This is a genomic window from Pedobacter sp. PLR (assembly GCF_026239675.1).
Taxonomy (GTDB): domain Bacteria; phylum Bacteroidota; class Bacteroidia; order Sphingobacteriales; family Sphingobacteriaceae; genus Pedobacter.
Genome location: NZ_JAPIVQ010000007.1, coordinates 115,343 through 173,013, shown reverse-complemented (window position 1 = coordinate 173,013; position 57,671 = coordinate 115,343). Strand labels below are relative to the sequence as shown.

48 protein-coding genes and 1 tRNA gene (2 of these 49 running past the window's edge) are annotated in these 57,671 nt (G+C 41.7%); 29 read left to right on the top strand and 20 right to left on the bottom strand.

Going from position 1 to position 57,671, the window contains the following annotated elements; translation table 11 throughout:
* From OQX61_RS18190 to OQX61_RS18170, 5 genes are all read left to right on the top strand, one after another.
* Window positions 1-1,377, top strand: the 3' portion of a protein-coding gene (locus OQX61_RS18190) for a 3-hydroxyacyl-CoA dehydrogenase/enoyl-CoA hydratase family protein (protein ID WP_265843228.1). 1,029 nt of this gene lie to the left of the window's left edge; 1,377 of the gene's 2,406 nt are visible here — the last part of the coding sequence; its start codon lies beyond the left edge, outside the window; the stop codon is at window positions 1,375-1,377.
* A gap of 26 nt (window positions 1,378-1,403) precedes the next feature.
* Window positions 1,404-2,582, top strand: a complete 1,179-nt coding sequence (locus OQX61_RS18185) for an acetyl-CoA C-acyltransferase (RefSeq protein ID WP_265843227.1) — start codon at window positions 1,404-1,406, stop codon at window positions 2,580-2,582.
* A gap of 9 nt (window positions 2,583-2,591) precedes the next feature.
* Complete coding sequence (locus tag OQX61_RS18180) at window positions 2,592-4,382, top strand: acyl-CoA dehydrogenase family protein (protein ID WP_265843226.1); 1,791 nt, start codon at window positions 2,592-2,594, stop codon at window positions 4,380-4,382.
* 129 nt (window positions 4,383-4,511) lie between these two features.
* The gene (locus tag OQX61_RS18175; RefSeq protein WP_265843225.1) at window positions 4,512-5,000 is read left to right on the top strand and encodes an FKBP-type peptidyl-prolyl cis-trans isomerase; all 489 of its coding nucleotides are present in this window, start codon (window positions 4,512-4,514) and stop codon (window positions 4,998-5,000) included.
* A gap of 9 nt (window positions 5,001-5,009) precedes the next feature.
* On the top strand, window positions 5,010-5,906 hold the full coding sequence (locus OQX61_RS18170) for an FKBP-type peptidyl-prolyl cis-trans isomerase (RefSeq protein ID WP_265843224.1): 897 nt from the start codon (window positions 5,010-5,012) through the stop codon (window positions 5,904-5,906).
* 14 nt (window positions 5,907-5,920) lie between these two features.
* On the opposite strand, the gene OQX61_RS18165 is transcribed toward OQX61_RS18170, so the two are convergent.
* On the bottom strand, window positions 5,921-7,228 hold the full coding sequence (locus OQX61_RS18165; protein ID WP_265843223.1) for a deoxyribodipyrimidine photo-lyase: 1,308 nt from the start codon (window positions 7,226-7,228) through the stop codon (window positions 5,921-5,923).
* A 38-nt stretch (window positions 7,229-7,266) separates the two neighbouring features.
* Window positions 7,267-8,175: a TIGR01777 family oxidoreductase gene (locus tag OQX61_RS18160; protein WP_265843222.1), complete on the bottom strand. Its 909-nt coding sequence runs from the start codon at window positions 8,173-8,175 to the stop codon at window positions 7,267-7,269.
* A gap of 152 nt (window positions 8,176-8,327) precedes the next feature.
* Here OQX61_RS18160 and OQX61_RS18155 point away from each other — a divergent pair, with 152 nt between their 5' ends.
* A complete protein-coding gene (locus OQX61_RS18155) occupies window positions 8,328-9,620 on the top strand; it encodes a DASH family cryptochrome (protein WP_265843221.1) in 1,293 nt (430 codons plus the stop codon).
* A gap of 22 nt (window positions 9,621-9,642) precedes the next feature.
* On the opposite strand, the gene OQX61_RS18150 is transcribed toward OQX61_RS18155, so the two are convergent.
* Window positions 9,643-10,131 (bottom strand): hypothetical protein, encoded by a 489-nt coding sequence (locus OQX61_RS18150; RefSeq protein WP_265843220.1) that lies wholly within the window; start codon window positions 10,129-10,131, stop codon window positions 9,643-9,645.
* Between the two features lie 337 nt (window positions 10,132-10,468).
* Between OQX61_RS18150 and OQX61_RS18145 the strand changes: the two genes are divergently transcribed.
* The 9 genes from OQX61_RS18145 to OQX61_RS18105 all read left to right on the top strand — a co-directional run bounded on the left by OQX61_RS18145 (window position 10,469) and on the right by OQX61_RS18105 (window position 24,308).
* Window positions 10,469-11,173 (top strand): LytTR family DNA-binding domain-containing protein, encoded by a 705-nt coding sequence (locus tag OQX61_RS18145; protein WP_265843219.1) that lies wholly within the window; start codon window positions 10,469-10,471, stop codon window positions 11,171-11,173.
* Between the two features lie 55 nt (window positions 11,174-11,228).
* The gene (locus OQX61_RS18140; RefSeq protein WP_265843218.1) at window positions 11,229-12,107 is read left to right on the top strand and encodes a MerR family transcriptional regulator; all 879 of its coding nucleotides are present in this window, start codon (window positions 11,229-11,231) and stop codon (window positions 12,105-12,107) included.
* A gap of 64 nt (window positions 12,108-12,171) precedes the next feature.
* Window positions 12,172-14,964, top strand: coding sequence for a 2-oxoglutarate dehydrogenase E1 component (locus OQX61_RS18135; protein ID WP_265843217.1), 2,793 nt, complete (start codon window positions 12,172-12,174; stop codon window positions 14,962-14,964).
* A gap of 19 nt (window positions 14,965-14,983) precedes the next feature.
* Window positions 14,984-16,204 (top strand): 2-oxoglutarate dehydrogenase complex dihydrolipoyllysine-residue succinyltransferase, encoded by a 1,221-nt coding sequence (gene odhB / locus OQX61_RS18130; RefSeq protein WP_265843216.1) that lies wholly within the window; start codon window positions 14,984-14,986, stop codon window positions 16,202-16,204.
* A gap of 126 nt (window positions 16,205-16,330) precedes the next feature.
* On the top strand, window positions 16,331-16,633 hold the full coding sequence (locus OQX61_RS18125; RefSeq protein WP_265843215.1) for a hypothetical protein: 303 nt from the start codon (window positions 16,331-16,333) through the stop codon (window positions 16,631-16,633).
* A gap of 281 nt (window positions 16,634-16,914) precedes the next feature.
* Window positions 16,915-17,514 (top strand): sigma-70 family RNA polymerase sigma factor, encoded by a 600-nt coding sequence (locus OQX61_RS18120; protein ID WP_265843214.1) that lies wholly within the window; start codon window positions 16,915-16,917, stop codon window positions 17,512-17,514.
* Between the two features lie 66 nt (window positions 17,515-17,580).
* Window positions 17,581-18,855: a FecR domain-containing protein gene (locus OQX61_RS18115; protein ID WP_265843213.1), complete on the top strand. Its 1,275-nt coding sequence runs from the start codon at window positions 17,581-17,583 to the stop codon at window positions 18,853-18,855.
* Window positions 18,856-19,025: 170 nt separating this feature from the next.
* A complete protein-coding gene (locus OQX61_RS18110) occupies window positions 19,026-22,457 on the top strand; it encodes a TonB-dependent receptor (RefSeq protein ID WP_265843212.1) in 3,432 nt (1,143 codons plus the stop codon).
* 21 nt (window positions 22,458-22,478) lie between these two features.
* Window positions 22,479-24,308: a RagB/SusD family nutrient uptake outer membrane protein gene (locus tag OQX61_RS18105; RefSeq protein WP_265843211.1), complete on the top strand. Its 1,830-nt coding sequence runs from the start codon at window positions 22,479-22,481 to the stop codon at window positions 24,306-24,308.
* 66 nt (window positions 24,309-24,374) lie between these two features.
* Here OQX61_RS18105 and OQX61_RS18100 read toward each other — a convergent pair whose 3' ends face one another.
* The 3 genes from OQX61_RS18100 to OQX61_RS18090 all read right to left on the bottom strand — a co-directional run bounded on the left by OQX61_RS18100 (window position 24,375) and on the right by OQX61_RS18090 (window position 28,715).
* Entirely contained in the window at window positions 24,375-25,109 is a 735-nt protein-coding gene (locus tag OQX61_RS18100) for a head GIN domain-containing protein (RefSeq protein ID WP_265843210.1), read from the bottom strand.
* Between the two features lie 62 nt (window positions 25,110-25,171).
* Window positions 25,172-26,830, bottom strand: a complete 1,659-nt coding sequence (locus OQX61_RS18095) for a M1 family metallopeptidase (RefSeq protein WP_265843209.1) — start codon at window positions 26,828-26,830, stop codon at window positions 25,172-25,174.
* A 7-nt stretch (window positions 26,831-26,837) separates the two neighbouring features.
* Entirely contained in the window at window positions 26,838-28,715 is a 1,878-nt protein-coding gene (locus tag OQX61_RS18090) for a CocE/NonD family hydrolase (RefSeq protein ID WP_265843208.1), read from the bottom strand.
* A 149-nt stretch (window positions 28,716-28,864) separates the two neighbouring features.
* On the opposite strand from OQX61_RS18090, the gene lpdA reads away from it, so the two are divergent.
* Window positions 28,865-30,271, top strand: coding sequence for a dihydrolipoyl dehydrogenase (gene lpdA, locus OQX61_RS18085; protein WP_265843207.1), 1,407 nt, complete (start codon window positions 28,865-28,867; stop codon window positions 30,269-30,271).
* 108 nt (window positions 30,272-30,379) lie between these two features.
* Here the strand turns inward: lpdA and OQX61_RS18080 are convergent, their stop codons facing one another.
* The 5 genes from OQX61_RS18080 to OQX61_RS18060 all read right to left on the bottom strand — a co-directional run bounded on the left by OQX61_RS18080 (window position 30,380) and on the right by OQX61_RS18060 (window position 37,406).
* Window positions 30,380-33,571 carry an efflux RND transporter permease subunit gene (locus OQX61_RS18080; protein WP_265843206.1) on the bottom strand — a complete coding sequence of 1,064 codons (3,192 nt, stop codon included), beginning with the start codon at window positions 33,569-33,571 and terminating at the stop codon, window positions 30,380-30,382.
* Window positions 33,572-33,609: 38 nt separating this feature from the next.
* The gene (locus OQX61_RS18075) at window positions 33,610-34,674 is read right to left on the bottom strand and encodes an efflux RND transporter periplasmic adaptor subunit (RefSeq protein WP_265843205.1); all 1,065 of its coding nucleotides are present in this window, start codon (window positions 34,672-34,674) and stop codon (window positions 33,610-33,612) included.
* Window positions 34,671-36,005: a TolC family protein gene (locus OQX61_RS18070; RefSeq protein WP_265843204.1), complete on the bottom strand. Its 1,335-nt coding sequence runs from the start codon at window positions 36,003-36,005 to the stop codon at window positions 34,671-34,673. The genes OQX61_RS18075 and OQX61_RS18070 overlap by 4 nt, the downstream gene beginning before the upstream one ends.
* 48 nt (window positions 36,006-36,053) lie before the next feature.
* Window positions 36,054-36,659 (bottom strand): TetR/AcrR family transcriptional regulator, encoded by a 606-nt coding sequence (locus OQX61_RS18065; RefSeq protein ID WP_265843203.1) that lies wholly within the window; start codon window positions 36,657-36,659, stop codon window positions 36,054-36,056.
* A gap of 132 nt (window positions 36,660-36,791) precedes the next feature.
* The gene (locus OQX61_RS18060; RefSeq protein WP_265843202.1) at window positions 36,792-37,406 is read right to left on the bottom strand and encodes a TetR/AcrR family transcriptional regulator; all 615 of its coding nucleotides are present in this window, start codon (window positions 37,404-37,406) and stop codon (window positions 36,792-36,794) included.
* Between the two features lie 151 nt (window positions 37,407-37,557).
* Between OQX61_RS18060 and murB the strand changes: the two genes are divergently transcribed.
* From murB to OQX61_RS18040, 4 genes are all read left to right on the top strand, one after another.
* A complete protein-coding gene (gene murB, locus OQX61_RS18055) occupies window positions 37,558-38,574 on the top strand; it encodes a UDP-N-acetylmuramate dehydrogenase (protein ID WP_265843201.1) in 1,017 nt (338 codons plus the stop codon).
* 169 nt (window positions 38,575-38,743) lie between these two features.
* Window positions 38,744-39,274, top strand: coding sequence for a sigma-70 family RNA polymerase sigma factor (locus OQX61_RS18050; RefSeq protein ID WP_062546813.1), 531 nt, complete (start codon window positions 38,744-38,746; stop codon window positions 39,272-39,274).
* A gap of 122 nt (window positions 39,275-39,396) precedes the next feature.
* Entirely contained in the window at window positions 39,397-40,068 is a 672-nt protein-coding gene (locus OQX61_RS18045) for a lycopene cyclase domain-containing protein (protein WP_265843200.1), read from the top strand.
* On the top strand, window positions 40,068-40,298 hold the full coding sequence (locus OQX61_RS18040; protein ID WP_265843199.1) for a cytochrome b5 domain-containing protein: 231 nt from the start codon (window positions 40,068-40,070) through the stop codon (window positions 40,296-40,298). The genes OQX61_RS18045 and OQX61_RS18040 overlap by 1 nt, the downstream gene beginning before the upstream one ends.
* Window positions 40,299-40,395: 97 nt before the next feature.
* On the opposite strand, the gene OQX61_RS18035 is transcribed toward OQX61_RS18040, so the two are convergent.
* Window positions 40,396-41,316, bottom strand: a complete 921-nt coding sequence (locus OQX61_RS18035) for a PfkB family carbohydrate kinase (RefSeq protein WP_265843198.1) — start codon at window positions 41,314-41,316, stop codon at window positions 40,396-40,398.
* A 145-nt stretch (window positions 41,317-41,461) separates the two neighbouring features.
* On the opposite strand from OQX61_RS18035, the gene OQX61_RS18030 reads away from it, so the two are divergent.
* The 6 genes from OQX61_RS18030 (at window position 41,462) to OQX61_RS18005 (ending at window position 45,852) form a co-directional block, all read left to right on the top strand.
* Window positions 41,462-41,538, top strand: a tRNA-Asn gene (locus tag OQX61_RS18030).
* A gap of 228 nt (window positions 41,539-41,766) precedes the next feature.
* Entirely contained in the window at window positions 41,767-42,831 is a 1,065-nt protein-coding gene (locus OQX61_RS18025; protein WP_265843197.1) for a histidine kinase, read from the top strand.
* Window positions 42,824-43,516 (top strand): LytTR family transcriptional regulator DNA-binding domain-containing protein, encoded by a 693-nt coding sequence (locus OQX61_RS18020; RefSeq protein ID WP_265843196.1) that lies wholly within the window; start codon window positions 42,824-42,826, stop codon window positions 43,514-43,516. The genes OQX61_RS18025 and OQX61_RS18020 overlap by 8 nt, the downstream gene beginning before the upstream one ends.
* 20 nt (window positions 43,517-43,536) lie before the next feature.
* A complete protein-coding gene (locus OQX61_RS18015) occupies window positions 43,537-45,282 on the top strand; it encodes a CocE/NonD family hydrolase (RefSeq protein WP_265843195.1) in 1,746 nt (581 codons plus the stop codon).
* Window positions 45,283-45,362: 80 nt separating this feature from the next.
* Window positions 45,363-45,521 carry a hypothetical protein gene (locus OQX61_RS18010; protein WP_265843194.1) on the top strand — a complete coding sequence of 53 codons (159 nt, stop codon included), beginning with the start codon at window positions 45,363-45,365 and terminating at the stop codon, window positions 45,519-45,521.
* Between the two features lies 1 nt (window position 45,522).
* A complete protein-coding gene (locus OQX61_RS18005) occupies window positions 45,523-45,852 on the top strand; it encodes a multidrug efflux SMR transporter (RefSeq protein WP_265843193.1) in 330 nt (109 codons plus the stop codon).
* Window positions 45,853-45,954: 102 nt separating this feature from the next.
* Here the strand turns inward: OQX61_RS18005 and OQX61_RS18000 are convergent, their stop codons facing one another.
* Entirely contained in the window at window positions 45,955-46,866 is a 912-nt protein-coding gene (locus OQX61_RS18000; protein WP_265843192.1) for a LysR family transcriptional regulator, read from the bottom strand.
* Between the two features lie 216 nt (window positions 46,867-47,082).
* Here OQX61_RS18000 and OQX61_RS17995 point away from each other — a divergent pair, with 216 nt between their 5' ends.
* The 3 genes from OQX61_RS17995 (at window position 47,083) to OQX61_RS17985 (ending at window position 49,065) form a co-directional block, all read left to right on the top strand.
* A complete protein-coding gene (locus tag OQX61_RS17995; RefSeq protein WP_265843191.1) occupies window positions 47,083-47,703 on the top strand; it encodes an NAD(P)H-dependent oxidoreductase in 621 nt (206 codons plus the stop codon).
* Between the two features lie 126 nt (window positions 47,704-47,829).
* Complete coding sequence (locus tag OQX61_RS17990) at window positions 47,830-48,720, top strand: pirin family protein (RefSeq protein ID WP_265843190.1); 891 nt, start codon at window positions 47,830-47,832, stop codon at window positions 48,718-48,720.
* Window positions 48,721-48,783: 63 nt separating this feature from the next.
* Window positions 48,784-49,065, top strand: coding sequence for a GNAT family N-acetyltransferase (locus tag OQX61_RS17985; protein ID WP_265843189.1), 282 nt, complete (start codon window positions 48,784-48,786; stop codon window positions 49,063-49,065).
* A gap of 112 nt (window positions 49,066-49,177) precedes the next feature.
* On the opposite strand, the gene OQX61_RS17980 is transcribed toward OQX61_RS17985, so the two are convergent.
* The 7 genes from OQX61_RS17980 to OQX61_RS17950 all read right to left on the bottom strand — a co-directional run.
* A complete protein-coding gene (locus OQX61_RS17980; protein WP_265843188.1) occupies window positions 49,178-50,458 on the bottom strand; it encodes an acetyl-CoA hydrolase/transferase C-terminal domain-containing protein in 1,281 nt (426 codons plus the stop codon).
* Between the two features lie 164 nt (window positions 50,459-50,622).
* Window positions 50,623-51,516, bottom strand: a complete 894-nt coding sequence (locus OQX61_RS17975; RefSeq protein WP_265843187.1) for a sterol desaturase family protein — start codon at window positions 51,514-51,516, stop codon at window positions 50,623-50,625.
* A gap of 1 nt (window position 51,517) precedes the next feature.
* Entirely contained in the window at window positions 51,518-52,312 is a 795-nt protein-coding gene (locus tag OQX61_RS17970; RefSeq protein WP_265843186.1) for a DUF4249 domain-containing protein, read from the bottom strand.
* Window positions 52,313-52,333: 21 nt separating this feature from the next.
* Window positions 52,334-54,979, bottom strand: a complete 2,646-nt coding sequence (locus tag OQX61_RS17965; protein ID WP_265843185.1) for a TonB-dependent receptor — start codon at window positions 54,977-54,979, stop codon at window positions 52,334-52,336.
* Window positions 54,980-55,085: 106 nt separating this feature from the next.
* Window positions 55,086-56,123, bottom strand: coding sequence for a FecR family protein (locus OQX61_RS17960; RefSeq protein ID WP_265843184.1), 1,038 nt, complete (start codon window positions 56,121-56,123; stop codon window positions 55,086-55,088).
* Window positions 56,124-56,158: 35 nt separating this feature from the next.
* Window positions 56,159-56,767 carry an RNA polymerase sigma-70 factor gene (locus OQX61_RS17955; protein ID WP_265843183.1) on the bottom strand — a complete coding sequence of 203 codons (609 nt, stop codon included), beginning with the start codon at window positions 56,765-56,767 and terminating at the stop codon, window positions 56,159-56,161.
* Window positions 56,768-56,832: 65 nt separating this feature from the next.
* Window positions 56,833-57,671, bottom strand: the 3' portion of a protein-coding gene (locus OQX61_RS17950; protein WP_265843182.1) for a metallophosphoesterase. Its footprint extends 292 nt past the window's final position; 839 of the gene's 1,131 nt are visible here — the last part of the coding sequence; the start codon falls outside the window, past its right edge — the gene reads right to left on this strand; its stop codon occupies window positions 56,833-56,835.

Here is a 57,671-nt window from a genome sequence, read left to right as displayed (position 1 = left end):
TCTATTGAGAATGTAAAAGACAGAATGAAAGTTTTTGCCGCAGGAAAAGATAAAGCCGGAGAGTTATTCCGTGCCTCTTTCTTCGGATTGTTTGAATATGTATCGGACCGTATTCCGGAAATCTCTGATGAGCTTTACCGGATTGATGATGCCATGCGTGCCGGCTTTGCCTGGGATTTAGGTCCTTTTGAAGTTTGGGATGCAGTAGGTATTGCCGATGCGACCGAAGGCATGAAAAAATATGGACACGAGGCTGCACCATGGGTTCATGAAATGCTGGCCGCCGGTCATACGACTTTCTATAAGGTAGAAGATGGCGTAAAAAAATATTACGATATTCCCTCTAAAGCTTATAAAGCGGTTCCGGGAACAGAAGCTTTCATCATCCTTGATAATTTAAGAGCCAATAAAACGATCTGGAAAAATGGTGGTGCTTCCATCATTGATCTTGGTGATGGCATCCTGAATGTCGAATTCCATTCTAAAATGAATACCATTGGCGGCGATACTTTACAAGCCATCAATAAAGCGATAGACCTTGCAGAAAAAGAATACAGAGGGGTAGTAATCGGAAACGATGGTGCTAACTTCTCTGCCGGTGCAAATGTGGGCATGATTTTCATGATGGCTGTAGAGCAGGAATGGGAAGAACTGAATCTTGCGATTCGCATGTTCCAGAACACTTCGATGCGCATCAGGTATTCTTCGGTTCCGGTAGTAGTTGCACCACATAATTTAACGCTGGGTGGGGGTTGTGAATTTAGTTTACATGCCGACCATGTGCAGTTGAATGCGGAAACTTATATGGGATTGGTAGAGTTTGGCGTTGGGGTGATCCCCGGCGGTGGTGGTACCAAGGAGTTTGCTTTGCGTGCTTCCGATGAGTATAAAGAAGACCAGATTGTGCAAAATGTGTTGAAAGACAGGTTCCTCACCATTGGTATGGCGAAAGTTTCCACGTCCGCTGTAGAAGCCTTTGAGCTGGGTTATCTGCAGAAAGATAAATATTCGATTTCGATGAACAGGAGCAGGTTGATCGCCGATGCAAAAGCAAAAGCTATTGAGCTGGCAGATGCTGGTTATACGAAACCAGTACCACGTAATGACATCAGGGTATTGGGGAAACAAGGTCTGGGCATCGTTTATGCCGGCGCAAATACCATGTATTCCGGTCAATATATTTCTGAACATGATAAGAAAATCTCGGAAAAACTGGGTTGGGTGATGTGTGGTGGCGATCTTTCCGCACCAACGGAGGTCACAGAACAATATTTGCTGGACCTGGAAAGGGAGGCCTTCCTGTCGCTTTGCGGAGAACGTAAAACGCTGGAACGTATTCAAAGTATTGTGACCAAAGGGAAACCTTTAAGAAACTAATTTTTTTCTATTAAAAGACACAGATCATGCAAGAAGCATATATTATAGCAGGATATCGTACCGCAGTAGGCAAGGCTCCACGTGGTGTATTTCGTTTTACCAGAGCTGATGATTTAGCAGCAGATGTGATCAGACAGCTGGTGGCCTCGGTACCCAATCTGGATACCACACAAATTGATGATGTGATTGTTGGAAATGCGACTCCGGAAGCGGAACAGGGCCTGAATATCGGGCGTATGATTTCGCTGATGGGACTGGATACCGATAAAGTACCGGGTGTAACGATTAACCGTTACTGCGCTTCCGGATTGGAAACTATCGCAACTGCGGTGGCAAAAATCAAAAGCGGAATGGCAGATTGTATTATTGCCGGTGGCGTAGAAGTCATGTCAGGTATGCCTTTTGGCGGATGGAAAGTAGTTCCAAATGCAGATGTGGCGATGAAAAACCCGGATTGGTATTGGGGAATGGGCCTAACCGCAGAAGCAGTGGCCAATGAATATAAAGTGAGTAGGGAAGATCAGGATGCTTTCGCTTTTCAATCGAATATGAAAGCGGTGGAAGCTATTAAAAATGGTCATCTCAAAGCTGGCGTTGCGCCAATCACGGTAGTAGAAAATTACCTGGATGGCCATATGAAAAAGAAAACCCGCAGTTATGTGGTGGATACGGATGAAGGGCCAAGAGCGGATACTTCTCTGGATAAACTGGCTAAACTGAGACCTGTTTTTGCAGCTAATGGTAGTGTAACTGCCGGTAATTCTTCTCAGACTTCTGATGGGGCGGCCTTTGTACTGGTCGTTTCTGAAAAGAAAATGAAAGAATTGGGCGTTGATCCGATTGCACGTTTAGTAAGCTATGGTATTGCTGGTGTACCACCAAGAATCATGGGTATTGGTCCGATTGAAGCCATTCCGAAAGCTTTGAAAATGGCAGGGATGAAACTGGAAGAACTGGATTTGATAGAACTGAATGAAGCTTTTGCTTCTCAGTCGCTAGCCGTGATCCGCACTTTAGGTCTGGATACCGAAAAGGTAAATGTGAATGGTGGTGCCATTGCACTCGGTCATCCATTAGGTTGTACCGGCGCTAAATTATCAGTACAGTTATTTAATGAATTGAAACGAAGGGATCAGAAATATGGTATGGTGACCATGTGCGTGGGTAGCGGACAAGGTGCTGCCGGAATTTTTGAAATGCTTTAATAAGATATTATGGAAACTACAGACAAAAAAGCAATTAACGGTGGAGCGTTTTTAATTACAGAAACCGATTTCCAGGATGTATTTATTCCTGAAGAATTTGATGAAGAACAACAAATGATTGCGCAGACCTGCCGCGATTTCCTGGCAGCAGAAGTTTACCCAAACCTGGATCGTATCGATACACAGGAAGAAGGTTTGATGCCTTCGCTAATGGATAAAGCAGGTGCATTGGGTATTTTAGGTGTTTCTATTCCCGAGGAGTTCGGTGGTTTTGGGAAAAACTTCAATACTTCAATGCTGGTTGCGGATGTGATTGGTGCCGGTCATTCTTTTGCCGTAGCACTTTCTGCACATACCGGAATCGGAACTTTGCCCATTTTATATTATGGTAATGAAGCGCAAAAAGCGAAATACATTCCTAAGCTGGGCACGGGTGAATGGAAAGCAGCATATTGCTTAACAGAGCCAAATTCTGGTTCGGATGCCAATTCCGGAAAAACTAAAGCAAAACTTTCTTCGGATGGCACACATTACCTGATCACTGGTCAGAAAATGTGGATCACCAATGGTGGTTTTGCAGATATCTTTATTGTGTTTGCTAAAATTGATGATGATGCCAATCTAACTGCTTTCATTGTAGAGCGTGATTTCGGTGGCATTACCATGAATCCGGAGGAACATAAAATGGGGATCAAAGGTTCTTCTACGAGACAGGTTTTCTTTAATGATTGCCCGGTTCCGGTAGAAAACATGCTTTCTGATCGCCAGAATGGCTTTAAAATTGCCGTAAATATTTTAAATATCGGAAGGATTAAATTATCGGCAGCAGCGATTGGGGCTTCTAAAGCAGTGATCGATACCGCAATTAATTATTCCAATGAAAGAATTCAGTTCGACCGTCAGATTTCTAAATATGGTGCCATCAGGTATAAATTAGCTGAAATGGCGGCAAAAGTATATGCCGTAGAATCTGCAAATTATCGCGCTGGTCAGAATATTGATGATGCCTACGAGCGTTTGGTTGCCGGAGGAATGGATGCTAGTAAGGCCAAACTGAAATCTACGGAAGAGTATGCTGTAGAGTGTGCGATCCTGAAAGTCTGGGGTTCTGAGGTATTGGATTACGTGGTAGATGAGGGGGTACAGATTTATGGGGGTATGGGATTCTCTGCAGAAGCGCCGATGGACCGTGCTTACCGTGATGCGAGGATCAACAGAATTTTTGAAGGAACAAATGAAATCAACCGTTTGTTAACCGTAGATATGATGTTGAAACGCGCGATGAAAGGCGAGTTAGACCTGATGACACCTGCAACTGCAGTGGCAGCAGAGCTGATGTCTATCCCTGATTTCGGGGAGGAAGATGATGCCTTGTTTGCAGCAGAAAAGAAAATCATTAAAAACCTGAAAAAGGCTACTTTAATGGTTGCCGGTGCTGCGGTTCAGAAATTGATGATGAGCCTTTCTAAGGAGCAGGAGATTTTGATGAACATTGCAGATATGGCCAGCTACGTTTATGTGGCGGAATCAGCGATGCTGAGAACAGAAAAACTGGTGAGCCTGCGTGGTGAAGCCGCTTGCGAAGGTCAGCTGAACATGATGCGGATTTATTTTGTGGAAGCCGTTGATGCTTTGCAAAAAGCAGGTAAGGAGGCGTTATGGGCATTTGCCGATGGTGATGAACAACGCATGATGATGGTGGGCTTACGCCGCTTTACCAAAATGGAAGCTTTCAATGTAAAAGAAACCCGTCAAAAGGTAGCGCAACAAGTCATTGCGGCTAATAAATATTGCTATTAATCTTATTGATTCATAATAAACTGGACGCTCCTAATCTAATTAGGGGCGTTTTTTTTGCCTTAGTTTTTCTATTTGTTAAAATTGGTTAAATATTGCGGCATAGCCAATAAAAGACTATTTTTGTCTATTATGTTAAAAAACAAGATTTTGCTGTCTGTGCTTCTTTTATGCGGTTTATTTGCTGCATGCGAGAAAACACCTCCTTATGATGTGGAGAAACAGCAGGAACTGGATGCTTTAATCATAAAAAAATATAAGGAAAGTATCAATCTGGAAATGACGGTTGATCCTTCGGGTCTAAATTACGAAATCATAGAGCTGGGTCCGGGAACGGATTTCCCTAAAGACGCAGATAGTATTGTAGTTCGTTTTGAGGGTCGTATTTTAGGCAAGGAGCAGGTTTTTCAGACGATTTCGGATACGGATTCGGTGACCCTAAAACTCGGGGATGCCATGGAAGGCTGGAGAATTGGAATGCCAAAAATTAAAAAGGGAGGCCGGATCAGAATGATCATTCCTTCTGCTTTAGCTTACAGAAATTTTAGCGATCCTGGTCAAACCACGATTCCGCCATTCTCCATATTAGATTATACCATTACGCTAGTGAATATAAAATAGAAAATACAAATGATTAAAAAGTTATCACTTTATACCTTTGCCTTACTGGCGACAATAGTTATTTTTAGTTCCTGCAAAAAGGATTATCAGACTGTTCAGACCATGGATGAAACCACGCTGACAGACTTCTTCAAAAAAAATAATATCAATGCTATTCCAGATGATGCTAAGACGGGTTATTACTATGTGCTAAACCAGCCTGCGGGAACTCCTGCGGGCGAGGCTTATAAGCTGACGGATTCTGTAAGATACAGCATTACTTTAACTGGTTTCTCTACCGGAACGGCTTACGAGACTACGCCTGCGCTTCGTAATGAAGGTCAACGTGTAGGTAGTCCGTTTGGATTTTTCGGTAAAGCAATTCCTGCTATTTCTGAAGTGCTTAATAAATTACAGCCAGGTGGCTCTACTAAAATTTACCTGCCTTCTTATCTGGCTTTCGGTAAAAATGGATTTCCAGCTGTAAATATTCCTTCCAATGAAATTATGGTGGTAAGCATTACCACTTATAAAGAATCACAGAAAGATTTGGATGATGCCCATATCAACACTTATTTAACGGCCAATGCGATTACTGCGGTTAAAGATCCTTCCGGGGTATATTTGCAAACCATTACTGCGGGTACGGGTACTGATCCGATCACGCTGATTTCATTGGTGAACTTTAGCTATACGCTGAAAACACTTGATGGAGGTGTTAATGAGGCTTCCACGATGACGGTAGCGCCTAAAGGTTTGATTCCGGCATTCCGGATTATGATGCCTAAATTCACTAAAGGCTCTAAAGTAAGGATGTTTATTCCTTCTTTCCTTGGTTATGGAAGTGCGGCGACTGCTGGTACGCCACCTATTCCTGCAAACTCCTGCTTAGATTATACTGTAGAAGTATTAGCGGTAACGCCATAAAATATACGGCGGCATTATTCATTTAATGCCGCTTTAAAAACTTTCAAGACCCTTTCTCTGGCAAAAGCATGTTCTACACAAGGTGGGACGTGCTTTAGTTGTTTATAGGCCGGAACCCAATGGTCTACATACTTCAATTGAGGATCAAATTTTTTCATTTGTAGCTCAGGGTTAAATACCCTGAAATAAGGGGCAGCATCATTGCCGGACCCGCAAGCCCATTGCCAGCCACCCACATTACTGGCCATTTCATAATCCAATAGTTTTGCTGCAAAATAGGCTTCTCCCCATCGCCAGTCGATGAGCAGGTGTTTACAGAGGAAACTGGCCACCACCATACGTACGCGGTTGTGCATGTAGCCAGTCGCATTGAGTTGTCGCATTCCTGCATCTACCAAAGGGTAGCCGGTATTTCCCTGGCACCAGGCCTCAAATTCTTCCGGCCGGTTTCTCCATTGGATACGGTCGTATTTTGGTTTAAAGGAACGTTGAACAGTATGTGGGAAATGCCATAAGATCATTTGATAAAAATCCCGCCAGGCAAGTTCCGAAAGCCACTTTTCAGCATGTTGGGCCAGGGCCGTTCTGACCGCTTTCCGGATGCTGATGGTGCCGAAACGCAGGTGAACGCCGATGTGTGAGGTCGCGTCCGCCGCCGGAAAATCTCTGTTTAGCTCGTATCCTTCCAGCTTATCTTCGAAATCTTTGCCCGGAAATACCTGTATACCAGGTTCAAATCCGAGTTCTTGTAAAGTCGGGATGGTAAATGCTGCGGTAGGCCAGAAGTTATGGATGTATTTTTCTGTGGGATAAGCGCTTGCATAAAAGGTGTTTAGCTTTTGTTTCCACTGACGGAAATAGGGGGTAAATACGGTATAAGGAAGGCCGTCTGCTTTGCTGATTTCGCTTTTTTCGAAAATCACCTGGTCCTTATAGCTGTTGAAGCTGATGTTTTTTAAGGACAGTTGCTCCCTGATTTCCGCATCTCTTTTTATAGCATCAGGCTCGTAATCATGGTTGGTATAAACGGCATGGATCTGGTAAGTTTCGCAGAGTTCTGCCCAGATTTCTTCCGGAGTTCCGTGTTTAACCAGGATGGAAGTCCCCGGGTTTTTCTGGAGTTCATTGCTGAGTCCGGTTAAGGTTTGATGCAGGAAACTTACCCGGGCATCTTGTTTATTGTCCAGTTTGCCGAGGATGTTTTTATCAAAAATAAATAAGAGCAATACAGGGATCTCGCTTTTTAGGGCATGGTAAAGGGCAGCATTGTCATCGATTCTCAGGTCTCTTCGCAACCAGCAGATGTTAATTTCCGGCTTCATGATCATGGCTTAATGAACTTCATTAGGGATTGGTGAATTTATGCGCGGTAAATATCGGATAAAGCAGGTTCAAGTTGCGGGTATTTAAATTTAAATCCGGTATCCAGTAGTTTTTTCGGACTTGCATTGTTGCTGATCAGGACCACTTCACTAAGTTCTCCAAGCATGATTTTTAAGACAAACTCTGGTACATTGATGGGCCATACCGGGCGATGCAATTGTTTTGCAATGGCTTTGGTCAATGCGAGATTGCTTGCCGGGTGGGGCGCACAAGCATTGTATGCTCCTGAATAGCTTTGGTTTTCTACAGACTGGCTAAACATTTGAAGGATATCATCGATATGGACCCAAGGTACCCATTGTTTTCCGCTGCCCAGTCCTGCGCCTGCAAAATAGCGGATCGGCTGATCCATTGCTTTGAGGGCACCTTCATTCCGGGCAAGGATGAAACCTATCCTCCATTTTACCACCCTGATTCCCATGGCTAGCCCTTCATCTGCAGCGGCTTCCCATTCCCTGCAACAGCGGGCCAGAAATCCGGTTCCATTGGGACTGTCTTCTGTTAATAATTCATCGCCGGCATCGCCATAATAGCCAACTGCTGCTGCGGAGATGAAGTTTTTTACGGCTGCCTTTTGTTCTTTTATGGTTTTATAAAGTAGCCGGGCAGATAAAACCCGACTGTCGATGATCTTTTTCTTGCGCGCTTCGGTCCATTTCTCTGAAGCAATGTTCTCTCCTGCGAGGTGGATAATGGTGTCTACGCCGGATAAGCAATTAGCGTCAATCTTAGATTCACCGACATCCCATAAATAGACTTTTACGTCCTTTATCGTTACCTTTTTTCTGGACAATATGGCTACTTTATGGCCTTTTTCCAATAATATCCGGATGAGTTTCTGACCAATCATCCCGGTAGCTCCGGTAATCAGTACGTGCTTGTTCATATTTATATAACCGCTTAATTGTGTTTTAGTTTAATATCTCTGATTTATCTGCAAATGTTTGTTGCGCTTATGTAAATATTACTTTATGGATTCGTACTAAGCTAAAAATTCGTATATTTTTGTTAATTGTTATGTCAGTTACTCAGTCCTTAATGAAATCTAAAAGAATACTAGTCTGGTTTAGAAATGATCTTCGATTACACGACAATGAAATGTTGGTTGAAGCGCTTGCTAAATCTGAAAGTATTTTACCGGTTTATTTTTTTGATCCTCAGTATTTTCAGAAAACCAGATTTGAAACTTTAAAGACCGGCGTCCATAGGGCAAAGTTTTTATTGGAAAGTGTTGCGGCCTTAAGGCTGTCTTTTCAAAAGCTGGGTGGAGATATCTTGTTGGTTCATGGGAGTCCGGAAGATTTTATGACGAAGCTGGTCACGGATTTTGATATTTCTGAAGTCTACCACCATCGGGAGGTTGCTCCGGAAGAGACCTTAATCTCTACAAAGATGGAGGACCTTTTATGGAAACAGAAGATCAATCTAAAACATTTCATTGGTCATACCTTATATAATAAGGAGGATCTTCCATTTCCGATCAAGGATATTCCAGACGTTTTTGCACAATTCAAGAAGAAAACAGAGCGTGATGCGATGGTGAAATCTTGTTTTCTGAGTCCGGAAGAGATCAGCTTTGTGGAAAATGAAGATTGGGGCAATTTGCCAACACTCGCTGATTTAGGTTTTGAGGCAGATCAGGAAGATTTTCCTGCGGAGTTGTTTAAAGGTGGCGAAGCTGCCGGATTAGCGCATTTGAAGGAATTGTTGCTGGAAGGCTCGGAGATTCATCAAAAACCCGTGAAAAACGCAGGAGATAAGCCAGGTTTTTCTTCCAGATTATCAGGATGGCTTTCTTTGGGCTGTTTATCTCCAAGGAAAGTCTACTGGATGTTGAAGGAGGCGGAAGCTGAATTTGGAGGCAATGCAAATTTCAATCAGATTCTTTTGGGATTATTGTGGCGCGACTATTTCAGATTCATGTTTAAAAAACACGGCATTGCATTTTTTCAGGATCCGGAGGATGTTGAAAAGGGTTTTTTTGATGCGATAGATAATGAGCATCCCGATTTGCTGAAATGGAAAAACGGAAATACCGGTCATCTGATCATCGACCGTTATATGCAGGAATTGAATGCGCATGGTTTTATTCCCCATACGGGACGCTTGCTGGTCTCTACTTTTCTGATTCACATTTTGAAAATCCACTGGACCAATGGGGCGGTATATTTTGAGGAAAAGCTAATCGACTATGCACCGGCAAGCAATTGGGGCAACTGGGCAAATGTTGCCGGTGTAGGTAAGGACCTCAAGTCTAAAAATACATTTGATCTGGAAAAGCAGATTAAATTACTGGAGACCCTCGTTTCTGATACTCCCACCATAGCTTAGCCAGTAATTCTGGTTTATTTAGCTAAGATTTTATGATACGGTCGATCTCAGTAATTTCGTCATCTGTTGCCCTGAGAATCAGTATCTTTTTGTTGTTTTCTATGTTCACCACCCAAACCAGCACATCTGGTGTTTTGACCCTGACCGCATAAGTGATGTCATAGTCTTCATACATGTTTTGAATTTGTTTTCTGATGTTATCCGGTACGTTTTTTTCTGTGCCATAAGCAAGGTGATAAACCAGAGATCCACCTTTTGTAAACACGGCTTTATTTTTCTGGTCATTGAGGATAAAATTCACGACAAATCTTTTGTTGATTTCCAGCCATTGGGGCTCCATTGCATCTTTAAAAAGGGTGCTGAAGGAATTCGCTACTTTATCTGTGACCACAGCTTTTGTGGTATTCCCCTTAATGGTAACTGTTTCCAGATTGATCTGGGCATTCGCATTTTTTATGCCCATGAAAATCATGGAAGCGATAATTGCCAGGGAAATGATTAGCTTTTTCATTTCATTATAGTTTAAGTGTCTGCTAAATATCGCTGGCTTAACAACACAAAAAATCAAATTTATCCGGATGCCGGATGTCTACGTTTATACTACCTGTTTATCTGTCTGAAGCGATTTGTGGGTTGAAATTCGTGATTGGTAACCGGAACCAGGCTGTTCATGCCCACTTTTATGTTGTTCATTGGAAAACGTTTTTCGCAGCCAGGTGTTGTTAAAGAATTGAACTTGTTTTCTGTTTATTGCCTATACTAATTTCATCCCTGATTATGGTTATTGTTAAGCTTTTGCCCTGCAGATGTGGGCAATTGTTTTTGTGATTTTTCCAGGGATGTAAAATATGAACTTAAAATGTTTATTGGTCGATGATGAATTAATTGCGCAAAAAGTACTCAGGCAGTACATTAGTCTGGTGGAACAGCTGGAACTGGTTGGGGTCTGTAGCAATGCTTTTCAGGCAATGGAAATCTTAAAGACGGAGAAAGTGGATTTAATTTTTCTGGACATACAGCTGCCAAGATTGCTGGGAACCAGTCTGATAAAGACGCTGCTACATCCGCCAAAAGTAATCTTTGTGAGCGCATATGGGGAGTATGCCGTTGAGGCATTTGAATTGGACGCCGTGGATTTTCTATTGAAACCGGTTACTTTGGAGCGCTTTTTAAAGGCTGTAAATAAAGTGATCGATAAAGGCGCTGCTCCGGAAGGCCCGCTTCCGGGATCCGGTGAGGAGTTTATTTGTTTCCGGGCAAATAGAAAGACCGTAAAGGTGTTCCTGGATCACATTATCTACATAGAAAGCATCAAAGATTATATTAAAATATATAGAGATCAGGAGCCACCTTTACTGGTGAAGCAATCGCTAAGTGCATTAGAGTCCATCTTGTCACATCATCTGTTTATGCGTGTTCACAGGTCCTTTATTGTTTCTATCAAACGCATCACCGCTTTCACCAGTTATGATGTCGAGATCGATGCGCTTGAAATCCCGATAGGCAGGCGTTTTGCTGCCCAGGTAAAACGCCTTTCTTTAATGAAAGGATAACCTGACCCCGGATTGTTTTTAAACAAAGCACCTGGACGTTTGTTCTCTTTATAACGTGAGAAAATTTTCAATAAGTGATATCGAAGGTCTGATTGGCATTAAAGCACATACCATTAGGGCCTGGGAGTTGAGGTATAACCTCGTTCCTGCAAAACGAACCGCAACGAACATCCGTTTTTACAATGAGGAAGACCTCAGAACGCTACTCAATATTGTAGCCTTAAACGAGAACGGCTATAAAATCAGTAAAATTGCGCAGCTGGACATGATGGTCATTTCTGATCTTGTGGTACAGTTAAAACGCGACTTAAATCCGGAGTCTTTGCAGATGATGAGTTTGTGCAAAGCGACGATTGCTTTTAATGAGACGGAATTTGTGAGCGTGCTGAACAGCTGTATTGTGGAAATGGGTTTAGTGAAAACCATGGATCTGATCATTTTCCCTTTTATGAAAAAAATCGGGATGCTTTGGCAAACCGGTGCCATTGATCCTGCACATGAACATTTTGCTTCCAATCTGATCCGCGAGCGGATCATTATAGAGATCAATAAAGTGGGGCAACCTAAGCTTTCAAAAACCAGAAAATTTCTTCTTTTCCTTCCAGAGGCTGAAATGCATGAAAATGGCCTGCTTTTTGCCCGTTACCTGTTGAAAAGCCGGGGGCACGATAGTTTGTACCTCGGATTAGAGACACCCTATTCAGACTTAAAAAAAGTAGTAGAATCGTATCGGCCAGACTTCGCTTTTACGGTTTTAACTTCTCTAAATCTGGGTAAAAATGTCAATAAAATTATAGGTAAAGTGATGGATCACCTTAACGTGCCCCTGTTAGTTACAGGCAGTTTAATCTCTGAATTTGATATCCTTGTTCAAGATCGGCTAACCCCGCTAAAGAATGTCCGTGATATGACGGATTTTTTGGAATATTTATAAAGAAAATTGCCCTACTTAATAGGTAAAATCCTAATTTTGCTTCAATATAGCATATTCACACATAATGGATAATTTATCTTATCTCAGCGGCGAAAACGCCGAATACGTAGAGTCCCTTTATCAAGCATTTAAGGAAGATCCCAATTCGGTTGAATTTGGTTGGCAGAAATTTTTTGAAGGCTTTGACTTCGGGAGAAGCTCATCTCCGGTTACAGGAGAGGAAACGCCTGAACATTTCCTAAAAGAAGTTAGTGTTTTAAACATGATCAACGGTTACCGTCAGCGTGGCCACTTGTTTACGCACACTAACCCGGTTAGAGAAAGACGCAAGCACTTGCCAACTTTAGATCTGGTAAATTTCAATTTGTCTGATTCTGATCTTGATACTGTATTCAATGCAGGTATTGAGCTGGGAATCGGAGCGGTAAAACTAAGCGAAATCGTTGCTTTCTTAAACCAGACTTACTGCCGTTCTATCGGTGCGGAGTACAAGTACGTACGTACCCCGGAAGTATTGACCTGGATTGAGAAAAAAATGGAGAGTGTTCGTAACACCCCTAATTTCTCTATCGGGGAGAAAACAAGGATCCTCAGGAAGTTGAACGAGGCAGTATGCTTTGAGAATTTTCTGGGTACTAAGTTCCTCGGACAAAAAAGATTCTCTCTGGAAGGTGCTGAGGCATTAATTCCGGCATTAGACTCTGTAATTGAAAAGGGTGCTGCTTTAGGTATTCAGGAATTTGTGATTGGTATGGCGCATCGTGGAAGGCTGAACGTTTTGGCCAACATCATGCAAAAGTCTTACAAAGATATTTTCGCTGAGTTTGAAGGTAAAGGTTATAGTGCAGAATCACCGTTTGGTGGTGATGTGAAATATCACTTAGGTTACTCTACAGATGTAACCACCAATGATGGTAAAAATGTTCACTTGAGTTTATGTCCTAACCCTTCGCATCTGGAAACAGTAAACGGAGTAGTTGAAGGTATGACCAGGTCGAAGATAGATTTCAAATATGATGGTGATGATGCCCGCATTGCACCAATTCTGATTCATGGTGATGCTTCTATCGCCGGTCAGGGGATTGTTTATGAAGTAATTCAGATGGCTGGTTTAGACGGTTACAAAACCGGAGGTACCATTCACCTGATCATCAACAACCAGATCGGTTTCACTACGAACTACAAAGATGCCCGTTCGAGTACTTACTGTACAGATATCGCTAAAGTTACCTTATCACCGGTTTTCCATGTAAATGGTGACGATGTGGAGGCTTTGGTTTACGCGATTAATCTGGCCATGGAGTACCGTCAGAAATATAAAAATGATGTGTTCATCGATATCTTATGTTACCGTAGATTCGGTCACAATGAGTCTGATGAGCCTAAATTTACCCAACCTTTATTGTACAAAGCAATTGAGCAACATGCAAATCCTCGTGATATCTATGTAGATCAGTTGGTTAAAGAAGGTAAATTAGAAGCGACTGCTGCAAAAACAATGGAAAAAGAATTCCGTGCTATTTTGCAAGGTTGCTTAAATGAAGCCAAAGAGATCACTTCTACTTATCAGGATGTGAAATTTGGTGGTGCATGGAAAGACATGCGTATTGCTACCGTAAAAGATTTCGAAACTTCTCCTGATACTTCAGTAGCTGAGGCGACTTTATTAGGTGTGGCTAAAAGCATTTCTACGCTTCCATCGGATAGAAAGTTCTTCAAGAAAATTGAGAAGCTTTTTGATGAGCGTAGCAAAATGGCAAATACTACCCATGTGTTTGATTGGGCAATGGGCGAGCAATTGGCTTACGGTACATTATTGGCCGAAGGTAAACGTGTTCGTTTAAGCGGTCAGGATGTGGAAAGAGGAACTTTCTCTCACCGTCATGCCGTGCTGACTTTAGAAAATTCTGAAGAGGAGTACATCCCGTTAGCGAATGTATCTGCTGATCAGGCTTCTTTTGATATTTACAATTCTCACTTGTCTGAGTATGGTGTATTGGGCTTTGAATATGGTTATGCCATGGCTAATCCAAATGCATTAACGATTTGGGAAGCACAGTTTGGTGATTTCTTTAACGGTGCGCAGATTGTTGTAGATCAGTATATTGCCAGTGCAGAGACGAAATGGCAACGTGAAAATGGTTTGGTGATGCTATTACCACATGGTTATGAAGGTCAGGGTCCGGAACATTCTTCCGCACGTATTGAGCGTTTCATGGAGCTTTGTGCAGATTATAACATGCAGGTTGCCAACTGTTCAACGCCAGCGAATTTCTTCCATGCGATCCGCAGACAATTCAAACGTGATTTCAGAAAGCCATTGGTGATTTTCACACCGAAGAGTCTTTTACGTCACCCTGCCTGTGTTTCTAAATTAGCCGACTTTACAGAAGGTAAGTTCCAGGAAGTGATTGATGATGCGAATGTAAAAGCTGCTGAGGTAACCAGAGTGTTATTCTGTAGCGGTAAAATTTACTATGAGTTATTAGAAAAACAACAAAAAGATAAGGTTAAAAATGTGGCTATCGTAAGGGTGGAGCAATTGTATCCTACTCCGGTAGCGCAAATGGAAGCCGTTTATGCTAAATATAAAAATGCTAAAGAAGCCGTTTGGGTTCAGGAAGAGCCTGAGAACATGGGTGCATGGCCATATTTGCTACGTAGGTTAAGAAAAACTATCTTTAGTGATATTGAAGTAATTTCAAGAAAAGAAAGTAGCAGTACTGCTTCTGGTTTTGCAAAACAACATGCGGATCAGCAAGCTTATATTTTAGCGAAATCTTTTGAAGTAGCGGTGTCTAAAACAGAGCAGGATATTGCTAAAAAGTCTGTGAGTAAAGTATATAACGTAGATTAGAAAATATAATACATCAGTTATGAGTATAGAAATAAAAGTTCCGCCAGTAGGCGAGTCGATCACCGAAGTTGTTTTGTCTCGTTGGATAAAAAATGATGGTGATGCAGTAGAAATGGATGAAGTAATTGCGGAATTAGAATCTGATAAAGCAACTTTTGAATTAACTGCAGAACAGGCTGGAACTTTAAGAATTGTTGCTGGCGAAGGTGATACCCTTGCTATTGGTGCAGTAGTTTGTAATATTGAAGAAGGTGGTGCTGCTCCTGCTGCTAAAGCAGAAGAAGCTCCTAAAGCAGCTGTTGCTGAAGATAAAGCCGCGGCTCCTGTAGCTGCTGCAAAATCCGGAGATAGCTATGCTACTGGTACACCTTCTCCTTCTGCCGGAAAAATCCTTGCAGAAAAAGGTGTAGAAGCTGCTGCTGTAAAAGGTACTGGTGTTGACGGAAGAATCACTAAAGAAGACGCGTTAAAAGCAGAAAAAGCAAGCCCTAAAGCTGCTGCTCCTGTTGCTGCGCCAGTTGTTGCTGCCGTTGCCGGCGCAAGAGCAGAACGTAGACAAAAACTGTCGCCATTACGTAAGACTGTTGCCAAACGTTTGGTAGCGGTGAAAAACGAAACAGCGATGTTGACTACTTTTAACGAGGTAAACATGAAACCAATCATGGACCTTCGTGGAAAATATAAAGATCAGTTTAAAGAAAAATATGGTGTTGGTTTAGGTTTCATGAGTTTCTTCACTAAAGCAGTTTGTGAAGCAGCGAAAGATTTCCCTGCTGTAAATGCCAGACTTGATGGTGAAGAGATCGTTTACAATGATTTTGTAGATGTTTCTATTGCTGTGTCTGCACCTAAAGGATTGGTTGTTCCAATCATCAGAAATGCAGAAAGCATGACTTTGGCTCAGATTGAAAAAACAGTTATTGAATTGGCTACTAAAGCTCGTGATAGCAAATTGACTATCGAAGAGATGACAGGTGGTACGTTCACCATCACTAACGGTGGTGTTTTCGGATCTATGATGTCTACGCCAATCATCAACTCTCCACAATCAGCGATCTTAGGTATGCACAATATCATTGAGCGTCCTATTGCAGAAAAAGGTGAGGTTGTGATTCGTCCGATGATGTATTTAGCATTGTCTTATGATCACCGTATCATTGATGGCAGAGAGTCTGTAGGATTCTTAGTAAGAGTTAAACAATTATTAGAAGATCCGGCAAGATTACTGTTAGGTATCTAAGCTTTCTTAAGTATAGGAAAAAGTCCCGTGTCGAATTTCGATACGGGACTTTTTTTATGATTGTTCTTTAAAGTTTTCGTGCTGGCTGCGCGTAATTAATTTACCGTGGATTGTTAATAGCTTTGTATGATGACTTCGGCAACTTCTGTGATCTCTCCAACCAATTTCTCTACGCTGGCCAACAATCGTCATGAGGGTGTTTTTATCGGGAAATTTGTGTTAACTGAACCGCTCAATGTGGTCTCGCTAAAAAATATAGCCAATTTTGGGCCATTTGAGATCATGGACCAAAGTTTTGTAACCGACGAATTTATCAGGTTCCGCCCTTATCTGCAAAAACTGGAAAATGAATTTTCTAAACCTGTGCGTAAGCAGGATGTTCATCTCGATGATCTGCCCACACAATTCCTTTGTGAATACGGGTTTTGACGCGGTAGAGTACAAGAGCGCAATGAATGAAAAGCGCTATAATCTGGCCATTTTTAATGATGACAAGTTAGTTATGGAAAGTTCTGTTCATTATAAAGTAAATAATCTAAAGTATGATAGGGATTTTTACACTACCTGATCTTTTTTATATTTCCTGGAAATATCCACAAGAATCTCCCTGCTGAAGCATTCCCTAAGGAAGTTTAGCATAGATTATTTGGGCTATATATCTCAGTTAAGTTATTATATTTGGTTCTCAACTTAGACAAATATTACGCTGAATGGCTGAGGAAGAGTTAAAAGATAATGGCCAGATAGAATTGTTGCTTAAACTTAAAAATGGCGACAAATCTGTATTTACCCATTTTTATAAAATGTACAGCGGACAGATGTATGTCAATATCCTGAAAATGGTGAAAGACGGGCAAATTGCCGAGGAACTGGTTCAGGAACTTTTCACAAAAATCTGGCATAAAAGGGAGTTGATTCATAACGCTATCGATTTTAAAGCTTATCTCTATAAAACAGGACAAAATCTGGTTTATGATTTTTTTAGAAAACTTCAGCGTAACCAAAAGATGCAGGAACGCTTTCGCAGTGTGGTTACAGAGTATTATTCGCATATCGAAGAAGCGCTGCACTTGAAACAAAGCGAAGAACTGCTTGAAAAAGCGTTAAATAAATTGTCGGCTCAACAAAGGAAAGTATATCAACTCTGTAAAATAGAGGGATATACCTATAAAGAAGCTGCCGAAGAAATGGGGATATCTGTCCATACTGTAAAGGAGTATTTAACGAAGGCCAGCTTTTTGGTCAAAGCGTATCTGATAGATCACCTGGATATCTCGATGAGTATTTTGCTCTTCTTATTGCTCAGATAAAAATTATATAATTGCCCCCCCCCATATTATTTTTTGAAGCGTCTTTAGTCAAAGAATGCTTTGCAAATGAAGGACCCTATCTCAAATGAATTTCATCGGTTATTGAATAATCAATGTTCTGAAACGGAACTTGAGGACTTCCTTCGTAAAATAAATGAAGCGCAGTACCAGAAGCGTTATGGGCAGTTAATACGGAATACTTTAGCCTCAGAAGTCCAGCCCAATGAAATTGATGATTATTTGCAAAAACGTCTTGACCAGCGTTTGGCACTTATTTTAGGCACTGACAAAGGCATGGAAAGTAAACTAAGTGCTGAAAGTAAGCAAAGTACCGGAAGCATTCGGAGCCGTATTTTTAAAGCACCACAAAAATATCTGAGTCTTAAATATGCTTTGGCAGCATCAATTTTATTGACAGTTTCTGTTGCATTGGTGTTTTTCGGGAATCAGAATGCTATAAAATCAGTAAATCCCATTGTTGCAAAACCGATTGCTCCTGGAGGCAACGAAGCCATTTTAACCTTGTCGGATGGCACCAGACTGTTTTTAAACGACATCGGAAATGGCAACCTTGCTCAGGAATCGGGAATCTCCATTGTAAAAACCAAAGACGGCGAGTTGATTTATCAGGTCATGAAAGATTTGGAAGCCGGGTCGGTTTCAGAACCTGTTTCCGGGCAGATTTCAGGCAAGAAAGTTCCTCTGGAATATAATGTACTGGAAACACCCAAAGGCGGACAATATCAGATTGTATTGCCGGATGGAACTAAAGTATGGCTCAATGCGGCATCTTCACTAAAATTCCCTGCTAGTTTTGCAAATCTGGACAAACGTGAGGTGGAGCTCAGGGGGGAGGCTTATTTTGAAGTGGCCAAAGACAAGTTTAAGCCTTTTAAAGTGATGGCCATAGCTGCCGGGGACTTAAAAGAAAGGGTAGAAGTACTGGGCACGCATTTTAATGTAAGTAGTTACTCTAATGAATCTAGCCTCAAAACCACACTGCTGGAAGGTTCCGTTAAGATTGGAACTCAACTGCTAGTACCCGGACAGCAATCGGTTAGGAGTAATGCGGGCCTGAAAATCAAAGAGATCGATGTGGAAGAAGTGATCGCCTGGAAGAATGGCTTTTTTGTTTTCGAAAACGACAATCTGGAAGGGATATTAAAGAAATTATCGCGCTGGTACGATGTAGACATCGCTTATGATGGTAGCCTGAACCATGTGAAAGTAATCGGGTCAGTTTCCCGTAATACAGATTTGCCGACAGTACTCCGCATGCTGGAAAAAACAGACAAGTTTAAATTTAAAGTGCAAGGAAGGAGGGTTTCAGTGATGCCATAATACTACCTGGTTACGCTTACTGATCTTTCAAAAAAAAACCGGAGTGTTAGTGCACCCCGGCTTATAAAAATTTGGATTAGACAGTCAATTACATTCAAACGATTTTACCTGCAACCAAAGATGATGAGGGAAATTTGCCCTCATTTTCCTAAACCAAACTATTCAAATGTATGAAAATTTACGATTTAAAATCGTACTGGAATTCCAGTATGGGGAAGAAAATTCTACTCAGCATGAAACTCACCATTATACTGCTAACCACAGTCTTACTGCATGTAAATGCCAGCACCATTGCTCAGAAAAAAGTTACTTTATCGGAGACTAATGCCAGACTTGAAAATGTTTTAAAGTCAATAAAAAAACAAACTGGCTATAATCTGCTCATTATCTCAACCAATATTGATGCAGCGAGACCGGTCACTATAAATGTTAAAAAAGCATCCCTGGAAAGTGTTTTAGCCGCCTGTTTTATCAATCAACCGCTAACCTATGTATTAGAACCGGGAACCATCATTGTCAAAGAGAGACCATCCTTACCCTCGAAAAAGAGTATCGTTAATTTCAAGGTTTCTGGTCTGGTAAAAGATGAAATGGACCTGCCAGTACCTGGTGTTTCCGTCCGTGTAATGGGAACCGATAAAGGTACCGTGACCGGGAATACCGGTAAGTATTCCATTGAAGTGGAGCTGAAAGACAGTTTAGTCTTTGCCTATGTGGGGTATAAAACACAAAAAATTGCGGTGCGTGGCATAGACGATATCAATGTGGTGATGCATTCTGATGAAAATAACCTGAAAGATGTAGTGGTCGTAGGTTACGGTACACAGAAAAAAGAAAGTGTAGTAAGTTCCATTAGCAGTGTAAAAGGGGATCAACTGAGGTTTCCTACGCGGAGTTTAACCAATAATATTGCCGGTCAGGTATCCGGGGTACTCGCGATTCAGCGCTCCGGTGAACCGGGTTATGACAACTCCGATTTTTGGATCAGAGGGATTAGTACTTTTGCCGGGGGGAGTTCTCCGCTGGTACTGGTAGATGGGGTTCCAAGGAAAATCAGTGATATTGAGCCTGATGAAATTGAAACCTTCTCCGTATTGAAGGATGCGGCAGCAACTGCTGTTTATGGTGCTGAGGGTGCGAATGGGGTAATCCTGATCACCTCCAAAAGGGGGAAAGTGCAAAAGCCGGTCATCACTTTCCGGACGGAACATAGTATTGCAAAACCAACGCGGCTTCCGGAATTTGTAGGCTCTGTAGATTATCTGAACTTATACAATGAAGCCCTGGCCAATGATGGTTTATCACCGATATTTTCTGAAGAGCTGATTGATAAATATCGTACCAATGCGGATCCGGACCTCTATCCGAATACCAATTGGATGGACGAGCTGTTGAAAAAGACAACCGCAAATCAGAGGTATACCATTAATGCCCGTGGTGGTACAGAAAAGGCACGTTATTTTGTGTCGGGTGCTTATTACGGAGAAAATGGAATCTTTAAAGATAGTCCTGACAATAGATATGATACTAATATTGGGTTAAAAAGATACAACCTGAGAAGCAATGTAGATCTTGATATTTCTAAGACAACTACCGTTAGTGTAGACCTGAGCGGACAATACCTGATGACCAGTTATCCGGGAATTGGAACCGCTAGTATCTTTCGCCAGATGTTGTTGACGCCACCTTACATTTTCCCTGCAAGATATAGCGATGGAACCATTGCGACTTATAAGCAGGAGCGCGATAACAACATGAGAAATCCTTACAATCAATTGATGAATTCTGGTTATGCGAAGGAATGGAGAAGTGGCATACAATCTAATGTGCGTATCAATCAGAAGTTGAATTTTATCACAGAAGGACTTTCCTTAAGAGGGAACATCAGTTATGACTACGACGGAGATTTCGGTTCGCGCAGGGGCTATAATCCGAGTCGTTATTTCGCAACGGGTAGAGATGCCAATGGTAAGCTGATCTTCTCCAAAACCTTTTCCGGAAGTCCGGATCTGGGAACTGCAACGGCAACGAGTAGCTCAGTAAAGAAAGTTTACATCGAAAGCGCCTTGAATTATAACCGGACTTTTGGCAAGCATACGGTAGGCGCAATGGCCCTATACATGCAAAAGGAAACTCAGAACTGGAATGACCCACTGGCCTTTAGAAAGCAAAGTGTGGTAGGTCGGGTAACCTATGGTTATGATGACCGTTATTTTGTGGAAGGGAATTTTGGTTATACCGGTAGTGAGGCTTTTGCAGAGAATTTCCGTTTTGGATTTTTCCCAGCTGTTGGTCTGGGTTATCAGGTATCTAATGAGAAGTTTTATCCGGAAGCATTGAAACAAGTGGTTTCAAACCTGAAATTTCGTGCCTCTATCGGGCGTACCGGTAACGACAATACAGGAACGGATCGATTTTTATATCGCCCGACCTATGCCATGGATGCCGGAGGTTTTAACCAGGGGATGAGTACTTCCGGAGGTGTAAATGGCTATGGAGCTGGAATTGTGGAAGGACGATTTGAAGCACCATATTTAGTTTGGGAGATCGAAGACAAACAAAATTACGGAGTTAACCTGGGCTTGTTTAATGGAAGAATTGAAATTGAAGCGGATTATTTCAAATCAGAAAGAACAGGAATCTTATTGCAAAGAAAGACTATTCCAAACCTGGCAGGTTTTAGATCGGCACCATGGCAAAATTTTGGTAAGGTGAAAAATCATGGCTTTGACGGAACGATTAATGCCAGGCAGACTATCGGTGAATTTAAACTGAGTGCCAGAGGTACTTATACTTTCGCCAGAAATAAAATTACCGAGTTTGATGAACTGACACAGCCTTATCCATGGATGGCAACTACAGGAACAAGAGTAGGAGAACAGGTGCTTTATATTGCGGATGGACTGTATACCAGAGAAGATTTTACCATCGGCAAAAATCCGAATGGCACGGAATCTTATCAGCTGAAACCAGGCCTGCCAACACCAACACTGGGCGGTTTAATAGGCCCCGGAGATATCAGGTATAAAGACTTAAACGGAGATGGGAAAATCGATGCTTTTGACAGGCAAAGAGGTGGTCTGGCTTATCCGGACAAACCTGAAGTGGTGTATGGTTTTGGTTTAAATGTAGAGTATAAAGGCTTTTATGCCAGTGCATTTTTTCAGGGAACCTCAAATACTTCGGTTATTCTGGGTGGTGTAACCCCTGAAGGTTGGTCTCCATTTACCTGGGGAAATGACCAGTCTAATTATAGAACTTTTGCATTAGACAGGTGGACAGCAGCCAATCCGGACCAAAATGCGCTGATGCCAAGAATCCATAGTGGGAATGTTAATAATGCGAACAATGTGGTAGCCAGTACTTTCTGGCTTAGAAGTGGCAGTTTTCTGCGACTTAAAAACGTAGAGGTTGGTTACAATCTACCGAAGTCATTTCTAAATAAGCTGATGTTACAAACGGCAAGAGTTTATGTAATGGGCTATAATCTGGGTGTTTGGGACGATATCAAGTATTGGGATCCGGAAGTTGGAAATGTCAATGCCGGAAATGCTTATCCCTTGCCAAGTACTTACACCTTCGGTTTAGAAGTGTCTTTTTAAAAACCTATAAATAAGATAAAGATGAAATTAAAAATATGGGTCATTGTATTTTTCTTAATATCGGCCACAACGGCTTGTAAGAAAGGTTATTTAGATGTATCAGATGAATTGGCTGGTGGCTTAACTTCCACAGATCAGATTTTTGAAAACCCTGGTTATACCAAGCGCTGGTATGCCAATGTGATGTCAGGAGTACCGGATTATTCTACCATTATTGGAGTAGGTATGAACGGGCTTCATAATCCCTGGACAGCCATGACCGACGAACTTACGGTGGGTTATGGAGATGCAGCAAGGTATAATATTTCCGCTAAGAACAGCACCAATATGGGCTTTCAAAGATGGGGAACGCTGTATCAGTTGATCCGGCAGGCCAATATTTTCCTGGAAAAAGCGAAGCCGATTATGTCCACCGGATCGGATGCAGATCAGCTTACAGAAGCAGAATTTAAGACGATGAGAGCAAATACGCTGTTTATGCGCGCCTATTATCATTATTTGTTGTTCGAGCAATATGGGCCTATCCCAATCCTCGATCATTCGTTGGAACCTACTGCTGATCTTGATCTGCCAAGACGACCATTGGATGAGGTAATTGCTTTTATTGATCAGGAACTGACTAATGCCGCGACTTTATTGCCGCAGTCGGCGATTACAGATGAGCAGTATCTGGCAAATCCGACGAAGGGTGTGGCCCTGGCCGTGAAAGCAAAGCTCTGGATGTATGCAGCCAGTCCTTTGTTAAACGGTGGTTATACACCGGCTTTAGCGTTGATCAACCCGGATGGGAAGCGATTATTCCCGGCAAAAGATCCTGCCAAATGGACGAAAGCTGTTGCCGCATTAAAGGAATTCATAGATTTCGCCGAACAGGGGAATTATGAGTTGTATAAGGCTTATACAAATGGCCTGCTGGATCCCGATAAATCGGTGTATGATCTTTTTCAGGTGTATAATAAAGAGATCATTTGGGCGACTTCAAAAAATGGATTTGCGGGTATGGATGGTGATCAGTTAGACCGTCGCTCTACACCGAGAAGTGAACCTAATGGTTTAGGAAGCACTGGTGTGGTTCAGGAATTGGTAGATGATTTCTATATGAAAGATGGTCTTCCGATAAATGATGCTGGATTTTTGCCTGCTTCACCACTGTATACAGAGACGGGTAAAAGTGCTTATAACGGGGTTAATGTGTCAAATATGTATGTGAACAGGGAAGCTCGTTTTTATAATACGGTGTTTTTTGCCGGAAGAAAGTGGCATATTTCTAATAAAGAGATCAATTTCTTTGTGGGTTCTCCAAACGACAGGAGTGGTCAGTATACCCTGAGCGGTTATATGCTTTATAAACGTTTCAATAGAAAAGTTCATAAAACCAGTCCGGGGGTAGCTAATGTGTTCCGGCCTTCTATCGTTTTCAGGCTAGCAGAGTTTTATTTGCTCTATGCTGAGGCCTTGAATGAAGTAGATCCTTCAAACGCATTGATCCTTAAATATGTGAATATGGTTAGGGAAAGAGCCGGAATTCCGAAGTTGGAAACGCTTAATTCCTCGATTTCCGGGAATCAGGAGCTTCAACGTGCAGCCATCAGAAGAGAAAGCAGGGTAGAGCTTTGCACCGAAGGACAGCGTTATTTTGATGTGCGTAGGTGGATGATTGCCGAAAATCCTTCCGGGAAGGGTAAACAAGGAGGAGCTTTTTATGGCATGAATATGAACGGTGATGCCAATACTTTTTTTCAAAGAGTAGTGGTAGAAACCAGGGTATTTGAGACCAAACAATACCTGCAGCCGATTGCTTATAATGAATTGGAGAAAGGGAAGAATCTGGTACAGAACCCGGGTTGGTAATAGAAAGTCCATAGAAAAGCCCCGTGTCTAAATTGAGACACGGGGCTTTTTTTATCCAGGAAGTTTCTAATCCGATTTTCTTACTCTTCCGGAACCAGATGCTGTTTTGGTTACTGTTGGATTTCCGGTGTAGTTTACGCTGCCAGAACCACTGGTGGCTGCATCCAGGCTTTTTTGTACATCAATGTGGACTGATCCCGAACCGCTAACATGTGCATCAACATCCTCTGCTGAGAATGCTCTGCCGGAAAATCCTCCGGATCCACTAACAGCTATTTCCGCTTTTTTTGCTTTTCCGCTGATGTTCATACCGCCGGAACCACTAATGGCAGCTTCAAAATTCTGGGCATTCACGCTGGCTTTAATATTTCCGGAGCCACTAAGTGCCACATCTAATGAACTGGTATTTATAGTTTGTTCCACTTCAATACTTCCTGATCCCGACATCGCCAGGCTGGTTAGCTTTTTAGCGGTGATGTAAGCCGTCACTTTGGTATTGCCATATTTCTTGAACCATTGTTTCCATTCTGATTTTTTAGGCCTGATGGATAAGGTTCCATCTTTCACTTCTGTAATCAGCTGGTCTATGGCTTCCTGGTCGCCTTCCAGCCTTAAGCTTTCCGTGTTTCCAAGTTTTACATATACCTTAAGGGAGCCGCCAACGGCTATTCCTGTGAAGTTGCTCACTTTTCTTTCTTCATCCAAAAGATGGGTAGCGCTGATTCTTATAGCTGCATTAGCCTGGCTGTATAATCCAAGGCTTAATAATGCAAATGATAATAGTAAACTTAATTTTTTCATATTGTTTCGGTTTTCTATAAGACGCAGCGCTATTCCCTTTTGTTGCAGTGTTTTGTGAATATTTATAATATATTTTTAGTTTTTATATAAAAGTTAGGATCTGCCTGGAAATTATCCGGAGTTATTCCATCTTTTAAAATGATGGTTTTCCATTTTGTGGTCGGGTAAATCAGGGAGAATTCGCCGGGTTTCAAGCTTACTTTTACCGGCATATCAAACCCTTTTACGGTTTCCGTCCAGCGGTAAGTCAGTTTGTTTCCCTCGATTTTATATTCCAGTACCGGAACCATTGTGGTTCTCAAATACTGATCGAATACTTTGCTGAGCTTTAACCCACTTTGTTTGGCGATATAGTTTTCTATTTCTTCGGTAGTAACGGTTTTATGGTAAAAGGTTTTGTTCATCCCTCTCAGGATGCCTCTGAACTTTTCGTCATCGTTGATCAGTTGTCTGATGGTATGTACCATATTGGCACCTTTATAATACATATCTCCGGAACCTTCATGGTTGACACCATAGGTACCTATGATTGGTATATCGTTGGCAATGGCCTTTCTGATTCCGATGACATAGGCGCTACTTGCTTCTTTTCCTTGTGTAGATTCGGTAAACAAGGTCTCAGAATAGTTGGTAAAGCTTTCATGGATCCACATATCAGCAATATCTTTGGCGGTGATATTGTTTCCAAACCACTCATGCCCGCTTTCATGGATGGTAATGAAATCGAATTTCATGCCATAGCCTGAACCGGAAAGGTCCCGGCCTAAATAGCCTTTTTTAAACTGGTTGCCATAAGCAACTGCGCTCTGGTGCTCCATACCAAGGTGTGGTGCCTGAACCAGTTTATAACCGTCTTCATAGAATGGATAGGGGCCAAACCAGTGTTCAAATGACTTGAGCATCGGTTTTACATCGGCATCCCAGTGTGGACGTGCCCTGGTGCTGTCTTCTTTTAAAGACCAGTAATCGATATCGAGTTTTCCTTTTTCACCTGGAAACTCATCGGTCCAGTGTGCATATTTCCCAATATACAAGGCTACGTTATAGTTGTTGATCGGGTTGCTGACAAACCAGTTGTATTGCGTATAGCCATCAGGTTTTTCCACGATGTTTCTTAAGCGTCCGTTGGAAACGTCCTGAAGTCCTTTAGGCACACTGATACTGATCATCATGCTGTCTACTTCATCACTTTGATGGTCTTTTGTTGGCCACCAGCTGCTGGCACCCAATCCCTGACAGGCCATAGATACCCATGGATTGCCCGATTTGTCTTTACTGAAAATAAAGCCGCCATCCCATGGTGGTGTTTTGGCAATGATCGGATTTCCCGAGTAAAAAACGGTGAAGCTTTCTTTACTGCCTTTTTTTATGATTGTAGGGAAGGTTACAAATACGGCATTGAATTCCCTTGTGAAAGGAAGTTCCTGGTTTTTGTAGATTACCTTTTCTACTTTCAGGTTGGCAAACAGGTCGAATTGTAGCTTATTGAAATTCTGAGTGGCGGTAAAGCGGAATTCATTGCTGCCGCTGATGGCCTTCTGGTCAATGTCGACTTTCACATCGAGGTGGTAGTAATTGATATCGTAACAACTGCGCAAGGGACTTAAAGTGCCTCTAAGGGTATCTGCGCGACTAAACGCGGGCTTCGGCTTCATCAACTGTGCCTTAGCCAGCTGGCTGATGCTGGCTAAGGTCAGGAATAGGTATAAAATCTTTTTCATTTTTAAATTAAGGCTTTAACAGGGTTACTGATATCGCTGAGGCATTATTGGTATCGTGGTAAATGCGGTGTGTTGCTTTTTTAAAATCACTGTCTGCCGCATGGTAGATGTCTGTAAATATCTGCGGGTTTCTGTCTACCAATGGGAACCAGGAGTTTTGAACCTGGATCATGATGCGGTGGCCTTTTTTGAAGGTATGCGCCACATCAGGAATGCTGTAGTTTACTTTGGTGATTTGTCCGGGTGTAAATGGTTCAGGATTCTCAAAACTGTTTCTGAATTTCCCGCGCATCACTTCGCCGCGTACCAGCATTTGATAGCCACCCATGATGATGTTTTTAGGGTTTGGCTCCATTGCAACGGCATCCTCAGGGTATACATCGATCAGTTTGACTACATAATCTGCGTCGGTTCCGGTGGTAGAAACCACCAGATTTGCCATTAACGGGCCTGCCATGGTCATATCTTCCGTCAATACTGCGGTTTGAAAAACCTGTACATCCGGTCGGCGGGCAGCAAAGCGCTGGTCATCGATCATGTATTCTCTGGTTCTTCTCGCTTGTACGCCATCCTGATAAGGAACTGGTGCATTAGGATCGCTTTCATATTGGTTAAAGCTCTCTTTAGCGTTTGGTTTTTCGAAACTCAATTTTCCTTCCGGCTGGAAGTAAAGGTTTTTTGTTTCTGTGTTTTTTGGTGGCCAGGTTTCAAAACCTTTCCATTCATTACTACCGGTTACGAAGATATTGGCTTCTGCAAGTTTAGCATCGGCTGAATTTTTCAGGTATTGCATAAAGAAAGGGAATTCCAGGTTTTTCTGGTACGAGGTACTGGTTGCTTGTCCGAAGTTGATGTCGCCGAAGCTTTCGCCGGTACTTCTTGACCATCCGCCATGGAACCATGGGCCCATGACAAGGTTATTTTTTGCCCCCGGGTTTTGATCTTCAATTGCTTTATAAGTATGTAATGCACCATAAGCATCTTCGGCATCAAAGAATCCGCCAACCACGAGTACTGCTGGTTTTACGCCTTTTAAATGTGGTCTGATGTTCCTGTTCTTCCAGAACTCATCATAGTTACCATGTGCCATCAGGTCGTTCCAGAACTGAATGCTATCAGCGAAGTATTTTTCTTTCACATTTTTTAACGCCCCTAAATCCAGGTAAAAGCGGTAATTGTCGGTGATTCCATAATGGAAAGGTTTAGGTCCTTTATCCGGGGTGATGGGTTTTGGTCTGGGTACGCCAAAAGAGGAGTAAAAGCTAAAGGCATCTGCCAGCATAAAAGCGCCGTTGTGGTGAAAGTCATCACCCAAAAACCAGTCGGTAACCGGTGCTTGTGGCGATACTGCTTTTAGTGCTTTATGTGCACCTGGCAATGCTGCCGAGGAGTAAAATCCCGGGTAGGAGGTGCCATAGATTCCGGCTTTGCCGTTGTTGTCAGGGATGTTTTTAAGCAGCCATTCGATGGTGTCATAAGTATCAGAACTCTCATCGATATCTTTCCTTCCTTTCTTTTGACCGTTATGTGGCCTTACATCAACAAATTCGCCTTCGCTCATCCATTTTCCGCGGACATCCTGGTACACGAAAATAAAGCCTTCTCTAAGAAATAGCGGAGAGGGGCCAAGCGTGGTTTTGAATTTATCTTCACCGTAAGGGGAAACCGTATAAGGAGTCCTGTTGATCATGAAGGGGTATTTGTTCTTTTTATCCTTCGGGATATAAATGGCAGTAAATAATTTAATGCCGTCGCGCATTGCGATATTGCGTTCTATTTTTGTGTAATTCTGGCGTACATACGCGGAATCAGACAGCTGTGCGAAGCCGGAGGTGCCTGTGAAAAGCAGCAGGACGGCCAGCCATGAAAATTTAAAGCGGGTCATGTTGGGTCTTGTTTTTTATGGAAGCTTAAATATACAGAAATCGTCACTTCATTTTTGAGTATGTAACATTAAAGATGAGGAAAGAATTGCTTTTAGGGGGATTATTAGGATAGGTTTATTAACTTTGTTCCACAAAAAAAAACCTTAATATGCAATACGATGTAGTTGTTATTGGCTCCGGCCCGGGCGGTTATGTTGGCGCAATCAGATGTGCTCAACTTGGCTTAAAAACGGCAGTGATAGAAAAATATAAAACTTTTGGGGGAACCTGCTTGAACGTAGGTTGTATTCCTTCAAAGGCATTGTTAGACTCTTCAGAGCATTTTCACAATGCTGCACATACTTTCCAGACTCATGGAATTAACCTTAAAGATCTGAAAGTGGATATGCCACAAATGATCGCTCGTAAGGATGATGTAGTGGCTCAGAATACTGCCGGAATTCAATACCTCTTCAAAAAAAATAAAATTGATTCTTTCCAGGGATTAGGTTCTTTCGTTGACAAGAACACGATTAAAATCACTAAAGAAGACGGAAGTACAGAAACAATTACGGCTAAAAATGTGATCATCGCTTCAGGTTCTAAACCAACAGCACTTCCATTTTTACCGATTGATAAAAAGAGAATCATTACTTCAACAGAAGCATTGAACATCAAAGAAGTACCGAAAGAAATGGTCGTAATTGGTGGTGGTGTAATCGGATTAGAATTGGGTTCTGTTTACGCACGTTTAGGTACTAAAGTATCTGTAGTTGAATTCATGCCGTCAATCATTGGAACAATGGATGCTGGTTTAGGAAAAGAATTGCAACGTGTATTGAAAAAATCTTTAGGCATGGAGTTCTTTATGGGTCATAAAGTAACTGGTGCAACTGCTAAAGGTAAACGTGTTACGGTTACTGCTGAAAACGCAAAAGGTGTTGTAGTTAGCCTTGAGGCTGATTACTGTATCGTTGCAGTAGGTCGTACGGCTTATACTGAAGGATTAGGATTAGAAAATATTGGCATCAAAACAGAAGATCGTGGCAACAAGATCCCTGTAAATAATCATTTAGAAACTTCGGTTCCTGGTGTTTATGCAATTGGTGACGTGATTACAGGTGCAATGCTTGCCCATAAAGCAGAAGATGAAGGTATTTATGTTGCGGAAACTTTAGCCGGACAAAAACCACACATCAACTATAACCTGATTCCAGGTGTAGTATATACCTGGCCGGAAGTAGCATCAGTAGGTTTTACTGAAGAGCAACTGAAAGAAAAAGGTACGGCTTATAAAGCAGGTTCATTCCCTTTCAAAGCTAGTGGACGTGCAAAAGCAAGTATGGATACCGATGGTTTCGTGAAAGTATTGGCAGATGCTGCTACTGATGAAATCTTAGGTGTACACATGATTGGTCCACGTGCAGCAGATATGATCGCTGAGGCGGTGGTAGCAATGGAATTCCGTGCTTCAGCAGAAGACATCGCGAGAATTTGCCATGCGCACCCAACTTATACAGAAGCATTAAAAGAAGCAGCTATGGCTGCAACTGAAAACAGAGCGATACATATTTAAGGTATTGTTTTGATAAAGGAGAAACCTCACAGCAATGTGGGGTTTCTTTGTTTACAAAAAAAGAGGAATCTGCATTTGCAAATTCCTCTTTTTTATGAGCTGGCTGGTTTAGTGTTTACCGTCCAGGTCGTATTCTTTTACATCTTTATGGTCGTATGGTTCTGCAATCAGCTCTTCCATTGACTTGCCTTTTTTGTTGAAGCCAAATCTGGTTAAGATATTATCAAAGATCTGATACATTACCGGTACTACGATTAGCGTCAGGAACAGGGAACTGGTTAGTCCACCTACAATTACCCATGCCAGACCGTTTTTCCATTCCGCACCGGCACCACTGGCCAATGCAATAGGAAGCATACCGATTACCATGGCAATCGTGGTCATCAGGATCGGACGTAAACGTGCATGGTTGGCTAGAATAAGCGCTTCATGAGTCGATTTACCTTCTGCTTTCATCTGGTTCGTAAAATCGACCAGGATGATCGCATTTTTCGCTACCAGACCGATCAGCATGATCAATCCTAAGATCGTAAAGATACCTAATGAGTTGTTGGTTATAGCTAAGGCTAGTAAGGCACCGATTACCGATAAAGGAATCGAGAACATCACCACTAAAGGATAAACAAAACTGTCGTATAAGGCTACCATAATCAGGTATACTAAAATAACAGAAGCCATCATTGCGATACCTAAAGTACCGAAACCTTCACTTTGGTTTTCCTGGTCACCACCCCATACATAACTTACGCCAACTGGTTTTTTCAGTTTGCCATTGTTTTCGAGTTCAATCAGTTTATTCTGTAGTTCTGTTACGATGGTACCTGTTGGCCTACCGATAGACTGTGCTTTTACAGAAACAGAAGTACTCTTATCTCTACGTTCCAGCTGACTTGGGCCTGAACCCTCTTTGATGTCGGCGAACTGAATCAGTTTCACTTTTTCACCTTTGTCGTTGATAAAAGTCAGGTTTCTTACATCGTCGATGTTACGACGGTTAAAGCTTTGGAACTGGATGTTGATGTCGTATTCGTATTCACCTTTACGGTATTTACCGTCTGTATTTCCACTAAATGCAGTTTGCATGGTCATACCGACAGTTTGCAGGGTCAATCCTAAAGCAGCCATCTTATCACGGTCTACCTGAACATTGATTTCCGGGCTACCTTTTTCTACAGATAATTTTACCTCTGCTGAACCCGGGATGCCTCTTAAGACTTCCATTGCACCTTCTGCGTATTTCATGGCGCTATCCAGATCGGAGCCCATGACTACCAGGTCAATCGGTGCATTTTCAGCAATACCTAAAATACTGATCGGTACTGTTTTTACTTTCGCACCAACCAGGAATTTCGACAACTCACGACTTACTTTCGTGGCATAAATATCGGATGCATCTGCACGGTCCTTGCGTTCTACTAATTTTACGTTGATCTCAGACTTGTAAGCGGTAGCCTGAGAAGCACCCATATCACCACTGGATTGTCCAACGGTAGTAATCATTTGTGTGATCTCCGGTTTCTTCGCTAAGAACGCTTCTGCACTTTGTGTGAACTGGTTTGTTTTTTCCAGAGAAGCATCTTTAGGAAGCTCAATCTGTACTAAAAACTCTCCTTTATCACTCTTAGGGAAGAACTCTGTACCGATGAAACCACCGATCGTTAATCCACATGAACTCAATAGGAGCATAAATACACCGATAATGGTGATGGCTTTATGACGCAAAGTCCATTCTAAGATACTAGTTACCCAAACGGTAAATTTATGTAGTTGTTTCTCGAACCAGAGAATGAAACGTCCGAAAGCATTTTTACCTTCAATTTTTTCCAGTTTACCGAAACGTGATGATAATAAGGGAACGATAGTAAATGAAGTGACTAATGATAATAAGGTTGCGATAATTACCACCACACAGAACTGACGCAGGATATTAGAAACCAATCCTGAACTGACAGCAATCGGGAAGAACACCACCACAATTACCAAAGTAATGGAAACTACGGTAAAGCCAATTTCGGCGGTTGCATCATAAGCTGCACGAACACGGTTTTTACCCATCTCCATGTGTCTGTAGATGTTTTCCAGTACCACAATCGCATCATCCACCAGGATACCTACCACGAGTGATAGTCCAAGTAGTGACATTAAGTTTAAGGTATAGCCAAATAAGCTCATCCCGATAAATGTAGCAATCAGGGAAGCTGGAATGGATACCATTACAATTGCCGCGTTACGTAAACTGTGGAGGAAGAACAACATCACGAAAGCTACGAGGATAATTGCCATGATTAAATCGTGGATTACCGCATCAGCTGATTCTAATGTAAAGATGGAACTGTCGTTTGCAATGATGATTTTTAATTCGTTTGCTTTGTAGTCTTTTTCAAGGGTTTCCACAATTTTGTGCATGCCTTTACTTACTTCTACCGCATTCGCATCAGATTGTTTAATGATCTGAATCGCAATCGCTCCTTTTCTGTCAATACGTGCAATTTTTTCTACCTCTTTTTGTGCATCCTGAACATCGGCCACATCGCTCAATCTGATCTGTGCGCCGGTTTTGCTGGTTGCAACCACAAGGTTTCTCAATTCATCAACCGATTTAAATTTACCGGAAAGACGGATTAACACGTCCTGGTTTTCCGTTTTCACACTTCCGGTAGGGAAGTCGAGGTTGGAAGTCAGGATGGCTTGTTGAATTTGTGGAATAGAAAGGTTGTAGCCTTCAATTTTAGCGGCATTTAATCCAACAACGATTTCACGTTCTGAACCACCAACCAGGTTGACTTGCGCCACACCTGATACCCTGGAAAGGATCGGGGCAATCCGTTTATCGATTAAGTCGTAGAACGCTGCATCATCCATTTTGGCGGATGCTGACATCGTGATAACCGGTAAATCATCCAGTGAGAACTTATTCAGGGATGGTTGTTTTACATCCGTTGGTAAATCAGCAAGGATAGAGTTTACTTTACGTTGCGCCTCATTCAATGATAAATCCACATTGGCTTTATCATTCAGGGTGATGGTCACTACGGATAAACTCTCATAAGATACCGCGTTTAGTTTCTTAATGTTCTCCATAGAGGAGACGGCATCTTCAATCTTCTTGGTTACGGTATTCTCTACCTCATTAGGTGAAGCACCTGGATATACCGTAGAAATAGAGACTACGTTATTGGAGAACTTTGGTAATAATTCATAGCTCAGGCTAAAGTAGCTCAACAGCCCCATCAGCGTTAGCGCGGTAAAAACCACGATAACGAGTGTTGGGCGCTTTATAGAAATTTCTGTTATTTTCATCAGAATAGTTTTGTTATATATTCATGCTAAAGTGTTGGTTATTTTACAGGAACAACCGGCGTTCCATCAACTAAGTTGATTTGTCCACTGGTGATCACTGTTTCGCCTTCTTTCAGGCCATCCAGCACTTCAACGTTTTCTCCAAGGATTCTACCTGCTACTACTTTACGCAATACTGCTTTATTTCCTTCACCTAATACAAAGATCTGGTTGCTACTCACACTACCGAAGAATGCACCACGAGGGATGATAATCGTAGGGGCAAGGTGTGGGAATTTGAAGATTGCAGTACCGTACATACCTGCTTTAATCGTGTTTTTCTTGTTGTTTTCTACCAATAGTTCAACAGGGAAATTCAGGGAAGCATCAGCTTTTGGTGCGATAAACGTGATTTTTCCTTCGAAGTTATCAGTTGGGAAAACAGTTGTTTTGATCGGCACCTGATCACCAAGCTTTAAGTTAGCTACCTGAGATTCGTCAACATTTACTTTTAGTTTCAATTTAGAAACATCTACCAGTTCGAACAATTGTGTACCCTGAGCATTTGCATAGGCACCAACTTCCACGAATTTTTTGTTGACAACACCATTGATCGGAGACCTCATGTTGGCATCACTCACTCTTTTTTGTGAGCTCTGTAGTCTTAATCTGGCATTTTTAACAGCCAGTTTCGCCTGATCTAATTGTTGTTGTGTTACGCCACCTGTCTGGAAAGAGCTCGCATACCTTGCTTCATCTCTGATTGCATTCTGAAGGGTTGCTTCTGCGGTTTCTTTATCCGTATTTAAGATTTCGGCATCAATACGTGCCAATGGCTGACCTTTAGTTACTCTGTCTCCTTCTTTTACGTAAATATGGGTCACACGACCTGCTATTTCCGCCATATAAATCAATTCCTGAATAGGTGCAAAGATTCCGTTAACGCTAAAATCAAGGTTAACAGCTTCTTTTTTCGCTACTTCTGTACGAACAGAAATTGCACCGCTACCTTCTGCAACAATTGCCGTTTTTTCTGCATTTTTCTTTTTATTGTTTTTCAACACCAGGGCGATCCCGACTATGGCAATTATGATTACTAAGGCTGTAATGATTCCTTTTTTCATTGTAGTAGTGATTTTATATTTCCGTTTGATTTGATTAATTGTATTTCGGCAATCTTATAGTTCAATAAGGCCTGGGTATAGCTGTTCTGTGCTTCAGTAAGCGCATTTTCTGTATCTAACAAGTCTGTTAATGCAGCAAGACCGTTGTTGTAATTGTTTTGAGTGCTGTTGTAAATCTCCTGAGCAAGCAATACGTTTGCGCGTTGAGAATTAATGGTGTTCAGACTGTTTTTCAATTGGATCTTTGCATTTTCATAAGAGAGGTTTAACGCATTGCGGGTTTCTCTTCTGTCTTCTGTTGCTTTTTTCAATTCTACATCTGCCTGACGAACTCTGGAACGCGTAGCGAAACCATTGAAAATCGGCACTTTTAAGGTCAGGCCAACTGCTGAGGCACCGTACCAGAACGCATTACCATTGGATTTGAATAAATCAAATTTATCACTTTGTCCAGTGTAAGAATAGTTTGCAGCTAAGGAAAGCGTAGGGTAGTATTCTGCTACATAGGCCTTGCGTTGCAAAGTAAGTAGCTCTTTTTGAATGTTTAACAGCTTCATTTCCGTTCTGCCTTCTATGTTTACAGAATCTGATAATGTAGGAAGCGTTGGGTTACGGTCTAATTCCGTTTTAGGTAAATTGATGACCGTTTCTACCGGCATGCCCATTGAGAACTTCAATTGGTTTTCCAGTTGAATGATGGCATTCAGCGTTTGCTCACGTCTGGTTTCCAGGTTGGTCAGGTTTACCTTGATTCTATCTACATCAATTTTTCTGGCCAAACCATTTTTATATTGATTGCCAATGATTTTTTCTACTACTTTCACATTTTTGATATTGGTATCAATCACGTTTAGTTGTTGTCTGTTGACCAATACCTGATAGTAATTGTTGGCTACCTGCTCAATGATCTGTTCGTCAGTTAACTCAGCGTTGGCATTATAATAGCTTTCGCTGGTTCTTGCGGCCTTTAAGCCAGTAAAAACCTGTTGGTTAAATAACTGCTGATTCAATTGAATTCCGGCATTTGAGTTCCATGCTCTACCCATTGGGAAGGATAAATCCGGTCCGACTACCAGTTGTCCAACTACAGGGTTATAGGTTAATCCTGCATTTCCTGTTACTGTTGGAAGTGCCTGAGCTCTGATTTCCTCTGTTTTATAACGGCCTCCTTCTATATCCAGTTTCGCCTTGCGCGAATTTGCGCTGTTTTGAATGGCGTAGTTTAGGGCGTCTTTGAGATTCAGCGTTTGCTGAGCGCTTGCTACATTAGATAATAACAATCCCAGCAGCAGTAGTGGGATCAGTCTTACCTGTTTAATTATAGTATTCATGTTTATTATAATTTTTGGTCTATGATTCTCTGTTATTTAAAGTGTCTGTTATTTTAATCCTTTGATAAATATCTTTGATAAGCTGTGTTGTTTCTCCAGAATGGTTTTCATTTCTTTTTTGCTTGGAAACAATTCTTTATTGCCATGGAGTAGGCATAGCGAGGTGATTCCTGCCTGACTGTCCAGATACAGTTCTGCTATTTTCTGGACGTCTACAGGAGCGATTTCGCCTTTGTCTACGGCACGTTGTAAAACCTGCGCATGAAAATCTTCGTTTTTGGCTTTCATGGTAAGGAATGCGGCTCTGAGCGCATCCGAGTTTAAGGAGGCATCCGGACTGCCACCTGAAAGGTGCAGCATATAATACTTCTGGAAAAAGCGGTGTCTGATTTCTACGAAAGCAGCTAAACACTCTTCCAGCGTGTTTTTGGAAGCCTGATCTTTTTCCATCATTTCGAAGTAGTCGGAGAAAACTTTCTCAATTACACCTAATATCAGACTGCTTTTATCAGGGAAATAATAGTACAGGGAAGGCTTAGAGACGGATAAATCGTCTGCTATTTCGTTCATTGTGGTTTTGTTGATGCCGTAATGAATAAATCGCTTGATCGCACCCTCAATAATCAATTCCCTTTTTTTGTCTGTCTCTACCATTCTACTTTTTTACTTTCTGACTTTTTTATTTCTACAGTCAAAAATACTACCATAATTCCGTAAGTTGGATTTTGTCATGAAAATCCAGGGAAACTTACTTTAAGATGACAAAGTGTTGTGGTCGGGGCGTGTTTAAGGTTGTGGTTTAGTTTTTAGCCCGTCTAAAAAGATATCCGCAAACATTTTCTCTTTTTGAAAGATCAGTTTGAACTGTTCTTTTCCGGGGAACATGCTTTTATCCTTAGAGAGGATATTGAAATGAATACCTGCTAAGGCATCAATAAATATTTCGGTAGCTAGTTTGGTATCGGTCATGAAGAACTCTTTACTGGCCACACCACGGCTAAATAAGGAGCCAATAATGATGAATTCAAAAGTTCTTGCTTTGTGGAATTTCTCCGCCAGGTTTTCCGGAAGTTCATTGCCTATGATCTGGCTGGATTCGAGGATGTTGTAGTATTTCTGAATGAAGGCCTGTCTTTTTTGTAGCAGTTTAAGGACGCCTTCAGTAGCAGTTTTTGTTTTGTCGATAGACTTTACCAGATCTCTGCTGATGATTTGCATGAGGTGTTCTATCGCACTTACATAGAGGCTTAGTTTGTCAGGAAAATAGTAATAGAGTAATGCTTTTGAGAAAGAGATGTCTTTTGCGATTTCAGTCATGGTTGTTTTTGCCAGACCATAATGGGCAAAACGCTTTAAAGCTGCCTCAATAATTAAAATTCTCTTTTTATCCTGATTTTCCATTTAAATTTCTTGTTCTCCTTTCTGAATAAACTTGCTTTTTACACAGTAGAGACGAAAAATAGTCAATTTTTTTAAATATTTATTTAATCATGTTGATTCCCCTCCCGAACAATTACATTTGTAGACTATAGCAAATCAGTTCATTTTAACTATGACCATCTTCCAACAACACACTTCATTAAAACCTTATAATACGTTTGGTATCGCTGTTAAGGCCCTTTATTTCGCAGAGGTAGTTACTCCTTCAGACTTGCAGGAACTGCTGGCCTCAGCGCTGCTCAAAACACAGCCTTTGTTGATTTTAGGGGGTGGGAGCAATCTGTTGTTTACCAAAGATTTTGAAGGATTGGCGGTTAAAGTGAGTATTCCAGGTATTTCAGCGGTAGTTGATGGGGATGAGGTGATCGTAACTGCAGGGGCTGGCGTGGTCTGGAATGATTTTGTCAACTATTGTGTGCAACATGGGTATGCAGGAGTAGAAAACCTGAGCCTGATTCCGGGTACAGTAGGCGCTTCGCCAATACAAAATATTGGTGCTTATGGCGTAGAATTGAAAGATGTGTTCGAATCTTGTACAGGTACGGAGTTAAGTACCGGCAGATCGAGGTCGTTTAGCCATGCTGATTGCCAGTTCGGTTATCGCGACAGCATTTTCAAAAATGAGTTAAAAGGGCAATACCTGATTACTGAGGTACGTTTCCGTTTAAGTCGTGTAGCGAAAATTAACACACAATATGGAGCGATTCAGGAGGAGCTGGCCAATCGTGGTATCAGCACACCAACGATCGCCGATGTATCTGCTGTGGTAGCCCATATCCGCGTAAGCAAACTGCCTGATCCTACAACTATTGGGAATGCAGGTAGTTTCTTTAAAAATCCTGTAATTGCAACTTCTGATTTTAAAAAGGTTTACGAAGCTTTCCCTGAAGTGGTTCATTATCAAGTGCCTCCTGATAAAGTAAAGCTTGCCGCAGGCTGGTTAATTGAGCAATGTGGGTTTAAAGGTAAAGTAGTTGGGCAAACAGGAACCTGGAAGAATCAGGCACTGGTATTGGTCAACCATGGACAGGCTACTGGACAGGAAGTGTACAGTTTTTCAGAAAACATTATAAATACCGTTGAGGCCAAGTTTGGTGTGCGGTTAGAAAGAGAAGTAAATATTTTGTGACACAGGGCTCTTTGTCATAGCCAACCCCGAAAAACAATTTCTTAATATTGCTATTGATTTTTTGGTACTAATGTTGTATAGCATTTGGTGTGTAAGATTAAACAAACTAGCGAGCGCCACTCATAAATCTTTGTTTGTTTGCCTTTTTAACCTTAAAACTTAAAACATTATGACAAAAAATGAATTCAACCTCCAACTAAACGATCATTCTGTTTCGTTGCAGTCATTCGCTTTAAATTTTACTAAAGATATTGAGGATGCAAATGACTTAGTACAGGACACAATGTTGAAAGCTGTAACCTATTACAGTAAATTTAAAGAAGGTACCAATTTAAAAGGATGGTTGTTCACCATCATGAAAAACACCTTTATCAATAATTACAGACGCTTAGTGAAAACTAATGCTTTAATAACCAAATCAGACGATATTTCTTCCGCTAATCTGCACTATAGTGCTTCCAAAAACACCAGCGATAGTAAGTTCATTATAGGCGATATCAATAAAGCTTTAGCCACGCTTCAACCAGAGTATTATGTGCCATTCATTAAATACTTTGAAGGTTATAAATACCATGAAATTGCGGAGATCTTAGATATTCCAATTGGTACTGTAAAAACCAGAATTCATGTTGCCCGCCAGATCCTTAAAAAATATCTAAAGACTTATTCTAAAGAGATTTTAGGTGCAGAAATCATGTAATTCCATTGGGAACGTTATTTAAAACGCCTTAACGCCTACGTTAAGGCGTTTTTTTGTTGAGGGAAAAAAGAAAATTGGTAACTGAGGTCAAAATCATATTTTTGGGCTTAACTAATTAATAAATGAACCTTACTTATCTGTTGCTGGCTTTAGGCATCCTGGTGATTCCAATCCTGCTGCTCTTTGTTAAAAAAACAAACTTCTACCAAACGATAAAATTTGCCCTTCCGGCAGTTGTCATTACCGCATTGATCTTCTCTTTTTTTGCCACACTTTTTGTGATTTTTGGTGCCTGGGTGTTTAATCCCGCTTATTTATCGGGGACCAAACTTTGGATTATACCCATAGAAGAGTGTGTTTTTTACCTGACGAGCTGCCTTGCAGGAATTGCCATTTATCAAAGTTTAAATGTGTTTTTTCCGGAGAATGGCCTGGATAAGTTCAGTCTTTCTATGAGTAACCTGATGTTAGGTATCTGTATTGCGATGTTGTTTTTTGCGCATCTTAAATTGTACAGCACGCTTACTTTTGGGATGTTGTTCGTCTTGATTCTTTATATTGAATACCTCAATAAACGGCGGTTTAGTTATCGGTTTTACCGTGGCTACCTGGCTTCTTTACTGTTCTTCTATCTGGCCTACGGGATCATGACTACGCTTCCGGTGATCACTTATATGGACACGCTGGATTTAAGAATCGGAGCGATTCCTTTTGAAAGTCACTTTTATTTTATGGCGATGCTGCTGATGAGCGTTTATCTTTTTGAATGGTTCAAAAGCAAGTCTAAAGCGTAATGGAGTTGACGGTTTATACGAAACAACAATTGGCTTTGCGCAACGGACAGGATAAACCGGAAATCTGGGTAGCCTATCTCGGGCTGATCTATGATGTTACTGAAAGCCGTTTATGGCGCAATGGGAAACATTATGAGCATTGGGCAGGACAAGACCTGACGGAAGAACTCGCTGATGCTCCGCATACGGAAAGCGTTTTTGAGAAGTTTAGGGTAGTAGGGAAATTATAAAAGCCTTTTATTAGAATTCTAATTCATAAAAAAAACGGAGTGCTCAGTCCAGTTCAGCACTCCGTTTTTTGTTTTCACAATTGCTTGCTACTATTGATTAAGCGTCAATTGTAAATGAGCTTAGTTTCACGAACTCCTGAATACGGTCAGCTACTTCTTCGTCTGTCAGGTTAAGGATTTTTTCTGTTCCGAATTTCTCTACGCAGAAAGAAGCTAAAGCAGAACCGTAGATAATTGCATTCTTCATATTGTTGAAGTTTATGGTACCTACTTTTGCTAAATAGCCAATGAAACCACCTGCGAAAGTATCTCCGGCTCCGGTTGGATCAAATACTTCTGCCAATGGTAATGCCGGTGCAGAGAATATTTTATCTTCATGGAATAACAATGCACCATGTTCACCTTTTTTAATGATCAGGTATTTTGGACCCATTGTCAGGATTTTCTCCGCAGCTTTCACCAAAGAGTATTCTCCTGATAGTTGACGGGCTTCTTCATCATTAATAGTCAATACGTCTACCAGTTTGATGGTTTCCAACAGATCATCCATCATGATGTCCATCCAGAAGTTCATGGTATCTAAAACGATTAGTTTCGGTCTGTTTTTTAATCTTTCGATCACGGTACGCTGAATGATCGGGGTAAGGTTACCCAGCATCAGGTACTCACAGTCCTGGTAATTTTCAGGAATGATCGGATCAAAATCCGCCAATACATTTAATTCAGTGACTAAAGTGTCTCTGCTGTTCATGTCGTTGTGGTATTTTCCTGACCAGAAGAAAGATTTTTCTCCCTCTTTTATTTGTAATCCTTCGGTATCAATTCCGTGTGCATTAAAGGTGTCAATGTCTTCTTTATGGAAGTCATCACCAACAACTGCGACGATTTTTACCTTATCATAGAAGTAAGATGCAGCTAAACTTGCATAAGTAGCGGCTCCTCCGACTATCTTATCTGTTTTTCCGAAGGGAGTTTCAATAGCATCAAATGCCACAGTCCCTATGATTATCAGGCTCATAGATGTTTTCTTAAAATTATTTTAAAATATTTCGTTACAAATATTGCATAAATAAATTAAAACCCCTAATATTGCATTCCCAAAACGAACGAAACTTAATGTTGTTTAAGACTTCAAAAAAGCCGTTTATTTTGGTAACCAGTACTCCCGAGTAGCTCAGCTGGTTAGAGCATCTGACTGTTAATCAGAGGGTCACTGGTTCGAGCCCAGTCTCGGGAGCCAAATTGCAAAGCCTTTCAGTGAAAACTGAGAGGCTTTTTTGGTTTTGAACAAAATCGAAATCCGGCCAGGCGGGCCTAAATCCAAGGATTTTTCACTATAACTTTTATGAGCCCTATCTTAAATGACAGGGGGCGCCTTCCTACGCTCATCCCCAAAATCAAGCATTGGTGTACTTTATCTTTTTTCCCGGGATTAGTTTTCGTTGATTTGTTTCAAATAGAAAAGATTTTGAAAATTAAACCTCATTTATCGCTTTACTGGAAATGTCAGCTTGCTGGCTGGACCATAGCATCCCTGTATTGGACGTTGCAGGGATTTTTGACTGGTGGTTTCCGGATAGATCTGGCTTTGGTTCAATTGATCTCTGACGTCCTGATCTATATTTTGATTACACACCTGTATCGAAACTTCTCCCTGGGTCATCATTGGGAGGATTTAGATTTGAGAAGTCTGTTGATTCGTATCCTGCCAGCTGTACTGGTGATGGGAATCTTATATGCTGTGGTAACGATACTGAAACTTTATGGAATCAGGGTGCTTTTCGACTTAAACGGGCAACAAAGCATGCAGGAATTTATTAAACTGAACGGTCTGGGTATTTTTATGGCTGGGATTCGTTTAATGGCAATCTGGCTGTTAGCCTATCACCTTTATCATTATGCAAAAAGGGAGCTGCGTATGGCAACTGAAAAAGCAAACATTGAATTGAGTTTAAAACAGACGCAACTGGATCACCTTCATATGCAACTCAACCCACATTTCCTGTTCAATTCTTTGAATACGATAAAATCTCTGATTTATACAAGCCCTAATTCTGCAGGAAGGGGAATTGATCTGCTGACTGAGCTTTTACGTGCTGGTCTTTATAAAGGGGAGACTTTGGTGCTTCCTGTGGAAGAAGAACTTTCCCTGGTGAAGGATTATCTGGAACTCGAGCAATTGAGGATGGGAGAAAGGTTGACATTTAAAATAGATAGCAATGCGTCATTTTCCAGCATTCCGGTACCTAGAATGTGTATCCAGGGCCTGGTAGAAAATGCAGTGAAGCACGGGGTTGCGGTACAAAAGGAAGGTGGATTTATTCAGGTGCTTCTGACCAAAGCTTCTGATTTTCTGTGTATTGAAGTGATCAACCCTGGAAGACTATCCGGAGAAAGTACTGAAAGTGGGATTGGACTTAAAAATCTGGAGGAACGACTAAAACTCACCTATGCAGGAAAAGCAAGTTTTGAACTTTATGAAATAGAATCAGGACAAGTATATGCTGCAGTAAAAATTCCGGCTTATGAATAATATTATCAGAACCATTATTATAGATGATGAGCGGGGAGCAAGGCTGGAATTGATCCGGATGCTCAAAGACTATCCACAGATCAGGGTTTTGGCAGAGGCCTCAAATGCCGATGAAGCTGAGGAATTGATCGGTCTTTTAAAACCTGAGCTGATTTTTCTGGACATTCAGATGCCGGGACGATCAGGATTTGAACTTTTGGAAGGACTTGACTTTATACCAATGGTGGTATTCGTTACTGCTTATGATCAATATGCCTTGAAAGCTTTTGAGGTATCAGCGCTGGATTATTTGATGAAACCTATTCGGGAAGAGCGTTTTGAAAAAGCGATGAGTCAGGTTGTTGAAAGGTGTTTAGGTGAAGTGGAGCCAAGCGTATTTGTGAAAAATAAAACGCGTCATTTTCTGCTGAAATGGAGTACCGTTTATTTAATTGAGTCTTTGGATAACTATGCCAGACTACATTTTGGAAAGGAAGAGGTATTGTTAAAGAGTTCCCTCAATAAACTGGAGGAAAAACTGGATAAAAAACTGTTTTTCAGAGCCAATCGTAGTCAGATTATCAATTTAAATGAAATTAGAACCATTACCCGGCAGGACAGTGGAATGTCTATAACCTTAAACAACGGGACGCTGGTCGGGATTTCAGAGCGACAGGCAGTTAAACTCAAGAACTTAAATCAATAAATAATTCAAATTTTATTACCATGAACCAGAAAAGAAAAACCTTTGGTATGGCTGCGCTATGCCTTTTATTTAGTCAGGTAGGTTTCGGACAATCCGCACTGGCCTTGCCTGACACCCTGAATTATCACATCGCGGATAGCGTGCTGATCAAAACCCCTGATGGGCTGACACTGTCGGCGGTAGTGGTCAGGAAAAAGGGAGTAATGATCAAACAACCAACGGCATTACTGTATTTCATTTATTCAGATACCAGGCGGAGCCTGGCTGAGGCTAAATACGCAGCCGATCAGGGATATGTGGGCATGGTAGCCGATTCGAGAGGCAAGCGGCTGAGTCCGGATGATATGGTACCTTATGAAAAGGAGGTGAAAGATGTGAATGCTGTCATTAATTGGATTGTACAACAACCCTGGAGTGATGGGAAGGTGGGAATGTATGGAGGAAGTTATTCAGGTTTTGCACAATGGGCGGCAACGAAGAATTTAAACCCCGCGTTAAAGACGATTGTTCCTTATGTGGCTGCTATTCCCGGACTTGGCCTTCCCATGGAAAATAATATCTTTTTATTGGCGAATTATCAGTGGGCATTTTATGTGACGAACAATAAGTATACAGATAATGCCGTCAATGATGATGGGGCACGTTGGCGGAAGATGCGCATGAAATGGTGGGAATCCGGCCAGGCCTACAACAAGGTAGACAGTTTGGACGGCACAGCCAATCCATGGTTTCAAAAGTGGCTGTTACATCCGGACTACGATGCTTACTGGCAAGCGATGGTGCCCTTTAAACAAGAGTTTTCAAAGATAAATATTCCGGTTTTGACCATTACAGGTTACTATGATGATGGGCAGGTTTCGGCACTTGAATATTTAACAGAGCATTATAAATATCGTCCTGATGCCGAACATTACCTGATTATTGGCCCTTATGATCATTTTGGTGCACAACAGGGGGGCGTCCCGAATTTAAGAGGTTATCAGCTGGATGATGTCGCCTTGATCAATACCAGGGAAATTACTTTCCAATGGATGGACTATATCCTGAAAGCGGGTAAGAAGCCGGAACTTTTAAAGGATAAGATAAATTTCGAGGTGATGGGAGCCAATACCTGGCGTCATGTGCCTTCAATGGAAAAAATGGAATCTTCTAAAATCAGGTTTTATCTGGACAAAAGTGGAGCTCAATATAGTTTGTCTACTGTTAGACCTCTCAAGGGCATTTTTATGGATCAATCTGTTGATCTCGCGGATAGAAATAGTACTAATAATGATTACTACCCCGATCCGATCATCAAAAATGAAATAGACAGGAGTAATGGGTTGTTCTTTTTAAGCCGGCCATTTGAAGAAGCGGTTTCGCTGAGTGGTAAGCTGGAAGGCGTATTAAAAGCAATCATCAATAAAAAGGATATGGATATTGGCCTGACTTTATATGAGCTGACTCCGGAAGGTCAATATTTTCAACTCTCTTATTTTTTAGGTAGAGCGAGTTATGCACACGACATGACTCAGCGGAAGTTATTGAGACCTGGAAAGGAGGAGTCTATCCCTTTTCATCGTTCCCGGGTATTTAGTAAACAGCTTAAAAAGGGTAGTCGTTTGCTGCTGGTACTCAATATTGATAAAAATCCTTTTGCGCAGATCAATTATGGAACAGGAAAAGAGGTCAGTAAAGAAACGGTTAAGGATGCTGCTGAGCCTTTGCACATCCGATGGTCAACGGAGAGTTTCATCGATCTTGGAATCTCTAAAGCCAGTCATTAAATAGCAATTGATGTTTTTCAGGCACATTATTTGTAATTTTTGGGCTGGTTCTTTAATTATTAACCCTTTAATTGCTTCAAATGAAAAGATTACTACTACTCTTTGTATCTGTAAATGCCGCTGCGCAATTTATCTATGAGGATAAGACCAAAATTGCCAAAGATGATGGTTCCGGAGAATCCCGCTCTGTATTGCAAATAAAACAGATCTTTGGGGCAGGTTTAACTTACAAATTTTAACATGAAGTTTCTTTTTCTATTCATAGCGATTATTGCTGAGGTAATTGCTACAAGTGCTTTGAAAGCCTCTGAGCAGTTTTCTAAACCCATTCCTTCTGTTATTGTGGTGGTTGGCTATGTGGTTGCTTTTTACTTTCTCAGTTTAACCTTAAAAACTATCCCTGTGGGCATTGCATATGCCTTATGGTCGGGAGTGGGGATAGTCCTGGTTTCCGCAGCAAGTTATTTTCTATATAAGCAGACGCTTGATTTACCTGCATTACTGGGAATCGGGTTGATCATTGCCGGTGTAATTGTGATCAATGTTTTCTCAAAAACAGCAGCACATTAATTCAAAGACTTGTGCTTTAATCTTTTGAATTTAGCAGAGGGTGCATCATGATCACCCTCTTTTTTGTTGTTTATTCCTCCAGGAGGAGGTTTCTTTTGAAAATCAGGCCATTTCTTTGATACCCATCTCTTTCATGAATATTTCTTCAATGATTTTGATCTCTTCTGCATAGATGGTCTTTTTTCTGGTAGAAAAGTATAACGTGTTTTCAATGACATTATTTCCTTCCCAGATCACTTTCATCTGACCACTTTCTATTTCTTTTCTGCATAAAAAGTCCGGAATGATGGCTACACCGTTTTGCCCGCTGATACAACGCACAATAGAGCTCAGGTTGGGCACAATGTAGTTAGGCTTGAAGTCTGGGCGCTTATTGAAGTTAAGGTGCCAGAAACGCCTTAAATGCTCCATATCTGCAGTGGTGCCATACCAGGTTTGTTGTTTAAGCCAGGCATGTACCTCATTCATGTCTCCTTTTTCAAGTAGTTCCTCAAAATTACCGGTCTCCGTCTGGTTTCCGGCAACCAATACAATCTTCTCTTTTGAAAAAGGCAGGTAGTTGATGTTATTGGAATCTCCTTTCTGAGGGGTGATGATTAAGTCGAGGATGCCATTGTCCAGGTCGCTCAGCATTTCCGGATAATCTCCGAATTTGATGATCACATTAAATGGAAGACCGGGTAAATAAGATTCCAGGGTAAACTGAAAAGTTTCAAAGCACATGCCAATGCTAATTGTTGGGGTGTCTTTTTCTGTACTCTTATGAAAATGATGCTCAGCAGTTTCCAGTTTGGTGATGGCTTCCAGGATATAGTTGTACAGCACTTTTCCTCTTTCTGTAGAGACCATTCTTCTGGAAGTTCTGTCGAATAGCTTATAACCTACATAGGCTTCCAGCGAGTTGAGGTGTAAGCTTACGCCTGGCTGAGAAATGTATAAAACTTCTGCTGCACCGGTGAGGGTGCCTGTTTCATAAATCGCTTTAAATGTTCTGAACCACTCTAAATTTACCATTGCTGTTTGTATTAGTATGTTTAGTCTTGTATTATAATTGTGATACAAAGATATGATTTAAGTGATTTTAATTATAGGAAAAAGCTGCTTAATTTTGTATCAGTGAAAGCGTGTTGCTGGTCATAGTTTAGATCCTTAGGTGTTTAAGGGTTTTTAGAGGCCGGTGGCGATAAAGAAAGCGCTTAGAGATTTAATCATTAGTAAAAAGATATAAAAATGAAAATATTTGTAATCAATGGTGGACAGGTGTTTGGTCATTCGGGTGGCCGTTTCAATGCAACGGTTACTGCGGAAACGATCAGTTTTTTTGAGAATCAACCTGGATTTGAAGTAAAAACAACAAATGTGAATGAGGATTATGATCCGATTGAGGAAGTAGAAAAATACAACTGGGCGGACGTAGTCGTTTACCATACGCCGATCTGGTGGTTCCAGGTGCCTCATGGATTGAAAAAATATATTGATGTGGTTTTTACCGCAGGGCATAACAGGGGGATTTATAAAAGTGACGGGCGTTCTGCGGAAAATCCAATGATTAACTATGGTACCGGCGGGTTGCTGACCGGCAAAAAATATATGTTAACGACTTCCTGGAATGCACCAAAAGAAGCTTTCACACTTCCGGGAGAGTTTTTCAATGAAAGAAGTGTGGATGACGGGCCATTATTTGGATTCCACCGCATGAATGCCTTTACCGGTATGAAACCATTGCCAGGTATTCACTTTCATGATGTAGAGAAGAATGCCGATCTGGAAACCGACCTTAATAGGTACCGTATGCATTTAGCCGAACAGTTTATCCCACAGCTGGCAGAAGCAGAGCTGCAGGAAAACTAAATAATTTATTGCCTGGAAAGCCCTGTCCTGTTAAGGGATGGGGCTTTTCTTAGTTATAGGTTAATTTTTATTAATTCTTTATTTGCCCCTCTTTTAATGGTAACTTAGAATAAAAGAGAATTCCTTATGTCGAATATCAAACTGATAATTGAAGAAAGAGCAAGTAATATTGGCAATTTTATGGTCGGCAGGCTATTGCCATTCCGCGAAAAAAGAATGGTCGGTCCATTTGCTTTTATTGACCATATGGGCCCTGTTTGCTTAAGTGATCATGAAAATCTTGACGTCCCTCCGCATCCACATATCGGTCTTTCTACCCTTACCTATCTTTTTGAAGGGAGCATCATGCATAAAGACAGTCTGGCAAATGAGGTAGAGATTAAACCCGGACAAGTGAACTGGATGACCGCAGGAAAGGGAATTGTGCATTCTGAACGGACCCCTGCTTACCTTCGTGATTCCGACAAAATGCTGCATGGCCTGCAAATCTGGGTGGCTTTGCCTAAAGAAATAGAAGAAATGGAGCCTGAGTTTTTTCATGTGGAATCCACAGCTATTCCCGCCTGGGAAAGTGATGGTGTTTCTTTTAAACTGATCGCCGGTGCTGCTTTTGGAAAGGAATCTCCGGTGCCTGTTTATAGTCCGCTTTACTTTTTGGAGCTGAAAACAAAAGAGCGTAAAACCGTTAAAATCGGGGAGGATCTATTTGGCGAAAGTGGCTTGTATATTTTGGAAGGTGCCATTGAAAGTGAAGGCTTTACTTATGAGCCTAAACAGCTTTTAGTGGCCAAAGACAGTAAATTATGTGAGTTTGTGATGCAGGAAAATACGACGGTCTACATTTTTGGAGGTACGCCTCTTCCGGAAGAGCGTTTTATCTACTGGAATTTTGTAGCCAGTTCAAAAGATATTATTGAGCAGGCAAAAACCAAATGGCTGGAACAGTCTTTTGAAAAGGTGCCTGGCGAAACTGACTTTGTGCCTTTGCCGGAGCAGGGGAGCAGTATTAAAAATTAAGATATAAAATCAGGAAATCCTCTTTTAGAGGGTCTACATACTTGAACCAATAAATTTATTCTTATGAAAATTGAACATCTAAATGAAAATAAAGGTGGCTATTTTAAAGCTGTAAATGAGGGCAAGACGGCAGCAATGATGAATTATGCCTGGGCTGGTCCGGCAAAAATCGTGATAGAACACACCGAAGTGAAACCTGATTACTCTGGTCTGGGTGTTGGAAAGGCAATGGTTTTAGCAGCAGTAGATTATGCGAGGCTGCAGAAAGTAAAAATCCTTCCCTTATGCCCATTTGCCAAGAGTATCTTTAATAAGGATGAGACTCTAAATGATGTGCTCTTTTAATATCCATTAATTGTTTTGCGAACAATCGATACCAGTAGATTTGCTTAACGCTTCAAACAGAACACCTGATGGCAGGTGTTCTGTTTGAAGCGTTCCGGTTTTCAGAAAGTCTTTAATGGTTAAACCGGTCATGGAAAGCGCGTTCCAGTTCTTCTCTGTGCATCGGATGCGCAAGGTTGATCAAAGCTTTTGCCCTTTGTTTTAAGCTCATTCCGAAGAGATTTACTTTCCCGTATTCTGTAACGATCCAATGTACATGCCCCCTTGTGGTCACTACGCCGGCTCCTTCTTTTAAAAAGGGAACGATTCTGGAAACTCCTTTTGAAGTGACCGAAGGAAGGGCGATAATCGGTTTTCCACCTTCAGAAAGCGAGGCCCCATGAATAAAGTCCATCTGTCCGCCAATACCGGAATATTGATAAGTACCCATAGAATCTGCACAGATCTGTCCGGTTAAATCCAGTTCAATAGCCGAATTTATGGCTGTTACCTTAGGGTTTTTCCGGATGATACTGGTGTCATTCGCGTAGGAAATATCCATTACACGGATGATGGGATTATCATTTACGAAATCATATAATTTTCGGGTACCGATCATAAAAGAGGTGATGGACTTACCACGGTTTATTTTCTTGAGGCTGTTGTTGATGACCCCACTTTGAATCAATGGAATGACGCCATCGGAAAGCATTTCTGTGTGTAAGCCCAGGTTTTTATGACCGGTCAGATTTTTTAATACCTGATCCGGAATGCCGCCGATCCCCAGTTGCAAGGTAGCACCATCTTCTACTAAAGAAGCAATGTGGGCACCGATGGTAATTGTTGCTTCACTGGTCTTCGCCGAGTAATCCACCTCTGGTAATTCCTGTTCAAAATGGACCAGTGCATGTATCTGGCTGATGTGAATAAAACCATCACCATGTGTTCTTGGCATTCTTGGATTGACCTGCGCGATGATGTGTCTTGCGGTATCTACCGCAGCTCTGGCAATATCAACAGAGGTTCCTAAAGAGCAATAGCCATGGGCATCAGGTTCTGATACCTGCACCAGGGCCACATCAATGGGTAAAAATCCTTCTTTGAATAATTTAGGAATCTGGCTTAGGAAAATGGGAATGTAATCACCATGTATACTATTGGCAACTGCTCTGGTGTTCGCTGATACAAATAGCGAGTTAACGAAAAAGCTTTCCCGGTAAGGACTTTGGTTAAAATCTATGTCACCAAGTGTGGTAATACTCGTGATTTCTACGTTTTTCAGCTCGTTATGTCTTTTTTGTAAGGTTTTAACCAGGTGAACCGGTGTGGCTGCGCTGCCATGAATAAATACGCGGTCACCTGATTTAATGATTTGTACGGCCTGTTCTGCGGTACTGTAGTTGGGGTTATTCATAGATTTTAATCAGCTTTAAAGAAATTTAGAGGTTAATTCTATACCTAACAAAAAGCCAGGGATTTTGTGCTAAATCTCTTGACAAATCCCCGTAAAGCTGGTGATGAAGATCATTTGAATCTGGTGATGAAGATCATTTGAATAAAGACGTTGATCAGAATGAATCAGGCTTGATCCATGAGTTCTTTCTGAAGTACTCTGGAGGTTTTACTGGTGCCATCATGGCTCCATCCCGGTGGGTTAAACAGGTATTTCAACTTGTTCTTCCAGCCTGGCGCCCTTTTTACATCGGCAAAAAGTGCAATCAGCTCATGAAAGATAACATTTACGGCACCATGGTCTTCCGGTTGTGAGGTTAATCCGTAGTGAATCTTCTCTTCAGGGATTTCCTCCTGAAAAGTACCGAACCAGCGGTCCCATACGATCAGCACCATGCCCATATTTTTATCCAGATACCTGATATTGCTGGCATGGTGAACGCGGTGATGGGAAGGGGTCACAAAGACATATTCGATCCAGGGATGTAGTTTTCCTATTGTTTGGGTATGGACCAGGTTGCCATAAATCTGGGTAATCAGGTAGGCAAAAAGTATGTCAAAAGCATTGAAACCCATGAAAGCCAATGGCAAATAGAAAAACACACGGTATAAGGGCTCAAATACAGTAGACCTGAAGCCGGTAGTCAGGTTGAAAAATTCTGAAGAATGGTGGGTCACATGCATTGCCCAGAATAAGCGCACATAATGTCCGGTGGTATGTAACAACCAATAGAGGAGGTCCTGTACCAGGATTAACACGATCCAATACAGCCAGACATTGGAAATTTCAAAAAGACGGTAATGGGTATAACAGTAATCCAGTAAAAAGAAGGTCGCCGTTTTCATGGTCAGGTTCACTACAAACGCAACAACCATCAGGTAAACATTGGTGAGTGTATCACGTCCATGATACATTTTTTTATCATGGACGTAGCTAAAGTACATTTCTATTAAGGTAAGGATTACAACAAATCCAAATAGCGTAATAATGCTCAGATTTTTGTCTAATAACTCATTCATCTTAAGGAATCACTAACATTCTTTTTTGCGTGGTTTGCGCACTGAAAAATCCCAATGCACCACCTTTTAAATTGCTCAGCGGGTTTGCTGGCGCGGCTCCATTATCAGAGCCTTCTGCAGCAGATAAACTGAAGAGATAAAGGTAAACAGAAGCATCAATACTATGCATTTCGAGTGCTAATTTGTCTCCTTTTTTAAAATTCCTTGACAAATCATCGGTTTTATTCTCAAAAATGACAGCCGTGTTTACTTCCTGACCCGGAGTGAATTGATCGTTCATCAGGCTAAAGTTTCGTTGTCTTTTATCATTGACAAACAGCTCAAACCAATAAAAGTTTGTCTGGGTGGCCGGGTCTTTATATTTCACATAGGTGATGGTTCTCAGGCTGTCAAAATCTTTCGGCTTCAGGTAAAAATCATCAAAGGGAACAGGGAATGGCATCGTGCTGGAAGCACTGAAAGTTTCCCCTTCCACCGCAACTGTCAAATGATAAGTCTGGCCGGGAACACCGGTTAAAGTAGACAGTTTATAGACCCCCGGACTAACTTCCGGCAGGGTATAAGTAGTTCCGTTATTTTCAATTTTCACCAGCCCGCCACTTAAGCCGTTGAATGGATTGCTGTCTTTAAAGTTTCTGGTTTTACTGAGCAGGACGGTGCAGCTGCCAGGTTCATTGGTCAGCGTTCCTTCAATCACATATTTGACTTCATTATCAGTGTATTTCAGGTCAATCACCTTTTCACAGGAGCCTAGTAATACAGGGATTAATAATAATAAGTAGGATATATTTTTCATGGGGTAATTTCTGCAGGGTTTTTAAAATTTGAAATCATAAGAAATGGAAGGAACAAACCTGAACAGGCTGGTCTTCAGGGCTTCTGTTACATTGGGTTCATTTTCATTTTCGCGGAAAGCGATTCTGTACGCATTTGAACGGCCATAAGCATTGTATAAGCTAAAGCTCAGCTCTGAAGAGAAGTTCTTTCTCTTTTTCAGGATATGCGTGGCGCCAAGATCCAGACGGTGATAAGCAGGCATACGGTCTGCATTTCTTGCAGAATAATAGAAATAACTCTCTCCAAGCAGCGTGTATTTCGCATTCGGGAAGGTGACTGCGTTACCTGTTGCAAAGACCCAGTTGGCAGAGAACGACCATTTTTTATTCAGCTCATACATGGCCACAATAGAAATATCGTGCGTACGGTCTTGTCGGGTATTGTACCATCGGTTATTGTTGATGCCATCCACCTGCCTTTCTGATTTGGAAAGGGTATAGGCTAGCCAACCGGTTAGCTTTCCTGTTTTCTTTTTCAGTAGCCATTCCACACCATAAGCACGTCCTTTGCCAAAAAGCAATTGCGTTTCTATCGGTTTGTTGGTGTAAATATCGGCCCCATTCCGGTAATCGATCTGGTTTTTTAAGTCTTTGTAATAGGTTTCTATCGTGAGTTCGTAACGGTCTCCGGCAAGGTTTTTATAGTACCCTAAGGATACCTGATCACTGAGTTCTGGTTTAATGATATTGGTGCTGGCCGTCCATCGGTCTACCGGAGATGCCGAATTGGAATTAGAAATCAGGTGCAAATTCTGCGCATTACGTACGTAGGAAGCTTTTAAAGCCGCCGACTCAGAAAGTTGTACTGATGCCGCAATTCTGGGTTCCAGATTGATATAGGTTTTTACCACTTCCCCTCTTTTATAAGTGGTTTCGCCAGTCACTTGTCCTGCGTTATTGATGTCATAATAGGTGCCTTTACCAAGGATGCTAAATGCAGATAAGCGCAAGCCATAGGTCAGACTAAGGCCTTCAGCTACTTTCCAGGTATTGCTCGCATAAATGGCGTTATCTAAAGCGTAGCGGTTTTCCAGATCCTGGGAAACCATGCCTGAATTGCCTTCTGCCCTTACTTCTCCTGGTTTAATGGTATGGTAAATGGAGTTTAACCCAAAGCTCAGGGTGTTCTTATCGTTGATGAACCATTGCAGGTCTTCTTTGAAATTAAAGTCTCTGATTTGGGAAAATAACGACAAGGAGCTTTCTTCTTCATTCGTGCTGATTTTGTAGTTGTAATTGCTGAAAATCAGGGAAGTATTGGAGAATAGTTTGTTGCTAAACAGGTGATTCCAGCGAAGGGTAGCCGTTGCATTCCCCCAGTTGATGCCGGCCAGATTATCTGCAGATAATACATCTCTGCCAAAATAACCGGATACATAAATCCGGTCTTTCTCACCCAGAATGTAGTTTGCCTTGGCATTTACATCGTAGAAATACAAGCTACTGTTCCTGATTGCAGAGTCTTTTGATAATTTCAGGAAAGCATCCAGATAGGTTCTGCGGGCAGAAATCAGGAAGGAAGACTTTTCTTTTTGTATCGGTCCTTCTACATTTAACCGGGCAGCAATCATGCCTACACCACCGCTTACGCCGAATTTCCGGAGATTTCCATCGTTCATTTTTACATCCATCACAGAAGAAAGACCTCCACCATATTGTGCTGGCATGCCACTTTTATAAAGCGTCACATTTTTGATGGCGTCGGAGTTGAATGTTGAAAAGAAACCCAATAGGTGAGAGGCGCCATATACCGGTGCTTCATCCAGCAGGATCATGTTCTGGTCTGCGCTTCCTCCGCGGACAAAAAAGCCCCCGGCACCTTCTCCCGAGGATTTTACACCCGGTAGTAGTTGTAAGGTTTTGATCACGTCGCGCTCACCCAGTACCATTGGTATGTTTTTCGTTTCTTTTAGGTTAATGCGTTCCATGCCCATTTGTGGGTTTTCTATATCTCTTTTTGCTGAGGTAGCCGTGATGCTGACTGTTTCCAGTTCATTTGCATCTTCTTCCAATGCGATGTTGAGGCGCATAGGGCCATTCAGGTCAATGGATTTTGTCAGACTTCGGAAACCAATCGCTGAAACTTCTATTTGTTGTATTCCTTTTGGGAGTGTGATGGAATAGAAGCCATATTCATTACTGATGCTGGCAACTTTGGTTCCAACCCAGCGTATGGTAGCTGCAATTAGTGTTTCTCCCGTTTTAGAAGAAGAAATCGTACCACTTAAACTGTACTTGTCTGCGTTTCTCGCCGGATTTGCCGCCGGATCGGCTCCCGGCTTTTTTCCTTTCGTCGCGTCATATTGAACGTGAATCTCCTGATCAAGCGCCTTAAACTTAAAAGGCTGATCGGAAAAGGCCATCGTCAGTACCTCATTCAGGGTTTTATTTTTGGCTTCTAATGAGATTTTCACCGGACTATTGGCCACCTGTTCATTATAAGTGAACTTTACCTGGCTCAATTTACTGATCTTATCCAAAGCGGTTTTTAAAGGTTCTGCTTTCAAACTGATGGTCAATCGCTTCTCCAATGGCATTTGTGCATGGGTTGTCAGCTGCATCAGGAGTACAAATAGTAACATTAAGGCGATAACCGCCAGGAACCTTTTAGGTCCGTATTTTTTCATAACTTTAGCTTAAATATTGATTTTATCTGCCCTTAAGTTCTCAAGGCCGGGGCATTTTTAAATTGATTGCGGTACTTGTCCGGTTTTCTTTATAGAAGCCGGACATTTATTTTGTAATTACATATTGCCCTCCATCTTTTTTCCAATTGCTTTCCATTACCGTACATAGTTTTTGCAGGGACTGTAGCAGTGTGGTGTTCATATTTAAATGACCATAAAAACGGTGGTCCTGTAATTCAGGAGAAAGATTGATCTGGACCTGATATTGCATTTCCAGATCTTCAATTACTTCCGCTAATGGTGTTCCTTTATAGTCGAAAAGCCCTAAACGTCTGTCCAGAAAATCTTTGGCGTCCGGGAAGTTTATCGTGCTGATGGTTTCTTGTTTTTTGTCGACAGATATGCGTTGATTGGCGGTAATGACGGCTTCTCTGGTTTTTCCAGCTGCATCAAGAGATACTGCCACCTTTCCACTGAGCAGGGTGATATTGACATCTTCTTCCTTAGGGTAGGCCGATAAGCTGAAACTTGTACCCAAAACGCGGGTACTTACTTTTCCTGATTGGATGATAAAAGGATGGTTGGCATCATGAGCCACCTCAAAAAAGGCTTCTCCGTCCAGGCTTACCAGGCGGTTATTCCCTTCAAAGTTGGCTGGATAAGTTAATTTACTATGTGGACTTAGCCATACTTTTGTGCCATCGGAAAGTTGTAATTGTTTGCGGTCATGGCCGACGCTGGCGATTTCCATTTTTGGAGCACCTGCTATACCAGTCCATAATTCGGCGCGATAAAAGTAAATGCCGCAAACCAGAAGTAGCATGGCAGCAATTGCCGCAACGTACCGGAACATCGGGTATGATTTCGGAAAAGGAATATCCGGGTTGCCGGTATTTCGGGTAGCAAGGTGCTGATCAGGGATCGCTGCGGTTTGCTGTGGATTTTCTTGCGGAAGAAAATAAGGCAATAATCCTGTTTCCGGAGCGAGGGGGATCTGATCCCAGGTAGCCGACAACAGTTGAACGAGGTTTTCCTCTTCTTTTCCTTTATTGATGAGTATAAAGAAACGATTCAACTCTTCCGCCGTGCAGCGGTTGTTCAAATACAGTTGATATAGACGGATTAATTCTTCTTTTTCTTCCATGACTACTTACCATACAACTGTAATGGCGGGTAGGACTAGTTGGAATGAAAATAATTTGAGGAAGCGAGGATAAAACAGATCACTCCACCATTTCTGCGGACGTATTCGCGCACCGATTTACTGGCCTCCACCATGTGGTTTTTGACCGTATTTTTAGAGATATTCAACTTTATGGCGATTTCTTCATGACTGAGCTCTTCGGAACGGACCATTTGATAAATCAGCTTTTTCTGCGCAGGGAGCTGCGCAATCGCCTCTTCATAAACTTTTCGAAGCTCTTTTTCGAGTAACTGGTCTTCTGCGCGGCTGGTGTTCCCTGAAATATGGTGGAACACTTCTTCCTGTAAGGCCTTTTCACGGGCAATCTTTTTCAGGTGATTCAATACCTGATTTAAGGTGATTTTCTTGATGTATCCTGAAAAAGAGAAGTCGGTATTGATTTGTTCCCGCTTTTGCCAGAGCCTGATGAATACTTCCTGTACAATCTCTTCAGCCGTATCCGGAGATTTGCTAAGTTGATACGCATAGTTATACACCTTATTCCGGTATTGATTGTAAATTTTTACAAATGCAAGCTCATCTCCCTCTATTAATTTAATGAGTAGTTCCTTGTCTTCCAGTTGCTCCAATCTTTGTATTTCCATCAATATCCCGCCCAATGTTATAAAAAATAAACAAGAAAACAGAAGGGAGGGGCAGGGGTTGAGGCTTACCTTCCGGTCAGATCCACCGTAAACTCATCAAACAATAGGGCTTCCTGTTCATTATTTCCACGATTTTCAGCGGAAAGCGTGTAGTACTCTCCTTTGATGGTAAATTTAAAAGGTGTTTTTTCAATGGCAATTCTCAGGAAGCCATGTCTGTTGTCGCAATAGTTTTCCAGAGACACCTGATCGAATAATTCATTTTCAGTGTGGTACCCTGGTTCTTCCGGATCGGCTAAAGCATGAAGCTCATCGAAACCTCCCGCTCCTGCAACCACAAACGGCAGGGTTTTTCCATCAGGATAGTGCTTGGTAAAGCGCTGGTAATTGTGCACATGGCCGCTAAAAATCAGGTCTGGTTTTACACCAGCCGCAGCAAATGAAGCTTCCAGGAATTCTACCATAGGCATGCTGGAACCATGATTCACGTCTGCCGAATAAGGGGCATGGTGCATACACACAATGATCGCCTTTTCTGAACGGTACTTTGAAGCGTGTTTCAACTCTTTAATAAACCAGTCTTGTTGTTCTTTTTTGATGCAACCAAACTTGGGTACATTGGTATGAAGGCCAATAATTGTGGCCAATGGGCTTTCCATTGTCCAATACACATTGGGTTGTACCTGACTTTTTCTTTTTACGCCTGTACCGAAATGTAGGGTAGCCGGACAAGTGTTACAAAATGCGGTATAGAAAGCTTCAAGGGGTTCGTAATGCTCGGCTGCATTGGGATTTACATCCGTATCGTGGTTTCCGGCAATCGCATAGATTGGACCAGGGTAACTTTCATAAGGTTTCAAAAACTGATCCTGATATTGATCGGGCTCTCCATAATGATAAACGA

Excerpts from the sequence above, each read along its gene's own strand:
- OQX61_RS18185 (WP_265843227.1), top strand. The coding sequence starts at position 1,404 with ATGCAAGAAGCATATATTATAGCAGGATATCGTACCGCAGTAGGCAAG.
- OQX61_RS18180 (WP_265843226.1), top strand. The coding sequence starts at position 2,592 with ATGGAAACTACAGACAAAAAAGCAATTAACGGTGGAGCGTTTTTAATT.
- OQX61_RS18175 (WP_265843225.1), top strand. The coding sequence starts at position 4,512 with ATGTTAAAAAACAAGATTTTGCTGTCTGTGCTTCTTTTATGCGGTTTA.
- OQX61_RS18170 (WP_265843224.1), top strand. The coding sequence starts at position 5,010 with ATGATTAAAAAGTTATCACTTTATACCTTTGCCTTACTGGCGACAATA.
- OQX61_RS18165 (WP_265843223.1), bottom strand. The coding sequence starts at position 7,228 with ATGAAGCCGGAAATTAACATCTGCTGGTTGCGAAGAGACCTGAGAATC.
- OQX61_RS18160 (WP_265843222.1), bottom strand. The coding sequence starts at position 8,175 with ATGAACAAGCACGTACTGATTACCGGAGCTACCGGGATGATTGGTCAG.
- OQX61_RS18155 (WP_265843221.1), top strand. The coding sequence starts at position 8,328 with ATGAAATCTAAAAGAATACTAGTCTGGTTTAGAAATGATCTTCGATTA.
- OQX61_RS18150 (WP_265843220.1), bottom strand. The coding sequence starts at position 10,131 with ATGAAAAAGCTAATCATTTCCCTGGCAATTATCGCTTCCATGATTTTC.
- OQX61_RS18145 (WP_265843219.1), top strand. The coding sequence starts at position 10,469 with ATGAACTTAAAATGTTTATTGGTCGATGATGAATTAATTGCGCAAAAA.
- OQX61_RS18135 (WP_265843217.1), top strand. The coding sequence starts at position 12,172 with ATGGATAATTTATCTTATCTCAGCGGCGAAAACGCCGAATACGTAGAG.
- odhB (WP_265843216.1), top strand. The coding sequence starts at position 14,984 with ATGAGTATAGAAATAAAAGTTCCGCCAGTAGGCGAGTCGATCACCGAA.
- OQX61_RS18125 (WP_265843215.1), top strand. The coding sequence starts at position 16,331 with ATGATGACTTCGGCAACTTCTGTGATCTCTCCAACCAATTTCTCTACG.
- OQX61_RS18120 (WP_265843214.1), top strand. The coding sequence starts at position 16,915 with ATGGCTGAGGAAGAGTTAAAAGATAATGGCCAGATAGAATTGTTGCTT.
- OQX61_RS18115 (WP_265843213.1), top strand. The coding sequence starts at position 17,581 with ATGAAGGACCCTATCTCAAATGAATTTCATCGGTTATTGAATAATCAA.
- OQX61_RS18110 (WP_265843212.1), top strand. The coding sequence starts at position 19,026 with ATGAAAATTTACGATTTAAAATCGTACTGGAATTCCAGTATGGGGAAG.
- OQX61_RS18105 (WP_265843211.1), top strand. The coding sequence starts at position 22,479 with ATGAAATTAAAAATATGGGTCATTGTATTTTTCTTAATATCGGCCACA.
- OQX61_RS18100 (WP_265843210.1), bottom strand. The coding sequence starts at position 25,109 with ATGAAAAAATTAAGTTTACTATTATCATTTGCATTATTAAGCCTTGGA.
- OQX61_RS18095 (WP_265843209.1), bottom strand. The coding sequence starts at position 26,830 with ATGAAAAAGATTTTATACCTATTCCTGACCTTAGCCAGCATCAGCCAG.
- OQX61_RS18090 (WP_265843208.1), bottom strand. The coding sequence starts at position 28,715 with ATGACCCGCTTTAAATTTTCATGGCTGGCCGTCCTGCTGCTTTTCACA.
- lpdA (WP_265843207.1), top strand. The coding sequence starts at position 28,865 with ATGCAATACGATGTAGTTGTTATTGGCTCCGGCCCGGGCGGTTATGTT.
- OQX61_RS18080 (WP_265843206.1), bottom strand. The coding sequence starts at position 33,571 with ATGAAAATAACAGAAATTTCTATAAAGCGCCCAACACTCGTTATCGTG.
- OQX61_RS18075 (WP_265843205.1), bottom strand. The coding sequence starts at position 34,674 with ATGAAAAAAGGAATCATTACAGCCTTAGTAATCATAATTGCCATAGTC.
- OQX61_RS18070 (WP_265843204.1), bottom strand. The coding sequence starts at position 36,005 with ATGAATACTATAATTAAACAGGTAAGACTGATCCCACTACTGCTGCTG.
- OQX61_RS18065 (WP_265843203.1), bottom strand. The coding sequence starts at position 36,659 with ATGGTAGAGACAGACAAAAAAAGGGAATTGATTATTGAGGGTGCGATC.
- OQX61_RS18060 (WP_265843202.1), bottom strand. The coding sequence starts at position 37,406 with ATGGAAAATCAGGATAAAAAGAGAATTTTAATTATTGAGGCAGCTTTA.
- murB (WP_265843201.1), top strand. The coding sequence starts at position 37,558 with ATGACCATCTTCCAACAACACACTTCATTAAAACCTTATAATACGTTT.
- OQX61_RS18050 (WP_062546813.1), top strand. The coding sequence starts at position 38,744 with ATGACAAAAAATGAATTCAACCTCCAACTAAACGATCATTCTGTTTCG.
- OQX61_RS18045 (WP_265843200.1), top strand. The coding sequence starts at position 39,397 with ATGAACCTTACTTATCTGTTGCTGGCTTTAGGCATCCTGGTGATTCCA.
- OQX61_RS18040 (WP_265843199.1), top strand. The coding sequence starts at position 40,068 with ATGGAGTTGACGGTTTATACGAAACAACAATTGGCTTTGCGCAACGGA.
- OQX61_RS18035 (WP_265843198.1), bottom strand. The coding sequence starts at position 41,316 with ATGAGCCTGATAATCATAGGGACTGTGGCATTTGATGCTATTGAAACT.
- OQX61_RS18020 (WP_265843196.1), top strand. The coding sequence starts at position 42,824 with ATGAATAATATTATCAGAACCATTATTATAGATGATGAGCGGGGAGCA.
- OQX61_RS18015 (WP_265843195.1), top strand. The coding sequence starts at position 43,537 with ATGAACCAGAAAAGAAAAACCTTTGGTATGGCTGCGCTATGCCTTTTA.
- OQX61_RS18010 (WP_265843194.1), top strand. The coding sequence starts at position 45,363 with ATGAAAAGATTACTACTACTCTTTGTATCTGTAAATGCCGCTGCGCAA.
- OQX61_RS18005 (WP_265843193.1), top strand. The coding sequence starts at position 45,523 with ATGAAGTTTCTTTTTCTATTCATAGCGATTATTGCTGAGGTAATTGCT.
- OQX61_RS18000 (WP_265843192.1), bottom strand. The coding sequence starts at position 46,866 with ATGGTAAATTTAGAGTGGTTCAGAACATTTAAAGCGATTTATGAAACA.
- OQX61_RS17995 (WP_265843191.1), top strand. The coding sequence starts at position 47,083 with ATGAAAATATTTGTAATCAATGGTGGACAGGTGTTTGGTCATTCGGGT.
- OQX61_RS17990 (WP_265843190.1), top strand. The coding sequence starts at position 47,830 with ATGTCGAATATCAAACTGATAATTGAAGAAAGAGCAAGTAATATTGGC.
- OQX61_RS17985 (WP_265843189.1), top strand. The coding sequence starts at position 48,784 with ATGAAAATTGAACATCTAAATGAAAATAAAGGTGGCTATTTTAAAGCT.
- OQX61_RS17980 (WP_265843188.1), bottom strand. The coding sequence starts at position 50,458 with ATGAATAACCCCAACTACAGTACCGCAGAACAGGCCGTACAAATCATT.
- OQX61_RS17975 (WP_265843187.1), bottom strand. The coding sequence starts at position 51,516 with ATGAATGAGTTATTAGACAAAAATCTGAGCATTATTACGCTATTTGGA.
- OQX61_RS17970 (WP_265843186.1), bottom strand. The coding sequence starts at position 52,312 with ATGAAAAATATATCCTACTTATTATTATTAATCCCTGTATTACTAGGC.
- OQX61_RS17965 (WP_265843185.1), bottom strand. The coding sequence starts at position 54,979 with ATGAAAAAATACGGACCTAAAAGGTTCCTGGCGGTTATCGCCTTAATG.
- OQX61_RS17960 (WP_265843184.1), bottom strand. The coding sequence starts at position 56,123 with ATGGAAGAAAAAGAAGAATTAATCCGTCTATATCAACTGTATTTGAAC.
- OQX61_RS17955 (WP_265843183.1), bottom strand. The coding sequence starts at position 56,767 with ATGGAAATACAAAGATTGGAGCAACTGGAAGACAAGGAACTACTCATT.